The 52519-nt window shown below is 65.5% G+C and carries 51 protein-coding genes and 3 tRNA genes (1 of these 54 only partly in view); 24 read left to right on the top strand and 30 right to left on the bottom strand.

Features of this window, described 5'->3' with window-relative positions; translation table 11 throughout:
• Nucleotides 1-478: 478 nt before the first annotated feature.
• The 13 genes from ispH to LB310_RS11960 all read right to left on the bottom strand — a co-directional run bounded on the left by ispH (nucleotide 479) and on the right by LB310_RS11960 (nucleotide 15108).
• The gene (ispH, locus tag LB310_RS12020; RefSeq protein WP_301155103.1) at nucleotides 479-1318 is read right to left on the bottom strand and encodes a 4-hydroxy-3-methylbut-2-enyl diphosphate reductase; all 840 of its coding nucleotides are present in this window, start codon (nucleotides 1316-1318) and stop codon (nucleotides 479-481) included.
• The gene (locus tag LB310_RS12015) at nucleotides 1315-2193 is read right to left on the bottom strand and encodes a 1-acyl-sn-glycerol-3-phosphate acyltransferase (protein WP_301155102.1); all 879 of its coding nucleotides are present in this window, start codon (nucleotides 2191-2193) and stop codon (nucleotides 1315-1317) included. Before LB310_RS12015 ends, ispH begins: the two co-directional genes overlap by 4 nt.
• Nucleotides 2190-2867: a (d)CMP kinase gene (cmk, locus tag LB310_RS12010; protein WP_087190641.1), complete on the bottom strand. Its 678-nt coding sequence runs from the start codon at nucleotides 2865-2867 to the stop codon at nucleotides 2190-2192. Before cmk ends, LB310_RS12015 begins: the two co-directional genes overlap by 4 nt.
• Nucleotides 2864-4234 (bottom strand): 3-phosphoshikimate 1-carboxyvinyltransferase, encoded by a 1371-nt coding sequence (aroA, locus tag LB310_RS12005; protein ID WP_096228384.1) that lies wholly within the window; start codon nucleotides 4232-4234, stop codon nucleotides 2864-2866. Before aroA ends, cmk begins: the two co-directional genes overlap by 4 nt.
• The gene (locus tag LB310_RS12000) at nucleotides 4224-5399 is read right to left on the bottom strand and encodes a prephenate dehydrogenase/arogenate dehydrogenase family protein (protein WP_096228383.1); all 1176 of its coding nucleotides are present in this window, start codon (nucleotides 5397-5399) and stop codon (nucleotides 4224-4226) included. Before LB310_RS12000 ends, aroA begins: the two co-directional genes overlap by 11 nt.
• 107 nt (nucleotides 5400-5506) lie before the next feature.
• Nucleotides 5507-6319, bottom strand: a complete 813-nt coding sequence (locus LB310_RS11995; RefSeq protein ID WP_227115541.1) for a pseudouridine synthase — start codon at nucleotides 6317-6319, stop codon at nucleotides 5507-5509.
• Nucleotides 6320-6520: 201 nt separating this feature from the next.
• Nucleotides 6521-7405 carry an SMC-Scp complex subunit ScpB gene (scpB, locus tag LB310_RS11990; protein WP_301155101.1) on the bottom strand — a complete coding sequence of 295 codons (885 nt, stop codon included), beginning with the start codon at nucleotides 7403-7405 and terminating at the stop codon, nucleotides 6521-6523.
• Between the two features lie 15 nt (nucleotides 7406-7420).
• The gene (locus LB310_RS11985; RefSeq protein WP_087190636.1) at nucleotides 7421-8212 is read right to left on the bottom strand and encodes a ScpA family protein; all 792 of its coding nucleotides are present in this window, start codon (nucleotides 8210-8212) and stop codon (nucleotides 7421-7423) included.
• Between the two features lie 10 nt (nucleotides 8213-8222).
• On the bottom strand, nucleotides 8223-8900 hold the full coding sequence (locus LB310_RS11980) for a site-2 protease family protein (RefSeq protein ID WP_096228380.1): 678 nt from the start codon (nucleotides 8898-8900) through the stop codon (nucleotides 8223-8225).
• Between the two features lie 750 nt (nucleotides 8901-9650).
• Complete coding sequence (locus LB310_RS11975) at nucleotides 9651-11147, bottom strand: SLC13 family permease (protein ID WP_301155100.1); 1497 nt, start codon at nucleotides 11145-11147, stop codon at nucleotides 9651-9653.
• Nucleotides 11148-11281: 134 nt separating this feature from the next.
• Nucleotides 11282-11617 (bottom strand): oxidoreductase, encoded by a 336-nt coding sequence (locus LB310_RS11970; RefSeq protein WP_096228378.1) that lies wholly within the window; start codon nucleotides 11615-11617, stop codon nucleotides 11282-11284.
• Between the two features lie 16 nt (nucleotides 11618-11633).
• Nucleotides 11634-14060 carry a molybdopterin-dependent oxidoreductase gene (locus LB310_RS11965; protein ID WP_301155099.1) on the bottom strand — a complete coding sequence of 809 codons (2427 nt, stop codon included), beginning with the start codon at nucleotides 14058-14060 and terminating at the stop codon, nucleotides 11634-11636.
• 172 nt (nucleotides 14061-14232) lie between these two features.
• Nucleotides 14233-15108 (bottom strand): LysR family transcriptional regulator, encoded by an 876-nt coding sequence (locus LB310_RS11960; protein ID WP_161959476.1) that lies wholly within the window; start codon nucleotides 15106-15108, stop codon nucleotides 14233-14235.
• A gap of 455 nt (nucleotides 15109-15563) precedes the next feature.
• Here LB310_RS11960 and LB310_RS11955 point away from each other — a divergent pair, with 455 nt between their 5' ends.
• The gene (locus LB310_RS11955) at nucleotides 15564-16346 is read left to right on the top strand and encodes a glucose 1-dehydrogenase (protein WP_096228375.1); all 783 of its coding nucleotides are present in this window, start codon (nucleotides 15564-15566) and stop codon (nucleotides 16344-16346) included.
• Nucleotides 16347-16799: 453 nt separating this feature from the next.
• Here the strand turns inward: LB310_RS11955 and LB310_RS11950 are convergent, their stop codons facing one another.
• Nucleotides 16800-17285 (bottom strand): tRNA (cytidine(34)-2'-O)-methyltransferase, encoded by a 486-nt coding sequence (locus LB310_RS11950; RefSeq protein ID WP_096228374.1) that lies wholly within the window; start codon nucleotides 17283-17285, stop codon nucleotides 16800-16802.
• Nucleotides 17282-19396: an ABC-F family ATP-binding cassette domain-containing protein gene (locus tag LB310_RS11945; protein ID WP_301155098.1), complete on the bottom strand. Its 2115-nt coding sequence runs from the start codon at nucleotides 19394-19396 to the stop codon at nucleotides 17282-17284. Before LB310_RS11945 ends, LB310_RS11950 begins: the two co-directional genes overlap by 4 nt.
• Before the next feature lie 196 nt (nucleotides 19397-19592).
• On the opposite strand from LB310_RS11945, the gene LB310_RS11940 reads away from it, so the two are divergent.
• The 3 genes from LB310_RS11940 to LB310_RS11930 all read left to right on the top strand — a co-directional run bounded on the left by LB310_RS11940 (nucleotide 19593) and on the right by LB310_RS11930 (nucleotide 20436).
• Nucleotides 19593-19745 carry a hypothetical protein gene (locus LB310_RS11940; protein WP_154270301.1) on the top strand — a complete coding sequence of 51 codons (153 nt, stop codon included), beginning with the start codon at nucleotides 19593-19595 and terminating at the stop codon, nucleotides 19743-19745.
• A gap of 99 nt (nucleotides 19746-19844) precedes the next feature.
• Nucleotides 19845-20225 carry a MerR family transcriptional regulator gene (locus tag LB310_RS11935; RefSeq protein WP_096228372.1) on the top strand — a complete coding sequence of 127 codons (381 nt, stop codon included), beginning with the start codon at nucleotides 19845-19847 and terminating at the stop codon, nucleotides 20223-20225.
• Nucleotides 20226-20361: 136 nt separating this feature from the next.
• Nucleotides 20362-20436, top strand: a tRNA-Val gene (locus tag LB310_RS11930).
• A gap of 132 nt (nucleotides 20437-20568) precedes the next feature.
• Here the strand turns inward: LB310_RS11930 and LB310_RS11925 are convergent.
• The gene (locus LB310_RS11925) at nucleotides 20569-20787 is read right to left on the bottom strand and encodes a helix-turn-helix transcriptional regulator (RefSeq protein WP_278805806.1); all 219 of its coding nucleotides are present in this window, start codon (nucleotides 20785-20787) and stop codon (nucleotides 20569-20571) included.
• A gap of 108 nt (nucleotides 20788-20895) precedes the next feature.
• Between LB310_RS11925 and LB310_RS11920 the strand changes: the two genes are divergently transcribed.
• The gene (locus LB310_RS11920; RefSeq protein ID WP_278805805.1) at nucleotides 20896-21111 is read left to right on the top strand and encodes a helix-turn-helix domain-containing protein; all 216 of its coding nucleotides are present in this window, start codon (nucleotides 20896-20898) and stop codon (nucleotides 21109-21111) included.
• Nucleotides 21112-21258: 147 nt separating this feature from the next.
• Here the strand turns inward: LB310_RS11920 and LB310_RS11915 are convergent, their stop codons facing one another.
• From LB310_RS11915 to LB310_RS11895, 5 genes are all read right to left on the bottom strand, one after another.
• Complete coding sequence (locus LB310_RS11915) at nucleotides 21259-21558, bottom strand: hypothetical protein (RefSeq protein ID WP_278805804.1); 300 nt, start codon at nucleotides 21556-21558, stop codon at nucleotides 21259-21261.
• Nucleotides 21559-21570: 12 nt separating this feature from the next.
• Entirely contained in the window at nucleotides 21571-22086 is a 516-nt protein-coding gene (locus tag LB310_RS11910) for a DUF6125 family protein (protein WP_301155097.1), read from the bottom strand.
• Nucleotides 22087-22160: 74 nt separating this feature from the next.
• Nucleotides 22161-22469, bottom strand: a complete 309-nt coding sequence (locus LB310_RS11905; protein ID WP_278805803.1) for a hypothetical protein — start codon at nucleotides 22467-22469, stop codon at nucleotides 22161-22163.
• A gap of 110 nt (nucleotides 22470-22579) precedes the next feature.
• Nucleotides 22580-23254: a DUF3887 domain-containing protein gene (locus LB310_RS11900; protein ID WP_191412224.1), complete on the bottom strand. Its 675-nt coding sequence runs from the start codon at nucleotides 23252-23254 to the stop codon at nucleotides 22580-22582.
• Entirely contained in the window at nucleotides 23251-23592 is a 342-nt protein-coding gene (locus LB310_RS11895; RefSeq protein ID WP_301155096.1) for a PadR family transcriptional regulator, read from the bottom strand. The genes LB310_RS11900 and LB310_RS11895 overlap by 4 nt, the downstream gene beginning before the upstream one ends.
• Before the next feature lie 171 nt (nucleotides 23593-23763).
• On the opposite strand from LB310_RS11895, the gene trpS reads away from it, so the two are divergent.
• Nucleotides 23764-24810: a tryptophan--tRNA ligase gene (trpS, locus tag LB310_RS11890; protein ID WP_123674229.1), complete on the top strand. Its 1047-nt coding sequence runs from the start codon at nucleotides 23764-23766 to the stop codon at nucleotides 24808-24810.
• A 64-nt stretch (nucleotides 24811-24874) separates the two neighbouring features.
• Here the strand turns inward: trpS and LB310_RS11885 are convergent.
• The 3 genes from LB310_RS11885 to LB310_RS11875 form a co-directional block, all read right to left on the bottom strand.
• Nucleotides 24875-24949: transfer RNA gene (locus LB310_RS11885), tRNA-Ile, on the bottom strand.
• Between the two features lie 112 nt (nucleotides 24950-25061).
• Nucleotides 25062-26309: a CynX/NimT family MFS transporter gene (locus LB310_RS11880; protein ID WP_278805801.1), complete on the bottom strand. Its 1248-nt coding sequence runs from the start codon at nucleotides 26307-26309 to the stop codon at nucleotides 25062-25064.
• Between the two features lie 156 nt (nucleotides 26310-26465).
• Nucleotides 26466-26540: transfer RNA gene (locus LB310_RS11875), tRNA-Asn, on the bottom strand.
• Nucleotides 26541-27145: 605 nt separating this feature from the next.
• Between LB310_RS11875 and LB310_RS11870 the strand changes: the two genes are divergently transcribed.
• The 7 genes from LB310_RS11870 (at nucleotide 27146) to LB310_RS11840 (ending at nucleotide 34967) form a co-directional block, all read left to right on the top strand.
• Nucleotides 27146-29548: a molybdopterin-dependent oxidoreductase gene (locus tag LB310_RS11870; RefSeq protein WP_161959475.1), complete on the top strand. Its 2403-nt coding sequence runs from the start codon at nucleotides 27146-27148 to the stop codon at nucleotides 29546-29548.
• A gap of 28 nt (nucleotides 29549-29576) precedes the next feature.
• Nucleotides 29577-29921 (top strand): oxidoreductase, encoded by a 345-nt coding sequence (locus tag LB310_RS11865; RefSeq protein ID WP_087190620.1) that lies wholly within the window; start codon nucleotides 29577-29579, stop codon nucleotides 29919-29921.
• A gap of 71 nt (nucleotides 29922-29992) precedes the next feature.
• Nucleotides 29993-30190: a hypothetical protein gene (locus LB310_RS11860; RefSeq protein WP_015539933.1), complete on the top strand. Its 198-nt coding sequence runs from the start codon at nucleotides 29993-29995 to the stop codon at nucleotides 30188-30190.
• An 86-nt stretch (nucleotides 30191-30276) separates the two neighbouring features.
• On the top strand, nucleotides 30277-31335 hold the full coding sequence (locus LB310_RS11855) for an amidohydrolase family protein (protein WP_096228363.1): 1059 nt from the start codon (nucleotides 30277-30279) through the stop codon (nucleotides 31333-31335).
• A gap of 81 nt (nucleotides 31336-31416) precedes the next feature.
• Nucleotides 31417-32895: a nitrate/nitrite transporter gene (locus LB310_RS11850; protein WP_278805800.1), complete on the top strand. Its 1479-nt coding sequence runs from the start codon at nucleotides 31417-31419 to the stop codon at nucleotides 32893-32895.
• A gap of 137 nt (nucleotides 32896-33032) precedes the next feature.
• Complete coding sequence (locus LB310_RS11845; protein WP_278805799.1) at nucleotides 33033-34508, top strand: CynX/NimT family MFS transporter; 1476 nt, start codon at nucleotides 33033-33035, stop codon at nucleotides 34506-34508.
• A 123-nt stretch (nucleotides 34509-34631) separates the two neighbouring features.
• On the top strand, nucleotides 34632-34967 hold the full coding sequence (locus tag LB310_RS11840) for a hypothetical protein (protein WP_278805798.1): 336 nt from the start codon (nucleotides 34632-34634) through the stop codon (nucleotides 34965-34967).
• Between the two features lie 114 nt (nucleotides 34968-35081).
• Here the strand turns inward: LB310_RS11840 and LB310_RS11835 are convergent, their stop codons facing one another.
• Complete coding sequence (locus tag LB310_RS11835; protein ID WP_278805797.1) at nucleotides 35082-36749, bottom strand: CdaR family transcriptional regulator; 1668 nt, start codon at nucleotides 36747-36749, stop codon at nucleotides 35082-35084.
• A 130-nt stretch (nucleotides 36750-36879) separates the two neighbouring features.
• Here LB310_RS11835 and LB310_RS11830 point away from each other — a divergent pair, with 130 nt between their 5' ends.
• The 6 genes from LB310_RS11830 (at nucleotide 36880) to LB310_RS11805 (ending at nucleotide 43848) form a co-directional block, all read left to right on the top strand.
• Nucleotides 36880-38415, top strand: a complete 1536-nt coding sequence (locus LB310_RS11830) for a fucose isomerase (protein WP_157005850.1) — start codon at nucleotides 36880-36882, stop codon at nucleotides 38413-38415.
• Between the two features lie 46 nt (nucleotides 38416-38461).
• Complete coding sequence (locus LB310_RS11825; protein WP_278805796.1) at nucleotides 38462-38899, top strand: hypothetical protein; 438 nt, start codon at nucleotides 38462-38464, stop codon at nucleotides 38897-38899.
• A complete protein-coding gene (locus LB310_RS11820; protein WP_157005854.1) occupies nucleotides 38896-40167 on the top strand; it encodes an aminotransferase class V-fold PLP-dependent enzyme in 1272 nt (423 codons plus the stop codon). The genes LB310_RS11825 and LB310_RS11820 overlap by 4 nt, the downstream gene beginning before the upstream one ends.
• On the top strand, nucleotides 40121-40531 hold the full coding sequence (locus tag LB310_RS11815) for a SufE family protein (protein ID WP_157005856.1): 411 nt from the start codon (nucleotides 40121-40123) through the stop codon (nucleotides 40529-40531). The genes LB310_RS11820 and LB310_RS11815 overlap by 47 nt, the downstream gene beginning before the upstream one ends.
• Nucleotides 40532-40628: 97 nt before the next feature.
• The gene (locus tag LB310_RS11810; protein ID WP_301155095.1) at nucleotides 40629-42155 is read left to right on the top strand and encodes a hypothetical protein; all 1527 of its coding nucleotides are present in this window, start codon (nucleotides 40629-40631) and stop codon (nucleotides 42153-42155) included.
• A 232-nt stretch (nucleotides 42156-42387) separates the two neighbouring features.
• Entirely contained in the window at nucleotides 42388-43848 is a 1461-nt protein-coding gene (locus LB310_RS11805) for a helix-turn-helix transcriptional regulator (protein WP_301155094.1), read from the top strand.
• A gap of 36 nt (nucleotides 43849-43884) precedes the next feature.
• Here the strand turns inward: LB310_RS11805 and LB310_RS11800 are convergent, their stop codons facing one another.
• Both LB310_RS11800 and LB310_RS11795 read right to left on the bottom strand, forming a co-directional pair.
• Nucleotides 43885-44178, bottom strand: a complete 294-nt coding sequence (locus LB310_RS11800; RefSeq protein WP_278805792.1) for a Txe/YoeB family addiction module toxin — start codon at nucleotides 44176-44178, stop codon at nucleotides 43885-43887.
• A 2-nt stretch (nucleotides 44179-44180) separates the two neighbouring features.
• On the bottom strand, nucleotides 44181-44432 hold the full coding sequence (locus tag LB310_RS11795; RefSeq protein ID WP_157005862.1) for a type II toxin-antitoxin system Phd/YefM family antitoxin: 252 nt from the start codon (nucleotides 44430-44432) through the stop codon (nucleotides 44181-44183).
• Between the two features lie 268 nt (nucleotides 44433-44700).
• Between LB310_RS11795 and LB310_RS11790 the strand changes: the two genes are divergently transcribed.
• The 5 genes from LB310_RS11790 to LB310_RS11770 all read left to right on the top strand — a co-directional run bounded on the left by LB310_RS11790 (nucleotide 44701) and on the right by LB310_RS11770 (nucleotide 49866).
• Nucleotides 44701-47079 carry a molybdopterin-dependent oxidoreductase gene (locus tag LB310_RS11790; RefSeq protein WP_161959474.1) on the top strand — a complete coding sequence of 793 codons (2379 nt, stop codon included), beginning with the start codon at nucleotides 44701-44703 and terminating at the stop codon, nucleotides 47077-47079.
• Entirely contained in the window at nucleotides 47079-47438 is a 360-nt protein-coding gene (locus tag LB310_RS11785) for a 4Fe-4S dicluster domain-containing protein (RefSeq protein WP_096228358.1), read from the top strand. Before LB310_RS11790 ends, LB310_RS11785 begins: the two co-directional genes overlap by 1 nt.
• A 200-nt stretch (nucleotides 47439-47638) precedes the next feature.
• Nucleotides 47639-48934, top strand: coding sequence for a nitrate/nitrite transporter (locus LB310_RS11780; RefSeq protein ID WP_087190609.1), 1296 nt, complete (start codon nucleotides 47639-47641; stop codon nucleotides 48932-48934).
• Nucleotides 48935-49054: 120 nt separating this feature from the next.
• Nucleotides 49055-49597 carry a hypothetical protein gene (locus tag LB310_RS11775; protein WP_157005866.1) on the top strand — a complete coding sequence of 181 codons (543 nt, stop codon included), beginning with the start codon at nucleotides 49055-49057 and terminating at the stop codon, nucleotides 49595-49597.
• A 44-nt stretch (nucleotides 49598-49641) separates the two neighbouring features.
• A complete protein-coding gene (locus tag LB310_RS11770; RefSeq protein WP_157005868.1) occupies nucleotides 49642-49866 on the top strand; it encodes a hypothetical protein in 225 nt (74 codons plus the stop codon).
• Between the two features lie 24 nt (nucleotides 49867-49890).
• Here the strand turns inward: LB310_RS11770 and LB310_RS11765 are convergent, their stop codons facing one another.
• From LB310_RS11765 to LB310_RS11755, 3 genes are all read right to left on the bottom strand, one after another.
• Nucleotides 49891-50559 (bottom strand): TetR/AcrR family transcriptional regulator, encoded by a 669-nt coding sequence (locus tag LB310_RS11765; RefSeq protein WP_278805791.1) that lies wholly within the window; start codon nucleotides 50557-50559, stop codon nucleotides 49891-49893.
• Between the two features lie 111 nt (nucleotides 50560-50670).
• Nucleotides 50671-52467 carry a CocE/NonD family hydrolase gene (locus LB310_RS11760; RefSeq protein ID WP_278805790.1) on the bottom strand — a complete coding sequence of 599 codons (1797 nt, stop codon included), beginning with the start codon at nucleotides 52465-52467 and terminating at the stop codon, nucleotides 50671-50673.
• 49 nt (nucleotides 52468-52516) lie between these two features.
• Nucleotides 52517-52519, bottom strand: partial view of a hypothetical protein gene (locus tag LB310_RS11755; RefSeq protein ID WP_278805789.1) — the end only. Its footprint extends 414 nt past the window's final position; 3 of the gene's 417 nt are visible here — the last part of the coding sequence; the start codon falls outside the window, past its right edge; it ends in the stop codon at nucleotides 52517-52519.

Below are 52519 nucleotides of genomic sequence, written 5' to 3'. Positions count from 1 at the left end.
ATTCATCTCGCAATATCCGGTTTTCAAGGTTCCCGCCTCCCCTTCCGGGGGGCCTCGCCGCCTCCCTTCCGGGCGAGCGGCGCAAGGAGATACTTTACCTTCCCGTTGCCATCCTGTCAAGGACTTTTTTCAAGAACTTTCGTTCCGAGTCCGTCCGGGAGGCCCCGGGGCCGCGCCCTCCTCGAAAACGCAGCCCGAATATAATACGCTCCCCGCCGCGGCCTGGCAAGGGGGTATTTCGGAAAATCTTCGGGGCGGGGGCGCAGGGAGGGCGTTTTCGCTGGCGGGGGGCGGGAAAGAAAACCCCGCGGCCTCCCCTCCCCGGGAGGACGCGGGGGCGCGGGCGGGACGGAGGGGGGGGATCTGGGGGCCGCAGGGGGCGCCTGGCGGGCCGATGCGGCGATATCGGGCCTCGCGGCGCGCCGCTGTGGTGGCGGGAGGGGCGGTAGGACGGGGCAGGATCCCGGAAGGGGGCCCGCTACAGCGCCTCCAGCAACGCCGCCACGGCCTCTATCTGCTCTTCGGGGGTCGAGGCGCCGGCGGTGACGCCGACGACGGCGCAGCCGGCGAGCCAGGCGGGGTCGATCTCGTCGGGCGACTCCACATGGTGGGTGCGGGGGCAGGCGGCGGCGCAGATGTCGGCAAGGCGCGTGGTGTTCGACGAGTTGCGGCCGCCGATGACCACCATGGCATCCACCTCGCCGGCGAGGGCGGCGGCGGCTTCCTGGCGCTGGCGCGTGGCAAAGCAGATGGTGTTCTTCACGAGCAGCTGGACTCCGCGCTCCTCGAGCGCAGCCACGACGGCGTCCAGGGCTTCGCGCGTCTGGGTTGTCTGCACGACGACGCCCACGGGGCCTTCGAGCGTCTCCGGCAGATCATCCGGGCCGGCCACCACGCTCACCGGCGCGCCGGCCTCGCGCGCGCACGCCACAAGCCCTTCCACCTCGGGGTGGCCCTCCTCTCCCACCACCACCACGTGGCGGCCCTGCTCGGCAAGGTCGGCCGCCGCACGCTGGGCACGCGCCACGTGCGGGCACGTGGCGTCCACAAGCGGCAGACCGCACGCCGCCACCGACCGCTTCACCTCGGGCGTCACGCCGTGGCTGCGGATGACCACCGTGCCGGCGCCCGCCACGTCCTCCACGCTGTCGACGGCCCGCACGCCGCACTCCGCCAGCTGCGCCACCACCTGCGGGTTGTGGATGAGCGGGCCCAGCGTGTAGGCGCACCCCCCGTCTTCGACAGCCTTGAGCGCCAGGTCGAGCGCCCGCTGCACGCCGTAGCAGGCGCCGGCGTACGCGGCGCGCACCACCTTCACGAGCGCTCCCCGGCCGGCACGGCGGAAACCCCGGCCTTGGCGGCGCGCTTCGCGCGGATGCCCGCCACGACCTCGGCCGTGGTGTGCTCGGGCACGGGATGTTCCTCGAACACGGCCGTGAAGTCGCGCCCTCCGGGGAACAGCGCAGGCATGTCCACCTGCTCGCGCGGCACGCGCAGCGACAGCGCGAAGCACTCGCGCATGGCGTACCACGTGCAGCCCTCCAGGCGGTCCTCCTTCGGCAGGAAGTCGAAGTCCTCCACGAGCAGGGGGTTGCCGTACTCGATGGTGATCTTGGGGAAGCGCAGGCGCTCGCCTTTCCTCTTCACGTTCTCGGCGTTGCGCACGGTCATGGGCAGGATGGGGGCCTTCCCCATCTTCGCGACGAACGCGGCGCCGGAATGGATCTCGGGCGTCTTCGTGCCCTTGCCGCGGCGCGTGCCCTCGGGCAGAATGCCCACGATCTCGTCGTTCTTCAGCATGCGCGTTGCGCGCTTGATGGCAGTGCGGTCGGCGGAGTCGCGCTTGACGGGGAACGCGCCCACACGCGAGAGGATCTGCCCCACCAGGCCGTGGGCATTGTCGAACAGGCTCTCGCGACCCATGAAGCGCAGCCACTGCTGCGGGCGCGTTGCCAGGTACATGAACGCCACATCCAGAAACGAGGTGTGGTTCGCCACCACCACCACGCCGCTCTCCTTGTCGAAACCGCGGATGCTCTCGCGGTTGTCCACACGGTAGCGGAAGCATATCTTGAACACGAACACGAGGAATCCCCAGATAAGGTTGCCTGCCCAGTGGGGAGCCTGCTTCTCGTCGGACGTGCCGCCAAGGGGCATGTCCCATATCTTCTCGTACGGGAGTATCAGGCTCATCGCACGGCCCTCTCGCGCGCAAGCTCCACGATATCGTCGATGACGTCTTCGATGTAACGGCTCGTGGAGTCGAGGCGCACGGCATCTTCGGCGGGCTTGAGGGGCGAGGCAGCGCGCGAGGAGTCGTGCTCGTCGCGGCGCCGCAGGTCGGCGAGGACCTCGTCGAAGTCGATGGAGCCGATGGAGCGGTCGGCGTTCTGGCGCACGCGGCGGTGCGCACGCTCCTCGTCCGATGCGGTGAGGAATACCTTCACCTCCGCCTCGGGGAACACCACCGTGCCGATGTCGCGGCCCTCCACCACGTAATCGCCCGCGCGGCCGATGCGGCGCTGCTGCCCCACGAGCGCCTCGCGCACGGAGGGCGCGGCCGACACGGGGCTCACGGCGCGGTCGATCTCGGCCGTGCGGATGGCGCGCGTGACGTCCTCGCCGCCGATGGACACGCTTTTAGGGGCCGGGTCGCCCGGCTCGTGCCCGAACGCGATGTCGTGCGTACGGGCCAGCCGACCGAGCGCTGCGTCGTCGTCGAACGGCACGCCGTCCTGCAGGGCGCGCCACGCCACGGCGCGGTACATGGCGCCCGTGTCGAGGCAGGAGAAGCCGAGCTTCTTCGCCACGGCCTTCGCGACCGTGGACTTTCCGGCCCCGCTGGGGCCGTCTATGGCGATGATCATCGAGCCAACCTTTCGATATCGTCCAGGAACCGGGGATAGCTGATCTTAACGGAGTCGAAGTTCTCCACTTCTACGGGGACGCCGCCCGTGAGGCCCACGAGCGCCCACGTCATGGCGAGACGGTGGTCGCCGTGCGAGTCGAACACGAGGCCCGCAGGGGCGCGCAGGCCGGGCTGGCCCTCCACATAGAGGTCGTTGCCGTCGATGTAGGCCTCCACGCCCAGCTGGCCGAGGCCCTCCACGACGGCCGCGAGGCGGTCGGTCTCCTTCACGCGCAGCTCGCCCACCTCGCGGAACACCGTCACGCCGCGGGCGTGCGCCGCCACGAGCGCGAGCACCGGAACCTCGTCGACGATGGCGGCGATCTTCTCGGCCGGCACCTCGCAGCCATGGAGGCTCGGGGTGTGGCACGCCGCTATCATGCCGTAGGGCTCCTTGCCCGCCGCCCCCGCGTGGCGCACCGACACGTCGGCGCCCATGCGCTCGAGCGTGCGGGTGAAGCCGATGCGCGCCGTGTTCAGGCTCACGTTCTCCACCTGGAGGGAGCTGCCGGGCTTGAGCACCGCGGCGCACACGAGGAACGCGGCCGAGGACGGGTCGCCTGGAACGCGCACCTCGGCCGCCTGGAGCACGCGGGGGCCGGTCACGCTGGCCGTGCGGTCGGCTGCCGTGGTGGGCACGCCGAACTCGGGCAGCATCAGCTCGGTGTGGTTGCGCGACGGGGCGGGCTCGTTCAAGGTGGTCGTGCCGCGCGCGTAGACGCCCGCCAGCAACACTGCGGTTTTGAGCTGGGCCGACGCCATGGGTGCATCATAGGTGACCGCGCGCAGGTCACGCGTGCCCACCTCGGTTATAGGCAGCGTCTCGCGGCCGCCGGGCTCGAAGCGCGCGCCCATCTTCATGAGCGGCGCGGTGATGCGGCGCATGGGGCGACGCTGGAGCGAATCGTCGCCCGTGATCTCCACGGGCACGTCCCACGGCGCGAGCACGCCCATGAGCAGGCGCGCCGTGGTCCCGGAGTTGCCGCAGTCGATGGGAGCGTCCGGCTTGCGCGGGCCGGAGGCACCCCAGCCCGTGATGCCGCCGGCCAGGCTGCCGTCAGGCTGACGTTCTAGCGAGACCCGGGCACCGAGCTGGCTCACCGCCTTGATGGACGAGCGCACGTCCTCGGAGTCCAGCACGCCGGACACGCGCGAGGTGCCCTCGGCCATGGCCGCGAACAGCACGGCGCGGTGCGAGATGGACTTGTCGCCCGGCACGGTGGCGGCGCCGCGCAACGGCGCGGGCAAAGGCTCGATGACCGTGCGGCCGACCTCGGGCTGCAGAGACGGTGCGGATGCGGCTGATGCGACGGGCTCATGCGACATGGGTATGCTCCTTGGCCGAAAGCGGACTGAACGACACCGAGAAACCGGCGTTGATGAGCTGGGCTGACAGCTGGCCGACATCGCCCTCGTCGGTGAGCACGAGGCTCAAGACGGCGCTGTCGGCCGTTATATGGTCGATCTCGATGGACTGGATGTTGCAGCCCACGGAGCTGGCGATGGTGGTAACCTCGGCCACGACGCCGGTGCGGTCCTCCATGGGGATACGCACCTCGAGCAGCTTCTCGGTCGAGGGCACCCATGCCGCGGGAAGCGCCCGCCGTGCCTCGGCGGCCTCGGCGAGCAGTGCGGTCATGCGGGCGCGGTCTCCGGAGGCAAGCGCCTCGGCGAACGAGCCGATGATGCCCTGCACCTCCGCGAGGCCCTCCCCGAGCGCCGCGGCGTTGTCGAAGGCGATGCCGCACCACAGCTCCGGCGAGCCGGCGGCGATGCGGGTGGTATCCTTGAAGCCGCCGGCCGCCAGGCGCATGAGCGCCTGCTGGTCGTCGGCATGGCGGCAGGCCAGCTGCACAAGCGACGAGGCCATGATATGCGGCACGTGGCTCACCACGGCCACCGCCTCGTCATGGTCCTCGCGCGGCAGGGCGATCACGCGGGCGCCGAGCGACGTTACCAGCTCGTGCAGGCGCGGGAAGTGCTCGGCCGGCGTAGCCGCGTCGGGACAGAGTATCCAGTGCGCGCCCTGGAACAGGTCGGCACGGGCGCCATCAATGCCGTTCTTCTCCGAACCGGCCATGGGATGACCCGGCACGTAGTTCTCGGGATGCGGCAGCATGCGCGCGGCAACCGCCGCGATGCGGGATTTCGTTGAGGCGGTGTCCGTGACGATGCCGTCGAAATCCCAAGCAGCCAGACGCTCGAGGTACTGCTCCACCACGTCCACGGGGGCAGCGAGCACCACGAGGTCGCACTCCCCGCGCACGGAGCGCTCGAACGCCGGGTCGTCCGGCTCCCAGGCGGCGTCGACCCAACCGCGCTCGAGCGCGACGGCGCGCGTGCGGTCGTCCACATCCACGCCGGAGAGCCGGATGTCCGGCTGCGCGGCGCGCACGGCAGCGGCGAACGAGGCGCCCACCAGGCCGAGGCCCACGATGACGATGTGCCTGAACGCGGCTTGGCCGGATTGTTCGGTATGAGGTTCGATCATGGGACGATGCCGCCCTTCCTGCCTGTCGTGAGGCCGGGGCACGGCACGGCGCCGCTCCCCCGGCCTGACCATTCTAACATTATTATAGACCGACCAACGGCCGCCCGTCACCGGCCCGCGGCGCGCTCGAGCGCCTGCACCTCGGCAGGCTCCAGCACGCGCCGCTCGCCGCGCGGCAGGCCGCCCAGCTCCACGGGGCCGAACGCATCGCGGTGCAGCGCGAGCACCGGGTGCCCGATGGCGGCCAGCATGCGCCTCACCTGGCGCTTGCGCCCCTCGTGCAGGCCTATGCGCACGATCGAGCGGTCGCGTGCCCTCGCCGAGCACGCGCGGGCGTACTGGCGCGACGCCCCCTCCGGCGCGGCAGGCGGCACATCGAGGACCGCCAGCGCCGCTGCGGCCGCCTCGCCCTCCACGAGCGCTACCCGCGCCGGCAGCGTGGGGCCATCGTCCAACTCGATGCCCTCGCGCAGGTGCTCGAGCTGGGCCGCACTCGGCCGACCTTCCACGAGCGCCGTGTACACCTTCTCCACATGGCCGCGCGGGCGCAAGAGCGCATGCCCCAGCTCGCCGTCGGTGGAGAACAGCAGCAAACCCGTGGTGTCGCGATCGAGCCGCCCGATGGGGAACAGGCCCGGATGCTCGGCTGCGGGCACGAGCTCCGCCACGGTGGGGCGACCCTGCGGGTCGGACATGGTGGTAACGTAACCGGCCGGCTTGTGCAGCATGAGCGTGACCGGGCCGTCCGCCAGGCGCACGACGCGACCGTCCACCGCCACCTCGTCGACGAGCGGATCCACCTTGCTGCCCAGCTCCGTGACCACCTCGCCGTTAACCGTGACGCGCCCGGCCGTCATGAGGTTCTCCGAGCCCCGGCGGCTGGCCGCCCCGGCGCGCGCAAGGAACTTCTGCAGACGCATGGGAACGATGCGGGGGTTGTCGTTTTCTTCGCTCACAGGTCCTCCAAAGTCAGCGAGGGCTTTCGTGGTGCCCGAGATCGGCGCGTTTCGCGGCCGAGCGTGCTTCCGCACGCGAGGGCAAGCGAAAAAGCGTCGAGACCGGGTGCCGCGGAAGCCCGCAGCGTCGGCCCGTTCCGCCGTTCGGCAGAACGGCGGAACCGATTATTCATCTTCCGTCTCGAACGTCAGGCTGTCGAAGTCGATCTTCTCCACAAGCCCGAGGCTCGAGGCCATGGCCTCGGCGAGCAGGCTTTGGGCCGCCTCGCCCGCGGCGTCCTCGGCAGCCTCGTCCATGCGGGCGAAGAGCGTTTGGCCTGCACCGGCGCCGGCCGAGCCGCCCAGCTGCTCGCCCAGCGTCACCGCCGCCTCCCCCTCCCCGTCGAAGTCGAACTCCACACCGTCGAAGCCGTCGTCGGAAGCGTTCGCCTCCGCGCCGCCAATGCGGACGTCTTCCGCCACGCGCACGGGCTCGCGCGTGGCGCTCAGGCGCTCGCGGATGAACGCGCGCGTGTCATCGTCGGGCGCGAACTGGTCCAGGTCGGGCAGGTCGGCCACGCTGCGCAAACCGAACTTCTCCAGGAAGGCGCGCGTCGTGGCGTAGAGGGTGGGGCTGCCCGGCGCGTCGGCCGTGCCCGCCTCGCGCACGAGGCCCTTCTCCACCAGCGAGTTGATGGAGCTGTCCGAGTTCACGCCGCGCACGCTGGCCACGCCGGCGCGCGTGACGGGCTGCGAGTACGCCACGATGGCAAGCGTCTCCATGGCGGCCTGCGAGAGCTTCCGCGTGTCCCACGACAGCACGTACTTCTCCACCAGCTCGTGGTACACCGGATGCGTGTACAGGCGCCATCCGCCGGCCACCTCGCGCAGCTGCACGCCACGCTCCTCGCCCTCGAAGCGCGTGCGCAAGCCCACGAGCGCGCGCTCCACGTCGGCCGGCTCAACCTCCAGCATGTCGGCGAGCGCGATGGTGCCAACCGGCTCGTCGGTCACGAACAAGAGCGCCTCGAGGGCGCCCGCTATCTGGCTTTCCTGCAATCCCTGGAACACGGGCCCAACCTTTCCCTACTCTTCCCCTACCGAGGTCAGCGCGTCGTCGCCGGTGAGCACGAGCTCGCCCGAGCCCTCGATGTAGCGGATGTCGATGTCGCCGAACTGCTCCTGCTGCTCGATCTTCACCATGGCGCGCTTGTACAGCTCCAACACCGCCAAAAACGTCACCACCACCACGGGCAGCGGCGTGCCCTCGTCCACGAGCTCCGAGAACCGCAGGCGCTTCTTGTTCACGATGCGCTGGTGGATGGCCCGCACGTGCACCTCCACCGGGATGGGCTTCGCGGCGATGTGCTCGGACTCCAGCAGGAACACCTCGCGGCGCGCGTAGGCCTGGGCAGCCAGGAGCGCCAGGCCGTCCAACGTCACGTCCTTCAGGTAGTCGGGCATGAGGTTCAGGAAGCACGCGTCCGGCCCGAACGGGCGCGCGTGCATGCGGCCCTCGGCCAAGAAGCGTGCGAGCAGCGTGGAGGCCGCGTTCTTGAACTGCTTGTACGCGAGCAGCCGGTCCACCAGCATATCGCGCGCCTCGCTGGGCGCGAGCTCGGCGATGTCGTCGTCCACGGCGTCGCGGTCGCGCGGGATGAGGCTCTCGGCCTTGATCTCCAGCAGCGTGGACGCCACCAGCAGAAAGTCGCTCGCCACGTCGAGGTCGAGGTTGTCCATGCGGCCCACCTCGGCCAGGTACTGGTCGGCGATCTGCGTGATGGAGATGGCCCCTATGTCCACCTTCTGGCGGCTGACCAGGTAGAGCAAGAGGTCGAACGGCCCCTCGAAGCTGTCTATGCGAACCTTGTACGACACGCCCGCCCCGCTATCCGGCGAACGAGAACAGCAGGTCGAACACGTTGCCCGCCGTGACGTCCAGGTAGATGCCGATGGGGTTGAAGTGCAGCACGTACGGCACGAGGAGTACCACGACGAGGAACACCGGCATCGCATAGCGCTGCACCTTGTAATACTGGGGCAGGTACTTCTTCGGCAGGAAGAACGCGAAAATGGACGAGCCGTCGAGCGGCGGGATGGGCAGCAGGTTGAAGAACATGAGGTACAGGTTGATGAGCGAGAACATGGGGAGGAACATGGTGTAGAAGTAGTAGAACAGGTCGTTTTGCGCCAGCACGTTCACCGGCAGCAGCAGCGACACCGCCGTGAAGACGAGCGCGCCCAAGATGGCCAGCGCGAGGTTGGCCGCCGGGCCCGCCAGCCCCACGATAAGGTCGCCCTTGCGCGCGTCCTTGAAGTAGGCCGGGTTGTAGGGCACGGGCTTCGCGTAGCCGAAAACGGGCATGTTCATGGCCATGAGCAGAAGCGGCATGATGACCGTGCCGAAGGGATCGATGTGCTTGAGCGGGTTCAGCGACAGGCGCCCGGCACGCTGGGCCGTGGAATCGCCCAGCTTGTAGGCGGCGAAGCCGTGGCAAGCCTCGTGGCACACGATGGCCGGCACGAAGCTTAGTATGGAGCAGATAAGGTAAGGTATCGAAATCATGATGCGACCAGTCTAGCGCAAAGGGCCGCACCCGCCGTCCCAGCCGGGGAAACTTCACAAACTCCCGCAGGGGGACCCGGCAGGAGGGAGAGAAGGCAGGGAGGCGCCAGTCGGAGCGAATGCAGCCTGCTCGTAGCCGGCGCAGAACCAGAGCCGCCCGCCTGCCTTCCTTAGCCGCCATTCTCGGAGCCGCTGCGCCCGGGGCGGTTTCGCATGCTCGCTTTGACAAGGCCCTTCGCCTTGTCCGGCACCCCAGGGGCGGGCACATCCTGCGGCTTTGCAATCTTCAGCTCCTTTTCAAATTTCCTACCACACCTTCCGCAGAACGAGCAGAACGCTCCGCATAGGCTTGCCACAGGACCTCCTTCCAGCTCGCCTTCCCTTCCGCCCGCACTCCCTCACGCAGCATCATGCCCGAGGTTTTGGGGACGCGGGTGCTCCTGGGATCCCCGGAGCAGCAGGAGACACCCCGGGGGCTCTCGGCGCCATCGGCGCCCCAAGAGTGCCGGGAGCTCCCATGACGTCCGGGACGCCAGGCCCATCGGGGCTTGGCAACTCCGCCCCGCATTTGACACAGACGACATCGAGAAACGCATTGGCGGTTCCGCATTCGGAACACGTCTTGCCAGCAGAAGCGCTCGCAGGTCTGAAGCACATGGCCTTTCCTTTCTGGTGGTTTCGATTCCGGCGCCGGGCAACCGCTCTCCCGGCCGTCCATAGTCAAGGCCGGGACAACAGGAACCCTCGGCCCTAAGCAGGAAATGCAACGCCGCTGATGATGGGAAGCCAGACGACGCTCGCAACCAAGAGGATCATCGTCGGGGCCCAGGACTTCCTCACGTACTCGGTCATGGAGATCCAGCCCTTGTCGTAACCGATCAGGATGATGGAATCCAGCGGGAAGAACGTGCTCACCACACCCAGGCCGCCGCCGATGCACGCCACGATGCCAGGGCTGACGACCATGCTGCCAGCAGCCATGTTGACCGCAGACACCACGGCAACCAACAGAGGAATCGCAACGGAGATGACGGGAGGGCCGATGGGAATGAACAGGTGGAGAACCAAGGTCACCAAGCACATGACGAGCACGACGAGCAAGGCCGGCCACGCTTCCACCCCGACGAGCAAGGTATTGACGAACCACGTGGCCACCCCGGTTCCCACGAGGCCGGTGGCCAGCACCTGGATGCCTATGACCATCATGATGACCTCCCAGGGAATGCTCTCGTAGAACTCCTTTTTGGTCAGCAGGTTCAGCCCAGGCACGAAGGCGAGGACGCAGAAGATCAACGCGACCATGATGGAATTGATCTGCGGAAGCCATGTGCTCGCTATCATCAAGCCGAAGGCGATGACATACCAGACGATGAGTTTGACCTCTTTGGCGGTGATCCCTTGAATGCCTTCAAGCTTCGACTCCACCACCAGGTAGGCGTCCTTCTTGATATCCTCGAGTTTGAAAACCCTCGCTATCCACAGGCTGGAGAGGAACGTTACCGCAAGCGCGAGGGGTATGTTGGCGATGCACCAGCCCAAAAACGTCACACGAAAACCGATTGCCGTCTCCAACATGCTTATGACCAGCATGTTGGAGGAGTTGCCAAGAGGGGTGCCGATGCCGCCTATGAGAGCGGCGGCCGGGATGCCGAGTGTGAGGGCCTTGCCAAGGCCGGAAAGCTTCTTGACGCCGTTGTTCGCCTCGACGATGGAGAGGCTGATGCCCACGAAGATGGCAGATGCCGCAAGGTCGGCGATGAACATGGAGAAAATGCCCGTAACCATCATGAGACCGACAACGATCTTCCTCGAATCCCCCTTGGACCACTTCAAAATGGCATTTGCAACGCGGAACGGGATCGGCGTGGCCATGACCGCTGCGGTGACGGCAAAGATGAACAGGCAGTAGATCGGAACCATCAAGCTCGATTGGTTGAACACGGACTGTACGACCGCCCCGTTTTCCAGTGTGGTGGTGGCAAACGGCAAAACGCCGGTCATAGGCAGCAGGACGTAGATCAGCACAACCGTGACTATGAACGGAAGCGCTTCCGTCACCCACAGGATAATGCAGCAGAGCAGGATGCCCACAGCAGACATGGCCTCGCGGGAGAGGCTTTCCGGCACAGGGCAGGCGAACTGGAAGAACGAGAACACTGCGGCTGCTGCGATTATTGCGATCAGCCGCTTCATGGACTCCTTGCCGAACTTCCCCCGAATCGAGGAATCGATAGCAATCTCGGTCATAATTCCCCCTGTCGTTGTGAAGACGAATCGCGAAAAACTCGCCTCTGAGACTTCCATTCCACGCCCCGAGGCGAAAAGGGCGGACGCGGCGCCAGTAGGCGCCCCCCCTCCGTCCGCCCGAACGCGCACCACCGCTAAGGAACGAACACGGCGGCCTTCCTTGGCTTGTCCAGGAGCTTCCGGCCGCACTCCTCGATCGTGCCGTATTCCAGGACCTTCGCCTGGCAGCACTGCACGCAGGAAGGCAGCTTGCCCTTGGCGATGCGATCCTCGCAGAGGTCGCACAGCTCCGTCGGATAGGCTATGAAGTCCCAGTGCCAGGAACCGTCGGGATGCTGGTAGGGACGATCCTCGAGAACCTTGATCCCGTTCTCGGTCTTGGAAAGCCCCAGATGCGTGCGGCAGGCGATCTCACAGCTGTGGCAGCCCGAGCAATACTCGAAGTCGATGTACAGAGCACCTTGCGTCATGGTTTGCTCCTCCTCTCTATTTCTGCAGGTAGACTGCAGTGGACTCGTCAGCAGGGCGCCATGTTTGCTGGACCGTGAACTCCTCTTGGCGACTTGGCTCGAGAACGATGCCGTTGGCATCCGGATCGTTCGGGCCGCCACGGCCGTCGACCCTCTTGATGCTCACCATCATCTGCTTGAACGTGTTGCCGAAGCCGAGCTTGCCGTTCACGCTATTGGGCATCAGCATGTTGACGTTGGACTTCCAGTTTCCGTAGAGGTTGGGCACTTCCCCGTTCTCCTCGGGGTACCAGAAGCCGTGCATGCAGTGGACAACGCCCTTCTTCATGGTGGGAACCACGCGCGCGAGCTGTCGGATGCTCCCATAGGGGGAGGATATCTCCACCCAGTCGCCCTCCTCTATGCCGTAGGTCTCGGCATCGTATACGTTGATGTCGACCATAGGCCAAGGAGTGAGCTGGCGCAGGCTCGGAACCTGCTTATGCTCTGAGTGGAAGAACTCCTGCTGGCGAGCGCCGGTGATCATCATCAGCGGGTATTCCCGGCCGAGCTCCGGCAAGGCGCCGGGGCTGTAGACCGGAGGCTCGTAATACGGCAGCGGATCCTCGCCCCAGTTCTGGTACATGAGCGAGTAGAGCTCGACACGGCCGGTGGTGGTGGGAAACCCGGGCTGCCCGTCAGGACGCAGCTTGCCGATCTTGTACTTGTAATAGGGTTCCTCGGACATGACGACCACCTTGTCGCGCAGCTCCCGGAAGGGCAGCCAGCTGCGCATGACATGGAAGTTGTCGTAGTCTTCCTGGGTCTCGAAGCGGTTCCAGAACTCGGGATGGAGCTTCTTTCCCACCATCATCATGATCTCGATGTCGCTCTTGCACTCGCCCACCTGCACGCACTTGTTCTGGGCACCGTAGAACGAGGCGTTGGAGGCATAGTGCGTGACCACCATGCCGTCGTGCTCGATGGTGGAGGCGACCGGGAACACCACGTCGCAGCAGCTCATGATAGTCGGGTTCATGAAGCAGTCGCAGGCGTAATTGAAGTCGAGCTGCTTGAGCGCCTTGTACCAGCGCTGCGGCTCGGCGGAGATGGCCGTGCCGACCGGGTTGGAGGAGACGAAGCCGGCCATATGCACCTTGTAGGGCTGTTCGGTCTCGAGCGCCTTCAGAAACTCGTCGGGGTGCGCCGTCCACATGATGGATCCGACCGCAGGGTACTTGTCCACGCCGATACGCTTAGTGTCCCACATCTCCTGGGTCATGATGCCGTTCTTCAGCGCCAGCATAAGCGTGGAGTCGTTCTCGTCCTCGATGCGCTGGCTTGCGTCGATACCACCTCCGTCGTGCACGCGGTTGCCGCCGTCGTCGCCCACGCCGAGCGTCGTGCCACCAGGGGCGTCGATGAAGCCGGTGATGGTCATGAGCGCGATGAGGCACTGGCCGAGCTGGGTGCCGTTCGGGTTCTCGTCGACTGCAAGGCCCCAGGCGAGCGCCGAAGGGCGCGCGGAGCCGTACATCCGGGCGGCCTTCCAGATGAGGTCTTCGGGGACACCGCATATTTCGGCGGCCTTGGAAGGCGGCATGGTCTGGCAACGCTCTACGAGCTCGTCATAGCCGTAGGTCCAGGCATCTATCCACTCGCGGTCGACCAGGCCTTCCTTGTCCATGACGTAGATCCAGGCCATGGCCATGGCCGTGTCGGTGCCGGGATTCACCTGGAGCACGATCTCGGAGCGGGAGCCCAGCCAGTGGATGCGCGGGTCGACGCAGATGACCTTCGTGCCAAACTGGCGCATCATCTCGATGAGGGCATGGCCGTACATGCCGTCGGGGTTGGAGCGCAGCGGCTCCTTGCCCCAGCACACCACGACCTCGGGCGCCACCCAACCCTCGTGCTCGTAACGGTCGGCGAACTTCTGGGCGTAGTCGATCTCGGGATAGCCGCCGCCCAGCATGAACGCGGTGTTGGAGATACGCGGCCCGTAGCAGGACCAGCCGGCCTGGGCATAAACGGCATTTGGGGTGCCGAACACCAGGTTCGCCCACTGCGTGTACCAATAGTTCGCCTCACGGCCGGTACCACCGAACACGCAGATGGTCTCGGCGCCGTACTGCTCGATGATCTCCCGCGCAGCATCCGCCACCAGGTCGGTGGCCTCTTCCCAGCTGCAGCTCTCCCACTTGTCGAGCCCGCGGTCCTCCCGGGCGCGCTTCATGGGATGGACGATTCGATCCTCATGGTAGACGTACTCGGTCAGGGCCAGGCAGCGAGGGCACAGCGCGCCCTTGGTGATGGGATGCTCGGGGTCGCCCTCCACCTCCACCACGACGCCGTCCTTCACATGGACCTGCAGTCCGCACCCTACGGGGTGGCACCCCGGAGGCGACCATGCGCAGGTACGGAAGATCGTCTCCTCCCCCTCTTCCCTTTTCCACTCAGTCACCGTTTCCTCCTCACCTCGTGCAATAGTTGGCAATTCGGGTCTGCGTACGCTTTTTCGACCTGAGTCCATTGTGCGGTGGGAGTATCCGTTGGAAAAGATGCCTGAAATCTGTCGCTAACGTGGTTTCGAAGAGGGTCGACAAACCATGTTTGTCGACCAAGCAAATTTGAGCCTATGCGTCGAGGTAGCTCTTCCTAAGCCCTTGAACGAACCGCATGATGGTTGCCAAGCGGTTCGACCGCTTCGGATACAAGGCGTAGATGCACCAGTCGTACCGGGTATCGTCGAACGGGACGGCGCGCATGCCCTCGGGAAGGCTCTCGACAAAGTAGCTCGTCGCGATGCCCACTGCCTCGTTGCGCTTTATCCCATAGAGCCCCGAGGCGGTCGCTGCGATGGACAGGTTGGAGAAATCGTAGCCCAGGGAACCCAGCTGGGAGAAAAGCGGCTCGTATTGAAAGGACGACTCCGACATAAGCGCTATACGCTGATCCTTCAAGTCGAAGACGGAGAGCTGAGACCTTCGAGCCAGAGGGGACATTTCGTTTACGAGGACGTACGCCTTCAGGCGGTTGACCTCCTCGAAGCCACATTCGGGAAAATCGCGCTGCATGCACAGGGCCAGGCCCACGTCAGCCTCGTCGGTGCAGATAGCATGGTAGCAGTCCTCGCAGCCAACCTCGAGCAGTTTGATGCCCCGATCGAACTGGTAGAGGTACGACTCGACCTTTTCCGGAACCCGAGCCAGAAGGTTGTACGTCACCGCCGCGCGCAGCCCTGCCTCTGCAGGCACTTGGCCGACCGACAGCGCCTGCAGCGCGTCAATGCGACTCAGTATCTCGTCGACACGACCTGCGACCTCTTGGCCTGCAGGCGTGACGACCACGCTGTTGCCCCGCCGCTCGAAGAGGGGGAGGTTCAGCTCGCGCTCCAAAGCATTAACCGAATGGGCGATGTTCTGACGCGACGTGAAGCACTGCCCTGCCGCCCGCGCGAAGCTCGAGTGGTTCGCCGCCGCCAGGAAATAACGCAACTGTTGAATCTCCATAATGGCCCAACCCCAAAGCGCACTATCGGATCTGCTCGCCGTTGCCGAGGCGTCGCATCCAGAGGCTTCTGCGCGCCATCGCATTATCCCATGATACTATTCAGAGCGCCGTTCCGAGGCGGAAACAATCGATTATATCCAACCAGGCGGAGTTTGCGGGCATTCAAGGAGCCGGAGGAGTTGACACACGGCGGAAGCGTCAGGTTCCAACGGCAGAATGCGGGTCAGCCGCATCATGGTTCACTCCGCCTGCCGCTGGAGGCCTGCCTCCCACCGCTCGCGTTGGTGGCTATCCGCAGCAGACGCCCTAAACACCGCCTGCCATCGAAGACCCGATATGAAGCAGCGGTCATGGTACCCTGCGGATGCGGTTTCGCAACCGCATAACAGATGCAAGGCCGCTTCGCATCCCGCCTCTCTTACGGCGCCCGCCCTACCGAAAAGGAGCACCCAGCATGCCAGACATCCTTCCCAGCCCTATCCTCGCAGGCCAGACCGCCGTCATCACCGGAGGCGCGTCCGGCATCGGCAAGAGCATCGTCCAGCGTTTCCTGGAGGCGGGCGCGAACTGCCTGGCCGCCGACCTCAACGAGGAGGCCCTCGCCGCGCTCAAGCAGGAGTTCGCCGCGTACGGCGACAAGCTGGACGTCGTCAAGGTCGACGTGTCGGACCGCGACGCCGTTGAGGGCATGGTCGACCGCGCCGTGCAGACGTTCGGCCAGATGGACGTCATCGTGAACAACGCCGGCATCATGGACAACCTGCTGCCCATCGCCGAGATGGACGACGACGTGTGGGAGCGCCTGATGAGGGTGAACCTCAACAGCGTCATGTACGGCACCCGCAAGGCCGTGCGCTATTTCCTCGACCGCGGCGAAGGCGGCGTCATCATCAACACCGCGTCGCTGTCGGGCCTGTGCGCCGGGCGCGGCGGCTGCGCCTATACGGCCTCGAAGTTCGCCGTCGTGGGCCTGACGAAGAACGTCGCGTTCATGTACGCCGACACCGGCATCCGCTGCAACGCCATCTGCCCCGGCAACACGCAGACGAACATCGGCGTGGGCATGCGCCAGCCCAGCGAGCGCGGCATGGCGAAGGCCACGACGGGCTACGCCGGCGCCACCCGCTCCGGCACTCCCGAGGAGATATCCGCCGCCGCCTTGTTCCTGGCCTCCGACCAGGCCGGGTTCATCAACGGCGAGACGCTCACCATCGACGGCGGCTGGAGCGCGTACTAGGTTCCCTCGCGCGGGCGCGCGGTACGGCACCAGGGCGAACCTGCTCGGCGTGCGCCGACGGCGAAGATGCTCGCAGCACCGCATCGGCAGGCCCCTTGCTCGCACAGGCGCATGTCGCGGCGCAAGGAAGGCGATGATCAAGCGCGGCCCTTCCGCGTTGGCACGCCATGGTGCGCGCGACGTTTGCAGCCAAAGGTAAGGCGCACTTTGAGAACCATTGACGCAAAATAAGGACCCCGGTGCCAAAAACGGGCCGGTTTGGCAATCCATACAGGAAAGATAGGTTTAAGAGAAAGAAAACCGACCTGGGCAAACGCTCTCCTTGCGGGCCGCTGGGCCTCGAAAAGACCCAAACATCCCCGACAAGGTTGCCAAACCGGCTCGTTTTTGGCAAAGAAGGGCCTTTTCTGCGTCAGCAGCAGGCAGGGGAACCCGCCACCGCGGGCGGGCGCCTCATGCGCCGGCGCACCCTCCGAGACCGCAGTAACCCTGCTGGCGAAGGGCCTCGTAGACCGCCACGGCCGCGGCGTTGGAGAGGTTGAGGCTGCGCAGGCCCTCTCGCATGGGGATGCGCACGCAGCGGTCCGCATGCGCCTCGATGATCCCCAAGCCCAGGCCGCGGCTCTCGCGGCCGAACACGAGGAAAGCGCCCGGCCCGTAGGAGACCTCGGCGAAGGAGCGGTGCGCCTGGCCGGTGAACAGATACAGCTCGGAGCCGCCGTGCGCCTCGAAGAACGCTTCGGCGCACGGCCAGCGTACAAGTTCAACCTCGTCCCAGTAGTCACAGCCGGCACGCGCGAGCTGCTTGCTCGTGAGGCGGAAGCCCATCGGCTCCACAAGGTGCAGCCGCGTGCCCGTGCAGGCGCACGTCCGCGCGATGTTGCCCGTGTTCTGCGGAATCTCCGGCTCTACGAGGACGATGTTCAACGGCTCGCTCACAGCCCCTCCGCCTGCCTGGCCATCTCTTCCTCCAACTCCTCGGTGAGCGAGAACCACTCCTCCTCGGCGGCGGCCAAGCGCTGCTTGATCTTGGCGTGCTCGGCCACGGCGTCGGACGAGGCATCCTCGTTGATGTAGAAGTCCGGGTCGGCCATGAGCTCCAGGAGCTCCGCCATGCGCGCGTTGTCGCGCTCCATCTGGCGATCCAGCTCGGCGATGCGCTTGCGGTGGTTCTTCAGCGCGGCGTAGGCGCGGTTGCGCGCCTCGGCCTCGCGGCGCTTCTGGTCCTTGGTCTTGGGCGCGCTCTCACGCAGGGCCGTGAGCTCGACGGGCTGGCCGGCGGGTTTCGCGGCGGCGACCGCTGCCGAGGCCGGGCGATCGCGGCGGTTCACGTTCACCACCGTCTTGGAGCCGGATCCGCCTGGCCCCTTCGCGGCCTTGCCGCCTTCGCCCTTGCCAGGGCCGCCCTCCCCCATGACCTCGTCCACGAGCGAGCGCTCCTCGGGCGCGGGGCCGTCCAGCTGGCCGCTCTTGAACAGGTAGTAGTCGTAGTCGCCGTCGTAGTTGGTCACGCGGCCCGGCTCCACCTCCACGATGCGGTTCGCCACGCCCTTGATAAGGTGGCGGTCGTGCGTGATGAAGAGTATGGTGCCCTCGAACGCCTTGAGCGCCTGCTCCAGGATGTCGGCGCTCGCAATGTCCAGGTGGTTCGTGGGCTCGTCCAGGCACAGCAGCGGCCGGGGCGCCACGAGCATCTTCGCCAGCGCCAAGCGGCTCTTCTCGCCGCCGGAAAGCACGCTCACGCGCTTGTCCACCGCGTCGCCCGTGAACAGGAACGCGCCCAGGAGCGTGCGCACCTGGGAGATGGTCCAGCCGGGCGCCACGCGGTCCAGCTCCTCGAACACGGTGTTGCCGGGGTGCAGCTCCTCCAGCTGGTGCTGCGCGTAGTACGTCTTCGTCACATGCACGCCGTACTCGATGGTGCCCGCGTCGGGCGCAAGCGCGCCGGCCACCATCTTCAGCAGCGTGGACTTTCCCGCGCCGTTGGGGCCCACGAGCGCTATCTTGTCGCCGCGGTACATGGTGAAGTCGAAGCCGTCGTACACCGTCTTCTCGCCGAAACGCTTCACCAGGCCGCGGGCGCGCACCACCTCGTCGCCGGTGCGCGGGGGCTGCTTGAAGTTGAAGTGCACGGTCTTCTTCTCCTCGGGAAGCTCGATGCGCTTGATCTTCTCCAGCTTCTTCACGCGATCCTGCACCTGCTTGGACTTCGTGGCCTTATAGCGGAACTTCTCGACGAACGCCTCCATATGGGCGATCTCCTCGGCCTGCTTGGCGGCCTCGGCGCGCAGGCGCTCCAGGCGCTCCTCGCGGATGCGCAGGTAGTCCGAGTAGTTGCCCTTGTAAAGGTTCACCTGGCCGTTGTCCACCTCGGCCACGCGGTCCACCATGTTGTCCATGAACGCGCGGTCGTGGCTCACCACCACCACGGTGCCGGCGTAGCCGCGCAGGAAGCCCTCGAGCCACTTCACGCTCTCCAGGTCCAGGTGGTTCGTGGGCTCGTCGAGCAGCAGCACCTCGGGGTTGCGGATGAGCAGCTTCGCCAGCGCGATGCGCATCTGCCAGCCACCCGAGAACTCCGTGGTGGAGCGGCGCAGGTCGGCCTCCTTGAACCCGAGGCCGAACATGACGCTGCGCACCTTCGCCTCGATGGTGTAGCCCCCCAGCACCTCGTAGGCGTCGCGGGCGCGCCCGGCGGCGGCCAGCTGCTGCGGCGTCGGGTCCTCACCCAGCTCGTGCTCCAGCTTGTAGAGGCGCCGCTCGGCTTCCAGCACCTCTACCTGGGAGGACATGACCTCCTCGAAGATGGGCTGGTCGGCCATCTCGATGGCCTCCTGCTCCAGGTAGCCCACGCGCGCGCCCTTGGCGAACAGCACGCGGCCCTCGTCGGCGTCCTCCTGGCCGGATATGATGTTGAGCATGGTGGTCTTGCCGGCGCCGTTGGGGCCCACGAGCGCCAGGCGCTCGTACTCCTCAAGGCGGAACGTCACGTCGTGGAAGAGCTGGCGCCCTCCGAACGACTTCGCTATATGTTCGAGCTGCATGATCATGGTGCGTGCGTGCTTTCTGTCGCAGGTTTCATCGCGGCGCCGGAGGAGCCGGCAGCGCCTTTGCCCGCCCGCCCGGCGATGCGCGGTCGGCCAGGGGGCGCAACTTGTCTATGATAGCGGAAGAGGCCGCGTGCGGCTAACGGCTTCGCCGATCCCAGAAAGCAACCACGAACGAGCACGATGGGAGGCACTTCGCATGACCAGGAATCCGAACACCAACATCGCCGACCTCCATCCGGCAGACGCAGCCCGCACCGCCTCGAAGGCGGATCATCGCACACTCGGCTCGCTTCTGGCCGCGGGGTTCATCATCATGGTGTCGTTCATCGTCCGGCACTTCTACCAGTAGCGCCGCCGCAGCCTCGTCGGGGCGTTTTCGCGCAACCCCTTGACTTGGAGTGTGCTCCATGTGCTTCAATGCGGGGCGGAGCGGGAAAGGAGCCACAAGATGAAGATCGCGGAAGTGAGCAAGCAGTACGGGTTGAGCGCCGACACCCTGCGCTATTACGAGCGCATCGGCCTCTTGCCAGGAGTCACGCGCAATGCGAGCGGCATACGCGACTACAGCGAGCAGGATTGCGCACGCGTGCAGTTCGTCAAGTGCATGCGCGGTGCCGGCGTGTCCATCGAGGCGCTCATCGAGTACATGCAGCTGTTCGAGCAGGGCGAGCAAACGGCAACTGCGCGCAAGACGCTGCTGGAGGAACAGCGCGAGCTGGTGGAGAAGCGCATCGCCGACATGCAGGCCGGCCTCGATCGCCTGAACGCCAAGATAGAGAACTACGAGGAGATGCTGGCCGCCGAGCGCGTGATCCGCGGCGACGCATGAGAGCCCTCGCCCACGGCGGAGCACCCAGTTGTCGGCAAGTTTTGAAGATTCCCGGCAAGAGCTCGAAATCAGCCCTTGCACAATGACGGAACTACCGTTAGAATATCCAAGCACGTTGCGACAACGCAGCGAAAACGGTCGCTTGGCTCAGCGGGAGAGCATCGCCTTCACACGGCGGGGGTCACAGGTTCAAATCCTGTAGCGACCACCATGAAATAGCAGGCCAGAAGCATATCTTGCTTCTGGCCTTTTTCATTTCCCAACAGACGACGGCCCGTCCGCAAATGGGACTTACAAGCTCGCTGGACATGGCGGTTTTCTATCGCTCCCGAGTCCAGGCTTATCATGCAAAAATGTCCTCGCTTTTTCTTTCAAAAAGCAATCCGGGTTCGCAGCCTACAAAATCGCAGATGCGGTTAGCGGTAGAAAGCCGAATTCCTTTCTTCCTGCCAGCACGCAACCCTTCAACCTCGTCTTCAGTCAAAATCTGATTGTCCACCAGGTCTGCAGCCTTAACATCACATTCTCGCTCAATCCTATCAAGAGTCAGTATATAAGCCATTCATCTACCCCGTTTTCGGCCAATCCAATTTCCCTCAATACAATAACGAACAAAAGTCGGCTATGTGCACTGAACCGGACAAGTCATTTTAGCGCATACGCTTATGAAATGGACATAACTGATCAGAAAATAAAGTTAGGCCGTAAGGTCAGGGATCTGCGACTTGCCAGAGAGCTCTCGCAAGTCGAGCTAGGTCTGATGATCGGTTCAGGGAAAAGCCAGATTTGGGCTATAGAGAATGCAAGGACGAACGTCAAGCTCGAAACGCTATGCAAGCTCGCCGAAGCCCTTGCGGTGGATGTTCGCGATCTCGTAGAGTTCTGACCTACGGTATCGGCCTAACCGCTTCGAGGCGCTTTGATTCAACACGAGACTCGAGTCTTCGCGCTGCAGAAGCCATGGGGCGGGGCCGAACCCTGCACTACAGCTTAAGGATTGCGAAGTACGCACCTCTCCAGGCTCGCCCCCGCCTCATGCACCGCCTGTATAGCAGAACGCCCAAAAGGCGAGGCCGAAGAGGGATATCACCGTGACGGCTGCGAGTATATAGCCCGACCAGCCCTCCCGCGGCCCCTTCTCTATCGCGTTGTCCAAGAGGCGCCCCAGCATTTCGCTCCTTCTGACCAAACGCTCAAGCGGGCCGACAAGCTCCGAGACCAGGAAGGCCGCGAAGATCATGAGAGGAAACGAGAACACGAGGAAAAAGCCTATCGGGTTTGCGAGGATCGCCAGCCCGCTCGGATCCAACTCGATTCCCAGCCATTCGAGCATCCCCGCTCCTCTCTAGGGCACTCGCAGGGTGAAACGACAAGCGCAGCTGCAGGTGTCATCGGTTACGTCAGGATAACAGCTCAGGCAGGTACAGGCCAGACGCTCGTCGATGCCGCGGGCGAACGCCGGATGCTCCACCACTCCCACTTGCTTGCAGGGATGGTAGCCCAACCCTTTTCCATGGCGCGCCTGCTGCACGCGGCACGTCTCGATGCGGTACACTACGGCGCCCTCCTCACGGCGCACGGTGCACGCGTTCGCCACCGACTGGAAGCGCAGCGGCAACGCTGCGGCCAGGCCGTCCAGGCCGGGATGCTCCCCCAGCCCCAGCAGCGCCTTGAGCCGCCGCGCCTCGGTGAGCCCGAAGCGCTCCCACGCCTCGCAGTCGTAGCGCATGGCCGCCTCCATGCCAACGTCGCGCTCCGTCGCCTGGAACCACACCCCGTCGAGCGCGATGGCATTTTTTGCGTATGCCTCGGCTAGCTGCTCCAACTGTTCCCGCGACAGATGCGCCAACGCTTCGTTCATGGAAGGCCCCCTTCGTCTCACCATCCGTTTAGCATAGATCCCCGAATCGCCGCTACGCGCGGCAAAGGCGGCTCCTACCGCCGTTTACTCAGCAGGCGGCGGTAACGGAGCAGTTGCATGATTGCAATGGCGACTATCGCGACAGCCGAGGACACCCCAACAACGAGGATAGCCTCCCGAATCGGCGTCAAGGCAACAGCAAGGACGTCGATCCGAGGCGCGATGTCGTAGGCGATGGCGCACAGGATGCAAACCGCAACGAGGTAGATGGCGAGACCCGATTCCCGCGACGTCTTTCGGTACGCCTCCTCATCGGGATCGAGCGCAAGGAAATCGCGCCCGCCCGCCAGCAGGCGGAAACCGCGTGCGTTGCCCTTGAGCACGAAAGATCCCCACACAATGAGAGCAGCTGACACGGCCACGCCGCATGCCGCCTCTGCTACGATCGACCACTCCACAGCCAGCACTCGCTTTCCCGAATTTGGTTCCCAGCTTATTTCATGAACAGATTCGTCAGCCGCATATTCTCGTCAAAGGTTATGGTGTAGGTGATGACGGCGTTTTCGTAGACGACCACCGTCTCCGTATATTCTTGAGTCACGCCCTTCTGGGAGAGCTCGACCCCGTAAGCATTGCCGAACGAAACGAACGAGCCCCAATCGCCACCGCCGACCGTAGCACGCGCCCCATCAACGGCATCCGCGAACTGCTGGACGGTCATCGTTTGCCGCAGGCTTTCGGGAGCCATGGCCACGAGCGCACCGTAATCGCGTTCATCAGCAAGGGCGATTACCTCCTGTGCCCGGGCGAGAACCTCCTGCTCCGCAAGGCCTGCGCTCTGCCCGGCAGGTGCTGACTTGGGCATCGTCCACCAAGCGGCGGCGACGAGAACGGCCGCCACAACCACCACGGCGACAGCGGCGACACCGATGACCTTGTTCCGCTTGCGCTTCCTGCCGGCGGCGAGCTCGCCCTCGGACAAGCCCTCGTTGAACTCGCGGGCGACCTCGCGCGGGTCGCCCATACGGGCCTCCACCTGCTCCCACGCCTCGCCCGCGGCGAGCGCAGAGGAGATGTCGGACTCCAGGTCGTGCACGAACTCGTCGCGGCGCGCCTTCGAGCACGCCAGGCGCTTCGCCACCGCTTTCGCATAGGCCTTCTCGTTCATCGCTCCTCCTCCATGATCGACCGCACGCATCCGTTGAACTCGTTCCATACCGCGTACATCTCGTCCAGCGCATCTCGGCCCTGCTCCGTGATGGCGTAGTACTTGCGCGCGGGCTCTTTCGCCGTTTTGGCCGCTAGGCGGCTCGCCACCAGGCCGTTGTCCTCCATCCGGTACAGAATGGGGTACAGCGTGCCCTCCTTCAGCGACACGGTGCCGTCCGAGCGCTCGCACAGCTCGCCGATAAGCTGGTAGCCGTACTTCTCCTCGTGCTCGAGCAGTTTCAGCACGAGCATGTCCAGCGCGCCCTTCTTCATCTGCTGGGCGAACCTCTGCTGCATCGACGCTCCTCGTTTCTGTTACTTAGCATTACTAAATATAGATGATCGCCCCACGCTGTGCAACGGGTGAAACCGCAAGCGGCAAGAGGAACCGCGAGCGGCCGCGCGGAAGAACCGCTATACTGGACGGCAACGTTTTGCCCGCATGATACATGAAAGAGAATTGAACCCATGAGCATCGACAGCTACGAAGCCAGCCGCAAGCGCTCCGACGAGATCCGCGCGGACCTGCCCGAGCACCCCGAGAAGTACACCATGTTGACCGGCGACCGCCCCACCGGGCGTCTGCACCTTGGCCACTACTTCGGCACTATCCGCGAGCGCGTGGCGCTGCAGGACCTGGGCATCGCCACGCGCATCATCATCGCCGACTACCAGGTGATCACCGACCGCGACACCACGGCGAACATCGCCGACAACGTGCGCAACATGGTGGTTGACTACCTGGCTTGCGGCATCGATCCCGAAAAGACGATCATCTTCACGCATTCGGCGGTGCCGGCCCTGAACCAGCTCATGCTGCCGTTCCTGTCGCTCGTCACCGAGTCCGAGCTTCTGCGCAACCCCACGGTGAAGGCCGAGCAGGACGCCTCGGGCCACGCGCTCACGGGCCTTCTGCTCACCTACCCCGTGCACCAGGCGTGCGACATCCTGTTCTGCAAGGGCAACATCGTGCCCGTAGGCAAGGACCAGATGCCCCACATCGAGCAAACGCGCCAGATAGCCCGCCGCTTCAACGAGCGCTACGGCCACGTGTTCCCCGAGCCCGACGGCCTGCTGAACGACGCGCCGGCCATCCCCGGCCTGGACGGCCGCAAGATGTCGAAGAGCTACGGCAACGCCATCAGCCTGTCGGCGACCGACGCCGAGACGGCGAAGCTCATCAAGAAGTCGCAGACCGACGCCGACCGGAACATCACCTACGACCCCGAAGGCCGCCCCGGCGTGTCGGCGCTGCTCACCACGGCAGCGCTCTGCACGGGCCGCACGGAGGCCGACATCGCCGCCGAGATAGGCGACGGCGGGTCGGGCACGCTCAAGAAGTACGTCACCGAGAGCGTGAACGCCTACCTGGCCCCCATCCGCGCGCGCCGCGAGGAGCTGCTGGGCGACCTGGACTATATCGAGGACGTGCTGCACGAGGGCAACCGCCGCGCCAACGAGATCGCGGACGCCACGCTCGACGAGGTGCGCGAGACCATGGGCATGGTGTACTAGGCGGCACCTAAGAACAGCATATTGAAAAAGGCCGGGTGCAGGAAGCATCCGGCCTTGTCTTCTCTGGTGGGCCCAGCAGGACTCGAACCTGCAACCAAGGGATTATGAGTCCCCTGCTCCGCCATTGAGCTATAGGCCCTCGAACAGCGCCTCGCCATTCTATATCAAAATCGACCCCCTTGCCAAGAGAACGTCGCGCCCGAGCGAAAAACCCCGCAAGGCAACGACAACCGCGCGTCGAGCGAAGGAGCTTAAGCACCCTGGGCCGGGGCAGATCCTCCCATGAGCCTTAGCAGCAGCAAGGACAGCGCCGCGCCGGTCAGGCTCACCGCCACGAGGGTAGCCGAGAGGACCGCAGGCGCGCTTTCCATGAGGCCGCCGATGAGCGGCGTGCCGAAGCCAGCCAGGTTGCCCATGAGCATGAACAGCCCGATGGCCGCGCCGGCGAAGGCGGGCGATGCGGGCGTCTCGGGCACGATGGTGAACCCCACCGCCGGCATGATGGAGAGGGCCAGCCCGCCCAGCAGCATGAAGGGGACGATCTGGTCGACCGTGTACACGTAGGCCCCGCCCAGCACCGCAGCTGCCAGCGCCATGCTCGCCGCCAGCAGCATGATGCGTCCGCGCAACGTGCGCACTCGCACGAGCACGAGCCCTGTGGCTAACGCCCCCGAGATCATACCGATGGTGAGCAGGCTCGTATATGAGTTAGCCTCGGCGGCACCCAGGCCGAGCTGCGTCTGGCAGTAGAGCGGCGCCAGCGTCAGAAGCGACAGCACGCCGACGTTGTACAGGAGGAACACGGACGACACCACCCAAGTGGCGGGCGACTTCAGGGCACCGGCGAGCGAGGTCAGCAGGACGCTTCCTCCCGCGCCCGCTCCCGCCTCCGGCCGCGGCCCCTCACGCACCGCAAGTGCATAGACCGCCGCCAGAGCCGCGGTCAGCGCCGCGCACAGCCACCAGAGGCCCTTCCAGCTGGACGCCACGGCCGGGTCGATGACGAGGTTCGCCACGTTGAGCACGGCAAGCATGCCCAAATCCATCCAGCACGACCAGACGGCCATAGGGATGCCGCGCCTCTCGGGCGGGAAGGCCTCCGCGATGATGGCCGGCGAGACGACGCCGGTGAGCCCGTAGCCCACGCCCTCGAGCGCACGCGACGCCAGAAGGGGGCCGATATCGGTGCAGAGGGCGCCCACCGCGCTGCCGAGCGCCGCGCACGCCAGGCCGAACAGTCCCACCCGCTTCGGCCCGAACCGGTCGGCCAGACCGCCCGCCGGCAGCACCAGGACCACGGCTACCACGGTGCACACCGTGACGAGCCAGCTCCCCGCGCTCGCACCGATCCCCAGGTCTGCCGTAAGCAAGCTCAACGAAGCCGACACCTTGAAGAGGTTCATGACGATGACAATGCCCGCCGCAATGGCCAGCACGCCCATCAGCATCGAGCTACGGCGTGCGCTCCTGCGCGCCGCTCCCCTGTCCGAAACGCCCATGAGTCCCCCGACCCCCTGTTTGTCCCACTCGCCGGCTCTTGTCGGCTCCTGGCCCCTGCGCCGCACGTCGCCAAGCCAGTTTCGGGATCGCATTCCGCCTTCGCAGCTCCGAAAAGAAAAAGGCCAGAAGCGCGTTGCTTCTGGCCTGTGGTTTCATGGCTCCCCGGGTAGGATTCGAACCTACAACCCTCCGGTTAACAGCCGGATGCTCTGCCGTTGAGCTACCGAGGAATGAGCCTTGGCGCTTCCCGTCTCGGTCGCGCGCAAGTGAAGATTATACCGGAACGCAGCCTTTGCGCAAGACCGAATTTGCGTAAATTCACTTACCCTCAAATTCGGCGGCAGATTCAGCACCTGCAATGCTCGACGCAACGGAACCGCGTTGGGCTGTTCGTTCCAATATCGGATGAGACATGCAGCTTCGGCATCATTACGCAGCCCTGGTGGGATCTCCCGCATCATCAAACACGCGAAGCGGGTACGCCGGCTCGATCGCAACTGCCCCGTGGCGGCCTAGCAGCCGCCTCCTCTCCATCCCTACCCTTTTAGCACGCCCTTCGCACCGGCGCCCCTTCCTGGGCTTGCTTCTTAATTCATAGCGTCTTCCCAGTTGGGAGTCTCATACCAAGAGGATTACCGCCGAAAACGCTCGGGTTGGAATAATGAAAAGGGCTTCCTCATCATCTGCGGGGGACGCCGCTCCACGAATCCTCCTTATTCTGGCCCCGTTCGGAATCGTGCCCGCCCACCGCGCGCGCAAGCCGTGACGGAACCGGGCCGGAGACGACCCCGATGCGAGACGAGAACCGATGAGAAGCAACGAGAAGGAGGAACGTATGGCCGATTCAGCCCAGGCCCCCGTGCAGGAGCACTGGAGCGAGACCAACGGGAAGAAGTACCGCCGCGGCTCGCGCCTGCCGAAGAAGACCGACACGCGCCCACCCGTGCCTGCTGCCGAGACGCCGAAAGTGCCTTGGACGTGGGAGGAGGACGGCATGACCGTCATCCGCGGCACCGCGCGCAGCGCGCCTGGATGCCACAACGTGTGCGGCATCCTGTCCTACGTGAAGGACGGCAAGCTGGTGAAAGTGGAGGGCGACCCGGAGGACCCCTACAACCAGGGACGCCTGTGCAGCCGCTGCCTCTGCATCCCCGACTACGTCTACCATGAGGACCGCCTGACCAAACCGATGAAGCGCGACCGCGCCGACCGCGGCAAGGACAAGTTCGTGGAGATCAGCTGGGACGAGGCCTACGACATCATCGTGCGCGAGTTCAAGCGCGTCGTCGACACGTACGGCGCCGACAAGATCGCCATGTGCCAGGGCACGGGCCGCGATATCCACCAGGTAACGCGCCTGAACGCCTGTGTGGGCTCCCCGAACGAGGGCGTGCCCTACTTCGCCGGCAACTCGTGCTACCTGCCCCGCATCGCGTCGATGGCCTGCATGCTGGGCGGCGCCTGCGTCATGGACTGCTCGCAGTTCCTCCCCCAGCGCTACGACGATCCGCGCTACACGGTGCCAGAGTACTGCATCGTGTGGGGCCACCAACCCTTCTACAGCAACGCAGACGGCTTCTACGGCCATTGGATCACCGACCTCATGAAGCGCGGCATGAAGGTGGCCGTGGTGGACCCGCAGCTCACGTGGCTCGCGGCCCGCGCCGGCGAGGACTGGCTGCGCGTGCGTCCCGGCGGCGACGGCGCGCTGGCCATGGCCATGCTGAAGGTCGTCTGCGACGAGAAGCTCTACGACCAGGACTTCTGCGACAAGTGGGTGTACGGCCTGGAAGCCGTGTGCGAGCGCGTGGCGGAGATGGACCTGGACGACCTGTGCGAGAGGGCCTGGGTGGCCAAGGAGGACGTGCAGCGCGTGGCGCGCACCTACGCCGCATCGAAGCCCGCCGCCATCCAATGGGGCGTGGCGCTCGACCAACAGACGGGCGGCCAGCAGGCAGCGCACGCCATCACGGCCCTGTGGTGCATCACCGGCAACCTCGACGTGCCCGGCGGCAACGTGATGGGCGACGCCTGCTGGGGCATCGAGCAGCCGAACTGGACCGGCACCTGGGGCTGGGACGAGCTCATGACCGAGGAGGAGCAGTCCAAGCGCATCGGCGTGGAGCGCTACCCCATGTTCGCCGTGGGCTTCAAGAACCTGTCCTCCAACGCCACCATCGAGGCGTGGCAGCGCGGCGAGATACCCATCCGCGCGGCCTACATCGTGACGAACAACTTCCTGGCCACCATGGGCGCCCAGGCCGCCCAGCAGCTGGAATGGTACAAGCAGATCGACTTCATCGTGGTATCCGACCTGTTCATGACCCCCACCATGATGGCGCTGGCCGACGTGGTGCTGCCCGCCGCCACCTACGAGGAGCGCGACGGCTTCGGCGGGCTCAACGCCTACCGCATCAGCTGCATCAACAAGGCCATCGAGCCCGTGGGCGACTCCAAGCCCGACAACACCATCTTCCTGGAGCTGGGCAAGCGCCTGACGGCGGCCATCAAGCCCGAGAACCAGGACATCGCCTGGCCTTGGGACGACGTGCAGGAGATGTGGGACTACGCCCTTGAGGACGGCGGCTTCACCTGGGACGAGCTGCGCGAGTCCACGTGGAAGTACCCCGAGTTCAAGTACCGCAAGTACGAGACGGGCGACCTGCGCCCCGACGGCCAGCCGGGCTTCCGCACCGAGACGGGCCGCGCGGAGATCTACTCGATGGTGTTCCACCACACGTCGTGGTCGGGCCTCGACCCGTTGCCGAGCTACGTCGAGCCGGTGGAGAGCCCCTACAGCGCCCCCGAGGACGTGGAGGAGTACCCCTACATCGTCACGTCCGGCGCTCGCGTGCCGCACTTCTTCCACTCCGAGCAGCGCCAGGTAAAGAAGCTGCGCGCCCTGCACCCCGACCCGCTCGTGTACCTGCACCCCGACACCGCAGCCGCCAACGGAATCGAGGAGGGCGACTGGGTGTGGCTGGAGAACAAGCACGGCAAGTGCAAGTACAAGGCCGCCTTCAACGACACCTACGACCCGCGCGTCATGCAGGCCGAGCACGGCTGGTGGTTCCCCGAGCGCAAGGACGCGGCAGAGGAGAACGTGGAGAACGAGCAGGAGGGCCTGTTCGGCGTGCTGGAGTCCAACATCAACAACCTCGTGCCCTTCGACGCCGGCGTGTCGGGCTTCGGCTCGAACTACAAGGCCATGATGTGCAAGATCCGCAAGGCCGACTAGCAGCCGCGCGACGGAAAGGATGAGAGACATGGCTTACCAGGGAATTTTGGTCGACGTCGACTACTGCACCGGCTGCGAGGCGTGCGTGCTGGCCTGCCAGCAGGAACACGGCTACACCGAGGCGCAGTTCGGCCTAAAGATCACGAAGCTGGGCCCGCTGCACATCGACGAGGCCAAGAAGGACTACCAGTACGACTTCATCCCCCAGTTCACCAAGTGGTGCGACCTGTGCGCCGAGCGCGTGGGCAAGGGCAAGCAGCCCACGTGCGTGCAGCACTGCCAGGCCCAGTGCCTGGACTGGGGAGACGTGGAGGACCTCGCGAAGAAGGTCGACCGCGAGAAGCAGATGATCGTCGCCATCAACGAGGCGTAGATCTGTCGGGCCGCGGGCGCCGTGCCAAGGCGGGGCGCCCGCGGAAAAGGGAACCAGGAAGGAGGACGGACATGGCCCAGAGATTCGAGGACGATTTCGGCGGGAGGATCGCCGAGAAGCTGATGAACGTCGACGTTCACCTGACGCGCGACTTCAGCCGCTCGGTCACCGAGCTCGAGCGCGAGCAGGGCCGCATCGACTGGAAGGACCGCTGCGGCGCCAACATGAAGAAGATCGCGGAGCGCGAAGTTACGCCGATCTACCGGTAACCCGGGCGGGCTGCCCGCCCCGCGCCTCGCAGCCCCGCGGCCAAGCGGCGCGGGGCGGGCGCCCGTCGAGAGAAAAAGGAGAGAACATGGCAGACAACAAGGTCATCGACATCAACATGCACTTCCTGCCCACCGACCTGTTCACGAACGAGGAGGTGCTCAACGGCTTTCTGTACTCCGCCCCCATCACCATGGGGCTCAAGGCCTACCGCGGCAAGACGCCCGACGGCGCCAAGGACCAGATCGTCCTTGCCACCGAGGACGGCAAGGACATCCTGAACTACGTGGAGGGCGACTACACGCTGGAGACGAAGCTCCGCGCCATGGACGAGGTGGGCGTTGACATCGCGCTTCTGCGCATGCCGGTGTGGCAGGAATGGCTGCCGCTCGACATGTGCAAGATCGTGAACGACCAGGCCGCCGAGATGTGCCGTCAGTCGGAAGGGCGCCTGTACGCCAACGCCGTGCTGCCGCCGTGGGGCCGCAAGGAGGATATCTACGAGCTGGAGCGCTGCCTGGGCGACCTCGGCATGGTGGGCGTGCAGTTCGCCTGCTGCTACGGCGACAAGTTCCTCGACGACGAGCTGTTCAAGCCCTACCTGAAGGTGCTCAACGACAAGAAGGTGCCCTGCGCCATCCACCATACGCCCGGACAGAACTCGTTCGGCAACTTCGCCGACTACACGCCCCTGCGACGCGAGCTCGGCCGTATCCACGTGCAGGCCACCGCAGTGGGTCGCGAGGTGTACTCGGGCATGTTCGACGAGTTCCCCGACCTTAAGTTCATCCACACGATGTTCGGCGGCAACTGGTTCGCGCTCAAGGACCTGCTCGCCCCGCACGTGTCGGTGAAGAAGAAGGAGGCCATGAACCGCCTGGCCACCAACGTCGACCGCGAGGCGTACGACCGCTACCTCGCCAACAACATCTACTTCGACATGACGCACCCCATGAGCTGGAGCAAGGACCAGCTCGAGCTCGCCGTGAAGACGTGCGGCGCCGACCACCTGCTGCTGGGCTCTTCGTTCCCCGTGTTCTACGAGTGGATGGCCCGCTCGGTGGGCTCTGTGAAGGCCCTCGACGTCACGCAGGAGGAGAAGGACCTCATGCTGGGCGGCAACGCGGCGAAGCTGTTCAACCTGTAAGGTAAAGCGGGAAGGGCGTGTGCCCTTCCCGGCGATCCGTCGACGCCTTGCAAGGAGGCGTCCGGTGAAAGAGGGGAAACTATGAGCAATCCTGCTGTTGCCACAGCCAACGGCGCGCCTGCGGCCAAGCCCGTGGAGAAGACGCCGTCCTATGCGTGGCCATGCCTCATCGTGTCGCTTCTGGCGGCCGTGGGCATCGTGTTCGCTTGGATGTGGCTTCCGGGCATCACGTTCCCGGTGTTCAAGAACTGGCTGGCCGAGAACAACGCGTTCTTCGCGAACCCGGCCAACTTCGGCCTGCTGTCCAACGTCATGGGCCTCGTGCCCATCGGCGCCCTCATCATGGCGCTGCCCACCACCGTGCTCGTGCGCAAGTTCGGCGCCAAGGCCACCACGCTCATCGGCGTGGGTTGCGCGGTCGTCGGCGGCGCTCTCAGCGCGGCGTTCGTAGGCGGCAACTTCTACGTGTTCCTGGCAGGCCGCTTCATCCTGGGCCTGGGCCTGTCCACCACCGTCGTAGCCGGCCCCACCTGCGTCTCCATGTGGTTCCCGGACGCCACGCGCGGGCGCGCCATGGCCATCTGGTCCTGCTGGGCGCCCGTGGGCATCTTCCTGTCCAACTTCGTGAACGACGGCGTGTACCACCTGGTGGGTTCCAATATGGCCAACCTCCAGTGGGTATGGGTCGCCGTGGCGGCCGTGTTCGGCGTCCTGTTCGCCATCGTGTTCCGCGACCCGCGCGAAAACGAGCGCTCCCAGGTGTCGCCCGAGCGCAAGCCGCTCAAGGCCGTGCTCAAGTTCTTCAAGAGCCGCCAGCTGTGGTGCCTCATCATCATGTTCGCCATCTTCAACTACATGAACTACGCGTTCAGCCAGTACCTCAAGACGTGGCTGCAGACGCCCGAGGCTTTGGGCGGCTTCGGCTGGGACGCCACGACCGCGGGCCTCTGGGGCGGCCTGATCGTCGCCTGCGGCGCGCTGGCCCCGATCGGCGGCCTCATCCTCGACAAGACGCCCAAGGACAAGAAGTACCTGTGCGTAGTCGTAGGAATCCTGGGCCTGACCATCTGCTCCGCGCTGGCCTTCCATGCCGAGTTCTTCATCCCGTACGTCATCTTCTTCTGCATCGGCAACATGATGCTGAACGCTTGCTGCCGCCCGCTCGTGCCGACGTTCGTGTTCAAGGGCGGAGCCACCGCCGTGGCGTTCGGCTTGTCGTTCCTGACGCTCGGCCAGTACGCCGGCCAGATCGTCACGAGCTACGCGCTGGCGCCGTTCAACGAGGGCCTCACCGCCGCCTCGAACGTCGCCATCAACGCCAAGCAGGCCGTGCTCGCCTCCGGCGGCACCCCGGCCGACTTCGGCCCGGCCATCGGCCAGGCCGTGCAAGAGGCCTTGGCGCAGGGCATCCACGTGGATCCGATGCTCGCCTTCTGGGCCCTCGTGCCCGTCGGCGTCGTAGGATGCCTCCTCGCCTTCGGCGTGAAACCGTCCAAGAAGCAGGCTGTCGGCGCTCCCGCCGGCAAGCCCGCCGAGGGCGAGGCGGCCGCACAGCACTAAGGCTGCCCGCATCCCCCGCAGCGCGTCCTGGCCGAAACCGGGGCGCGCCCGGGCCGCCTTGAGGCGCCAAGGCGCAGCAAGGCGGCCCTTTCCGTCAAAGCCTGTATCCCCGCCCTGCGGGGAGAAGGGATCGACCCATGAGCGAAACCATCAAGCAAACCCGCGACGCGGCGGGAAGCGCCGCCACGTTCTCGCGGACCTCCTTTGAGCGGTCCGCCCCCGCCCCCTCCGCCGACCCGTCGCCCGGCGCCGACGCGGCCCGCAACCGCCAGCGCAAGGGCTGGATCGTGCTCTTCGCCATGCTGTTCTGCGGCATCATCGTCATCATGAACCAGTTCAAGGTGCCCACGTTCATGGGCGCCCTTATGCACGACTTCGGGACCGATCCGGGCACCACCGGCTGGCTCATGTCGGTCATCGCCGTGGCCGGCATTATCACCGCGTTCCCCTCGGCGTTCCTGCTCAACCGCTTCGGGCCGAAGCGCGTGGGCCTCGCAGGCCTGGCCTTCATGGTGGCCGGATGCGCCGTGGGCGCTCTGTCGTACTCGTTCGCGCAACTCATCGTAGGACGCGTGCTCGAGGGCATCGGCGTGGCCATGATGGGCGTGGTGGCCACCACCGTCATCTCGATGTACTTCCCCCGCGAGAAGGCGGGGCTACCCATGGGCATCTGGAACCTGTGGTACGTCGTGGGTTCCACGCTCGCCTACAACATCGGCGTGCCGGTGGCGCTCGCGCTCACGGGAGACCCGACCAACTGGCATGCCTGGTGGTGGTTCTCCGACGTGCTCGCCCTCGTGTCCTTCGTGGTGTTCGCGCTGTTCGTGAGCGTGCCGCATGCCGGGCGCGGCGTGGCCGCCAAGCGCGAGCGGGAGACGGGCGAGAAGCAGCACCGTCCCGCCGCCATCCTGCTCGAGGGATTCAAGGTGAAGCGCATGTGGCTGTTCGGCCTGGGGTTCTGCTTCCTCATGTTCACCTCGCTCTCGGTGCTCACCTGGGTGCCCACCTACGTGCAGGGCGTGGAGCTGGAACGCATGCTGGCAGAAGGCATGGACCTTGCCGCCGCGCAGGCGCAGGCCGGCGTGTCCGGCGGGTCCATGGCCTCGCTCGGCTTCGCGGCCTCCATCCCCATGGCGCTGGTCACGGCTTTCCTGCTGGGGAGGTTCCAGACGCTCAAGGCGCGCAACGTCATGGTGATCATCGCGGGGTTCTGCGCGTTTTTCTACGTGGGCGCGTTCCTGGTTCCCTACGAGTACCTGCCCGCCTATCTGGTGCTCTTGGGCCTCGAGAGCGGCTGGACGAGCGGCGTGGTGTGGTCGATGGTGCCCGTGACCATGCCCAAGCGCGTGACCATGCCGGTGGGCATGGCCATCATCATCTTCTTCCAGGGCATCTCGAACCTTCTGTGCACGCCGGTGGTGGGCTATATCATAGGCGAGGCCCAGGTATGGACCAACGTGGCGCCGCTCTGCGCGGCCACGGCGGCCGTGGGCACGCTGCTGTGGATCGTCTACGTGGCCATGAAGCCGCCGGTGTTCGAGGAGGACGAGAGCGAAGACGGCCAGGCGGACGAGATCACCGCAGCCACGGAAGACCGTCTTCCCTCCGCATAGGCAAAAGCGCGCCGCAAAGCCCAGTGCTGCGGCGCGCAACCCGCCGGGCGCCGAACGCGGGGCACGAGCCGAAAGCGCCTACCCGCGCATACGATTGCACGAAGCTAAACGAAGCGAGAAAACATGCGAGAACGGCAAACGAACGAACATCCGACCGACGAGCGCTTCGACGCCGTCACCGGGGCAACCTGCCCGGCCGAGGGCATCGCCGACGGCGGCGAAACAGATGCCGTCACCTCCGCGACGAGCTTGGCCGACGCGGCGGCGGCGCTCGATCCCGCCGGGGAAAAGGCGCCCCTGCCCGCGTGCGCTCCTCCGGGCGTGAGCGCGGCGTCCGCCGGGGTGGACGCCGCGACGGGTGCGACGCCGGGCGTGGCGAGCGCCTGCCGCGAGCTGGGCATGGCGTCGGTCGACGACGTCGTGCGCGAGCGCGGCATCAAGCCGCCCGGCGTGGCGTGAGCCCGGCCGCAAGAAGCCGTTGCCGAACATTCGCGGAATCGCGCGCTTTAGGCAACGGCGCAGGCAACAAGGGTCCTGAAGGGAGTACCAGATCATGCGGTTCGGAGACTTCGATCACCCGCCGAACCGCATGATCTGGTACTCGGCGAGCAGGCGTTCGCGTGTGCGCCAATCGTCGAGGTCGATGCCGTATTCCTGCTCCATGCGGCGCACGCGGTACAACAACGTGTTGCGATGCAGGTGCAGCCGTTGCGCGACGGTTGACGGGCGCCGCTCGAGCGCCAAGTACGAAAGCAACAACGCGCAGTCCTGCGTGCCCGCCGCGCGGTCGGCCTCGCGCAGGCGCGCGGGCACGCTGTGCGACACGGTGAACGACACGAGCTCGTCGTCTTGGTGCTCGCTCGTCAGCAGATAGGCCACGAAGTAGTCGCGGAAACGGCAGGCGCCGCCGTCCCGAGCGCCGTCATCCGACCTCCCGTCGTCGCCGAAGGCGACGTCTCCCTCGGCGCTGTGCTCCTCGGCCGCCGACATCTGCAGCGCGATGTCCGCTTGACGATACGCGTAGCGCAGGTCTTCAACGAGGTCGAGCAGATCGGACAGCCCGGCCCTGCCGCCGAACTCCAGCGCGTGGCGTCCGATCGCCGCACGGAAAGAGTCATCGCAGTCCGCGAGCGAGCGCAGCACGAGCGCACGGTTGTCCTGCAGTCCGACCACCGCATCGGGGAAGAGGTCGAGCAAGCGCAGGCATGCGTTCACCGCCAACTGCCGTTCGTCGTCACGGTACCCGTAATCCACTACCGCCAGCTCGAACCGTCCGTCGCGCGATAGGCCTGTCGCACGGAACCACGCTTCCAAGCTGCGGCGCGAAACGGGCATGCCGGCCGCCAGGTCGGCGAGCACGCGAGCGGGGCCTTGATCGAACAGCCTGCTGGCCGGCAGCTCCTTCTTCAAGTTCAGCTCGATGCACGTGCAAAGCAAGGCTAGCTTGTCCAGCAAGCCCTCGGTGAGGGGCCGACGGTCGCAGTGCATGACAAGATGGGCGGCGTAGACACCCTCCACGCGAAAGATGCACTCCACGATGGGGCAGCCTCCATAGCCCTCTAGCACGTGCACGCCCGTTTGCGTGCTCCATCGCTGCGGGCGGCCGTGCCGCCTGAACGAGTCGAGCGCCTCCCTGCTGAGCCTGCCCTGCTCGATAGAATCGCGCATCAGAGGATCGGGCGGAAGAAGCCGGCGCGTGTGCGCGATGATGCGGAACCCCGCGTCCGACAGCGCAAGGGAGTTGCCGAGCGCTGGTTCGGCGGCGTCTGCAAGCTCCTGGTAGCCCCCGCCCGCGAGCAACGCCTCCTGCATGCGGGCAATCCACGCCTGCGTGTCGGCGAGCTCGGCAGCCGCGCAGGCGGCTGCATGCGCGGGCGTGCAGGAAGCACGCAGGACGAACAGGCGCTCCGCCACGGCGTCTGCCACGGATGCGGCCGCGGCGTCGACCGGCTTCGTGGCGGCCGCACCCCCAACATCCGCCGTCGACGCCGAAGGTTCCACGGCCGATCCGCCCGCACTCAGCGCCCAGCCACCCGGGTGGCGGGTCAGGTACGCGATGCACGAGGCCTCGTCGCCCACGAACAGCGTCGAGCCCACCGTGGCGCGCAACGCGCCGAGCGCGCAAAGCTCCCCTTCCCCGTCCGCTATGACGTGGGAGAATCGAGGAGACGCGCCTTCGGGGGCAACGAGCACGGCACCGCCGCCCACCCTATCCGCCACCATGTTGCACGTAATTGTCATAATGCTGCATTATAGCGTGTATTCATGTGCATTTTGACATATCTTTGAGTGGGTGCGCATTCTAAGATAATGCTAGGTTTCCAAGGCCCTCCACGGTTCCGGGCCTACGCGCATCGAAAGGGGTACGTCCATGAAGCGAAGCGTCACCGACATCAAGCTCACCGTGAAGCCCGTGTTCATCGGCTTCGAGCACCAGTACTACTACGAGGGGCCCTGCCGCATGGCGGGCGGGGACGCCATCAAGCCCGGGTTCGACGCCGTCGTGCAGGGCAAGATGCTCAAGGGCTTTTTAGCCAACGTGGACAAGTACGTGGCGTCGACGGGCGCGAACGTGCTCGAACCCGCCATCGTGCGCGGCACCGACGACTGGGACATCAAGGACTCCTACTTCGAGGAGATGCTGGCCGACGACCAGAAAACCGACCTCTACGTGGTCATGTCGAACTTCGGCGCGAACCAGATCCTCGTGGAGTTCTGCTGCCGCACGAGCAAGCCCGTGGTCATGAACCCCACGAAGTCGTTCGGCGCCATGTCCACCGCGCCGGCCCAACGGCGCGGCGCCGACATCCTCCCGGCCTTCGACTGGCCGGAGGTCTCGCGCTACTGCTCCATCCTGCGTGCCGAAAAGGCCGTGCGCACGGCCAACATCCTGCTCGCGCCCCGCTTCGACTCCACCACGCCCAAAGCGGGCGGCAACGACTCGTTCACCTGCCTGTCGGATGTCACGCGGCAGCTGGGATGCCATTTCCGCCACGTGAACGTGCACGAGCTCATGGACATGATGAACCCGCTGCCCGAGGAGGGCAACGCCACCACGCCCGGACGCGCCACGCCCAACATCACGCCCGAGGAGGTGGCGCGCTGCGAGGAGATGGCCGACGAGATGGTGGCCTCCGCCGACCCCTGCATCGTCGACAAGGGGTTCTTGGTCAAATCGCTCGTCGCTTGGACGGTCGTGCAAAAGCTCATGGACCTCTACGATTGCTCCGGGTTCACCGCGCCGTGCCCGGACGCCTGCTCGACGCGCCGCCTGAACGAGCAGCAGTTCACGTTCTGCCTGGCGCACTCGCTCAACCTTGAGCAGGGCTTCGGAAGCGCCTGCGAGTACGACATCACGTCCGTCGTGTGCATGATCGCCGAGATGGCGCTCTCGAACAGCGCCGCCTACATGGGCAACACGCTGCCCGTCGTGGTGACGGAGGGCCGCATCGAATGGCCGGTGAACGTGCACGAGGAGGACGTGGCCGGCATCTCACTCGAGGACGCAGCGAACATGTACTCGGTCATCCACTCCACACCCTGCCGGAAGCTCCACGGCCTCGAGGCGGCTGCCGACGCGTACGCACTGCGGCACTTCGCCTACGACCAGGGCTTCGGCGCCATCCAGCGCCACGACTTCACCGCCGATGCCGGGCAGAAGATCACGCTTTGCCGCATCTCCCCCAACCTCGACGAGATGCTCATCGTGTCAGGAGAGATCGTGACCGGCACCGGCTTCGACACCGACAACTGCAACGGCGGCTTCGTGTTCAAGGTGGCCGACACGCGCGATCTGTTCAAGAAGCAGATGCGCTTCGGCCTGCACCTGCCGCTCGTGTACGGCGACATCGCCGACGACCTGGAGGAGCTGGCGAAGCGCCTGGGCATGGAACCCGTGCGCGCGTAGCACGCCCCGCGAGGCCGCCGCAACGCGCCGAAGAAGAGGAGATGCGATGCGTCGCGACATCAAAGAGAGGCTGCTGGCGGACAAGCGCGCAGCGGCGAACCAGGTCGACGCCGTCTGCGAGAAGCGCGCCGAGGGGACGTTGACCGCCGAGCTCTTGCGCGAGCACCTGTTTCGGTACGTGCTGGCGAAATTCGGCCTCGAAGCCGCCGATGCGCCGAGCCGTTCGCTGGAGGACCTGGCGGAGGAGAGCCTCGCGAAAGCGCTCAGAACCGATCCCGACCAGGTGGTCGAAGCCGAGCGCCCGGCAACCTGCGACGGCGCGCGGTCGGTCGACATGAAGCAGGCGCTGCTGATCATGGCGCTGCAGCGCGAGTTCGGCGTGGCGCTCGACGGCCTGCGCGCCGGGCTCGCCGACACGACCGACGAGCTGGCGGATCTGATGTTCGCAGCTTTCCCGGCTTCGGACGACGGAGCCGGGAAATGAGCCGCGACGCGTTCGCGCGCGGCGACTTCCCCCTCCTCGCCCGCACGGTGAACGGCCGGCCGCTCGTCTACCTGGACAACGCGGCCACCCTGCCCATGCCCCGGCTCGTGCTCGACGAGCTGTGCGCCTTCCGCTCGAACAGCTACGCGAACATCCATCGCGGCGTGCACACGTTGTCCGAGGAGTCGTCGCGGCGCTACGACGAAGCGCGTCGCACCGCCGCAGAGTTCATCGGCGGAAACGAACCGGAGCTCGTGTTCACCTCCGGCACCACCGATTCCCTCAACAAGGCGGCCGCCATGCTGGCCCCGCGGCTCGACGAGCGGTCGAACGTCGTCATCACCGCGATGGAGCACCACTCCAACATCCTCGTCTGGCGAAGCCTGGCGCGCAGGACCGGCTGCGATCTGCGCGTCGCGCCCGTGGACGGCGCGGGCGCGCTCGACACGGGCGCCTTCCGCGCGCTCGTGGACGAGAGCACGAAGATCGTCGCGTTCACGCAGCTCTCGAACGTCACCGGCATCGCCAACGACTGCGCACTCCTCAGCGGCATCGCGCACGAGCGCAGCGACGCCGTGGTGGTCGTGGACGGGGCACAGGGGGTCGTCCACCTTCCCACCGACGTTTCCGCCCTCGGCTGCGACATGTACGCCTTCTCCGGCCACAAGCTGGGCGCGCCCACCGGCATCGGCGGCCTCTGGGTGCGCGGGCCGCTGTTGGAGACGCTCGAGCCCGCCTCGTTCGGAGGCGGCACGGTGTGGGAGGTCACGAGCGACCGCGCCGTCCTCTCCGACGACGTCGAGCGGTTCGAGGCGGGAACCCCGCCCATCGACGGGGCCGTCGGGCTGGCGAGCGCCATGCGCTACTGGCGCGCGCACGACCTGGACGCCTGCCGGTTGCGCGAGCGGCGGCTGATCGACCGGCTTGAAGCGGGACTCGCGAACATCGAGGGCGCGCAGGTGCTGGGGCGAGCGCCCGAGAGGACCGGATGTCTCTCCTTCTCCGTCGACGTCGCCTCCCCCTTCGACTGGGCGAAGCTGCTCGATGGCCTCGGCGTCGCCGTGCGCTCGGGGCACCATTGCGCCCAGCCCTACCTCGAGGCGCTCGGATGCGCCGGAGCCGTGCGCGCGTCGGTCGCCCCCTTCACTTCAAAGGACGATATAGACCGCCTGCTCGAAGCGCTCGCAAAGGCCTCGCTCGTACTGAAAGGAGGCGGCGTCCGTGGACGTGCGCGAAACCGAAGAGGACATCCTGGCCGACCTGCATGAGCTGGACGACCCCGTTCTGCAGTACGCCTACCTCGTCGCCTGCGCCGGCGATGCCGAGCCCTACCCCGACAGCTTGCGCGACGACGAGCACCTCGTCAGGGAATGCCAGGTCAAAACCTGGATCGACGCACGGCACCATGCCGACGGCGCCGTGCGCCTCGTCGGCGACTCGGAGTCCATCGCCATCCGCGGGGCCCTCGCCCTTTTGGAGGAGCTGTTCGACGGCAGGCGCCCCGAAGAGCTCGCAGGCTACCCGTGCGGCCTGCTGGACGACGAGGCGTTCGCACGCCATTTCACGAAAACCCAGCTGCGCGGATTGGAGGCGATCGTCAGGAAGATCATCGGCAGGCAAACCGCAACCTAGGGAGGGGCCCGCCAACGCGCTCAAGCGCTTCGGCGGCCGACAGGATGCGCTACGAGCAACTACCAAAGCCGTTCGAACGGCAAAATGAGGAGGAACCATGTCCAAATCGTGTCTCGATGTGAAATTGAACATAAAACCGGTGTTCTGCCTGTTCTCGCATAAGTACTATTACGAGGGCCCTTGCCGAATGACCGGAGGGGACGCGCTCCAACCGGGATTCGACGACGTGCTGAACGCGAAGATCGTCAAAGGCGTCATGGCGGACCTGCGCGCCAGCTGCCCCGACGATGCCTGCACGCTGCTCGAGTCCGCCGCAGTCACCGCGACCGACGATTGGGACATCGACGACGGCTTCCTCGAGAAGCTCATGGAGGATGACGTGACGGCGGATGCGTACTTCGTTCTCACGCTGTTCGGCGCCGACCGCGTCTGGCGCGAGTTCGGGCGCAAGTGCAAAAAACCCCTCATCATATGCCCGAACCAGTGGAACCCTATGAAATCGGCCTATCTGTTCAACATCGGGGCCGAGGTCTACGTGCCTTACGATTGGCCCGAGGTGTCCGATTACCTGAAAGCGCTCAGAGCTCGCAAGGCGCTTGCGGAGGCGAACGTGCTGCTGGTCACCCGATTCGGCGACACCATGGCGCTCGCCGGAGCGGACGACTCGTTTATCTCGCTCGAACAGGCGTCGGCCACGTTCGGCACGAGCTTCAGGCCCGTCAACTTCCACGAGCTCGTCGAGCAGATGAAGCCGTTGACCGCCGAGGGTAACACGACCACCCCCGGACGCACCACGCCCAACCTAACCAACGACGACCTGGCCGAGCTGGATGCCTACGCCGACGAGCTGATAAGCGGTGCCGAAGAGTGCGACATCTCGAAGGAGTACCTGCTCAACTCGTTGAAAGCATGGAAGATCGTCAACAAGCACCTCGACGCGCACGACTGCAGCGGCTGCGCCATCCCCTGCCCCGACCTCTGCTCCACGCGTCGGCTCAACGACGAGAAGTTCACCTTCTGCCTGAACCACCAGCTGAACAACGAACGCGGCATCGCCTCCGCCTGCAAGTACGACATCGCCGCCACGTTGACCATGATGGCCGAGCTGTGCCTTTCCGGGCACGTGCCCTACATGGCCAACACCCTGCCCCTCGTAGAATCGCAAGGCAGCGTTCAATGGCTCGACCAGATCCCCGAGCAAGACCGCTCCGCCATCGAGGACACCTCGAACCTGTACTGCGTGAACATGTCGCCCATGATGCGCAAGGTCGAGGGCGTCGAGGGGCCGGTCGGCCCTTACGCGATCCGCCACTTCGCCTACGACCAGCAATTCGGCGCCGTATTCCACCGGGATTTCAACGCCGACATCGGAAAAACCGTGACGCTCGCGCGCTTCTCGGGCGACTGCAGGAAGCTGCTCGTGGTCAAGGGCGAAATCGTCAAAGGATACGGCTACGACCTGCACAACTGCAACGGCGGTTTCGTGTTCCGTGTGAGCGACGGATACCGCTTGTACAAGGAGCAGGCGAAGGTCGGCCTCATGCTTCCGCTCGTGTTCGGCGACATCACGCGGGAACTGACGCTTCTCGCTGAAACGCTCAAGTTGGAAGTCGTCTCCGTGTAGAACGGGCCTCGTCGCGCCAAGCGTATCGGCACGACGCCCCTTCGATCCCGTTTGCGTCCGTCCCGCCCCCGAAGGTCGAACCGGGGCGGACGCAAACATGAACAGCTGATTTGCGGTATACTGGGTTTTCGGAGATGTTGGGGTCGCGTCCTGCGGAGGTGCTTGGCCAGGGCGCAGCGATCGTGTTCAGTTTCTCCTATGATGTTATGGCCGGGCACCGCAGGGGGGTTCGATGGACGAGGGTAAGGCTTCTTCGAAGCGCCGCATCGGCGCCATGGAGCTGCTGGGGATCGGCGGGTTCTCCTGCTTTTTCGGGTGGATGCTCGTATCGTACTATTGGCTTTTCGCCGAGTTCATCCAGGACACCCCCGTGGCCGAGCGCGATGCCATCCAATTATTCGTTTTCGCAGGTCTGGCACTGGGATATTTGACCCTGCACCTTCTTGCCAAAAACGCCCGGTTCGATCCGTTCAGGCTGTCCGCGCTTGCGACCGATGCTGCGCTGGCGCTGCTCTTGCCCATCGCCGCCCTGTTTCTGGGCCTCGGCGTGGACGTGCCCTCCCCAGTGCTGTGCGTTGTGAACCTTTGCGCGGGCCTGGGCGGCGCATCGCTGACGGTGAGCTGGCTCGATGCGAGCAGCCGCATCAGGGTGAAGAGCTTTCCGCGCTTCACGAGCCTGTCGCTCGTGGGCGGCGGGGCGCTGTTCGTCCTCGCCGCCATCGTTCCCGAGGCCGTACAACCCGTGTTCTGCATTGTCTATGCGCTGCTGAGCGTCGGCCTCCTCCGTTTCGCCGGCGAGCGCGCCGAAGGCAACGCCGATGCGCCCCCCGCCGGCTCGTGCAAGAACACCTGGGAGTTCACCTGGGAGATAGAACCCTCGCTCGTGGCGTTCGGCATCGTGTTCGGCCTGACGTTCGTGTACCTGTTCAACTCAGGCCAGCAAGACGTGCTCGTGGGTCTTCTGTTCGTGATACCCGGCGCCGGTTTGATCGCCGTGCTCGCGCTTTCGGGCAAGGCCGTGGGCATCACCGTCATCCAGCGCGTGTTGCTGTGCATCACCGTGCTGGCATGCCTCTCCATGCCCTTCGCCACCGAGGCCATCCAGCTGGCATGCTCGTGCCTGGTCGTGGCGTCGTGGGCGGCGTTCGTATCGGTGAACTACGCGTTCATCGTGAAGAAGAGCGTCGAACGCTGGGACACGCCGGTGTTTCGCCAGGCGCCTGCGCGCCTCGTGTTCAGCGCGCTGGGCTTCCTCGTGGGCTGGGGCGTGGCCACGGGCATGACCATGGCCTACGGTGCCCATTCCGACGCGTTCATGATCGTGCGCCTATGCATGGCGTTCGTGCTCGTTGCGGTGGTCATGCTGTTCTTCCCCTCGAAAGAGCACCATGCGCCAGACGGCGGGACGATCGGCGCCCGCGAACCCGCCGCTCCCGTGCCGTCCAACCTTAGCGAGAAGGAGCTCTTCGAGCACCGCTGCGTCGCCGTGGCCGAGCTCTACCAGCTCTCCCCGCGCGAGACCGATATCTTGAAGTTCCTGGCGAAGGGGCGCAACGCCGCCTACATCCAGGGCAAGCTCACCATATCGCCCCACACGGTGAAGAGCCACATCTACAGCATCTACCGCAAGCTCGACATCCACTCCCAGCAGAAGCTCATGGACTTCGTGGAGGAGTTCCCGGTGGAGGACTAGCGGAACGGCGCGGGAAAGCGGCAATGCGCCGGAAGGCTAGAGTCCCTCGTAATGGGTCCACATGCGCACGACTTTGACCGTGCCATCGAATTCCTCGCCGCCCTCGGCAAAGGGCTCTGCATATACCTGACAAACGAGCCGATGCTGCAGGTTGATGCGCCGCGAATAGAGGCCCGAGAGGTTCCCCACAAGCGTTTCGTAGGCAGGAGCCTCTTGAAAGGGATCATTCTTAAGCACCTCGACAAGTGCTTTCGCCTTCTTATCGAGACCAGCGGCTTTAAGCTTCTTTGCATCCTTTGCAGCCTGCTTCGTGAACTTCACTGCATACATAACTACCACTCAAGTCGGTCTTCGGAAAGGCAGTCCTCGGGTTTTTCCGCCATGCCGGCCCGCAGCGATTCGCTCATGCCGGGAATGCTATCGAGGAAAAGCGTTTCCTCGATAGCCGCCCAATCGGATTCGCCGATAAGCACCGCCCCCTTCCCCTTGCTGTTCGTGATGGCGATGGGCGTGCAGTTCTCGTTCACCTGGGCGATGGTCTGGTAGATATTCTGCCGCAAAGCCGTTGCAGTGATCGAAGTCATGGCCTGTCTCCTTACCTCGTTTCTTTTGCTCTATAGTAGCGTACGCAATTACGTACGTCAAGAAACCTCGTCTTCATACCAAGGAGCCTCGCCTACCCCTTTTCCATCGTCCCTGTTCAGCGCATCATACCAACGTACTGATTCCCAATCTGCATACTCATCACGCGATAGGCTCATACCTATCGCGTGCTTTACTCGCTGGCAACCCCAGAGGGGAGGGCCGATTGGGGCGGACACCCGACAGGCCCGGAGACCGAGAGGAGTTGCGATGGTAGAGAACGCTGTCGCGGAGAAGGACCGCGACGAGATCGGCACGTCCAAGGAGGAGAACCAGTTCAACTTCGGCGCCGGTAAGAGGCAGGAAGTGGACCCTCGCTGGAAGCATCCGAAGCCCTTCCAGTACGAGGAAGACGGCATGGTGGTCACCCGCACCTCGGTGTGGAGCGCGCCGGGCTGCCACGAGGGCTGCGGCGTGCTGGTGTACTCCGACAAGGAGACCGGCAAGTTCATCAAGTGCGAGGGCGACCCGGACGACCCGTACAACCGCGGCGCGCTGTGCCCGAGGTGCCTAGCCTTCAAGCAGGTGGAGTTCCACCCCGACCGCATCCTGCACCCCATGAAGCGTGCCGGCGAGCGCGGGAGCGGCCAGTGGGAGCGCATCACGTGGGACGAGGCGCTGGAAACCTGCTACAAGGAATTCCGTCGCATCTCCATGACCTACGGCGGCGACTCCATCCACTGCCTGCGCGGCACCGCACGCGACAACCAGTGGCAGGTCGGCCGCATGGCGAACACGTTCGGCAGCCCCAACGAGTACGGCTTCCTGTCCGGCACCGCCTGCTACCTGCCCCGCCTGTCGCTCATGATCATGACCTACGGCGGCATGCTCATCGCCGACTTCTCGCAGTTCTCGGCGCTGCGCTACGACGACCCCGAGTGGGTGTGCCCCGAGTGCACCATCGTGTGGGGCTGCAACCCCACCATCTCCAACCCCGACTTCTTCATGGGGCACTGGGTCACCGACGCCATGAAGCTCGGCTGCAAGCTCATCTCCGTCGAGCCGCGCGTCACCTGGCTCGCCGCACACGCCGACATCCACCTGCAGCTGCGCCCCGGCACCGACACGGGACTTGCCCTCGGCATGATCAAGGTCATCATCGATGAAGATCTCTACGACCATGACTTCGTGGAGCGCTGGACCTACGGCTTCGACGAGCTGGCCGAGCGCGCCCGCGAGCTGTCGCTGGACCAGGTGGAGGCCATGACGTGGGTCCCCAAGGAGAAGATCATCGCCGCTGCGCGCCTGTTCGCCACGTCCAAGCCGGCCAACGTCGTGTGGGGCCTCGCCGTGGACATGCAGAGCCAGGGCACGCCCTGCGCCGCCGCCATCGCCGCGCTGTGGACCATCACCGGCAACCTCGACGTGCCGGGCGGCATGTGCTACACCGCCTCCCCCATGGGCGTCGACCAGCCGTCCGCCGGCGCATGGGGCATCTACGACCTCATCAACGAGGAGATGCAGAAGAAGCGCGTGGGCTGGAAAGAATTCCCCATGTACCGCTACGGCCTCACCCAGGCCATGCCCGACATGTGCCTGGAGTATATGGAGGAGGGCAAGGTCAAGGGCGTGTGGATCCAGACGTCCAACGGCATTGCCTGCATGAGCTGCGAGACCGAGCGCTGGTACCAGGCCATGAAGAAGCCGGAGTTCATCGCCGCCGTGGACATCTTCATGACGCCTACCATCCAGTCGTGCGCCGACATCGTCATGCCGGTGCAGACGTGGGCCGAGAAGCACTCCGTACGCGCCCACTACTACTTCCTTTCCGCCATCACGGGCGGCTGCGCGGCCGAGGGCGAGGCGAAGTCGGACTGCGAGATTAACCGCGAGCTTGCCCAGTACTTCGACAACGACGACGAGTTCAACCAGGCCATCGGCCGCCCCGAGGGCAAGCAGCACACCTGGCCGTGGGCGACCGAGGACGAGGTGTACGACGAGATCGTGAGCCCCTCCGGCTTCACGTTCCACGAGCTCATGGAGCACGGCCCGGTCTACCAGAAGTACGTGTACAAGAAGTACGAGAAGGGCCTCATGCGCCCCGACGGCCAGCCCGGCTTCAACACCCCCACGGGCCGCATCGAGTTCTACTCCACGCTGTTCGAGAAGTTCGGCTATGACCCGCTGCCCTACATCGAGGAGCCGGGCATCGGGCCCGTCACCACGCCCGACCTGTACGAGGAGTACCCGCTCATCATGATCACGGGCGCCCGCACCACGTCGTTCTTCCACTCGGAGCACCGCCAGATCCCCTACCTGCGCCAGCTCACACCCGATCCGTGGGTGCAGATCCACCCGCGCACGGCCAAGGACCTGAACATCTCCGAGGGCGACTGGGTCTGGATCGAGAACCACCGCGGCCGCTGCCGCCAGCGTGCCCGCCTCACGTTCGAGGTGCACGAGAAGGAGATCGCCGCGCAGCACGGCTGGTGGTTCCCCGAGCAGGACGGCGCCGAGCCCAACCTGTACGGCTTCCGCCAGTCCAACATCAACCAGCTTCTGGCCAACAAGCCCGGCACGACCGGCTTCGGTGCCGACCTGAAGTGCACGCTCTGCAAGGTGTACCGCTGCAAGGAGGAGGAACTGTAATGGCTCTCAACGGAATTCTCGTCGACTACCAGTACTGCACGGGGTGCTACTCGTGCGAGGTGGCCTGCCAGGCCGAGCACGAGCTGCCGCTCGAGCAGTGGGGCGTGAAGGTCATGCAGAACGGCCCGTGGCCGGTGAAGGACGCCGAAGGCAACGAGACGGACAACTACGTCTACGACTTCATCCCGGCGTTCACGAAGATCTGCGATTTGTGCGCCGACCGCCAGGAGAAGGGCAAGCTCCCCTCCTGCGTGTTCCACTGCCAGGCCAAGTGCATGGAGTTCGGCCCGGTGGACGAGCTCGCGAAGCGCTTGGACGCCAAGCCGCAGCAGTACCTGTGGGTGCCGCCCTGCGCATAGAGGCATGAGGGAGGCTGGATCGGCGCGAAGCCTATCCAGCCTCCGGTTTTCGGCTACTGGCCCTTTGCCGTCGCCTGGTTTTCGAAGGGCGGCCCGGCCAGCTGCCTTCTTTCGGCGTTTCCCCGTCGACTGCGGGACGGCGAGGAAATGCCGAAAGGGAATGGATTTCGGGGAGATGCGTTTCCAAGGGGTGATTTCGCATGGTTGAGTTGACTGCAGACCAGATAGCCAAGCAGGGCAAGGTTTCCGGCAAGGCCTGGGGCATCCTGGCCGTCACGTACCTGGCGAGCTTCTGCGCGCCGCTGTGCCAGTTCAAGATACCGCCGCTGGCGTCGTGGCTGTTCCCGGCGTTCCACGGCGCGCTCGATTCCGTAACGTTCGGCACGCTCATGAGCGCCATCGCCGTCATCGGCGTGGTGCTGGCCTTCCCCGCCGCGTTCATCGCACGGCGCATGGGGCTGAAGAACGTCATCCTGCTGTCGGTGGCCTGCCTGGGCGCGGGCTCGGCCGTGGGTGGCCTCACGAGCGACCTCAACGTGCTCATGGCCAGCCGCCTTTTAGAGGGCGTGGGCATCGGCCTCATCGGCGTGGCCGCGCCTTCGTGCGTGACCATATGGTTTCCGGAGCGCAAGCGGGGGCTCGCGCTCGGCATCTGGGCCACCTGGGTGCCCGTGGGCTCCGTCGTGGCCTTCAACAGCGCGCCCGCCATCGCCGGCGCGCTGGGCTACCAGGCGGTGTTCTTCGTCATCGCAGCCGTTTGCGCCGTGGCATTCCTGCTGTTCGCCCTCGTGTACAAGATGCCTCCGGGCGCCACGGGCGACATGGGCGTGGAGGGCACGTTCAAAGAGTCGCTCAAGTACTGCAAGAACCGCCGCATCTGGATCTTGGGCGCCGTGTTCTTCCTGTTCGCCTTCACCACCATCGGCATCATGAACACGTACTACAACACGTTCCTGGAGACGCAGCTGGGCTTCGGCGCGCAGACCGCCTCGTCGCTGTCGTCCATCATCATGCTCCTGTCGCTTATCGTGGCGCCGCTCACGGGCTTCGTGTCCGACCGCCTGCCGCTCGGCCGCAAGTACCTCGTGGGCCTCGTGATGATGGGCATGCTGTTCCTGACCGGTTGGTGCATGTTCTACACCGGTCCGGGAGCGGTCGCGGTCATGTGGTTCGTCATCGTGCTGCAGGGCGTGGGCGGCGGCATGTGCGGTGGCAGCCTGCGCCCCATGGCGCCGATGCTCATGCGCAACACCGCCATGGGCGCCACCATGGCCATGGCCATCATGCAGTTCTGCCAGAACCTGGGCTCCACGCTGGGCTCGCCCGTGTTCGGAGCGCTGCAGGAGGCCATCGGCTGGGACATGGCCGGCATCGTGCTGCAGATCCCCGCCTACGTGATCGCCTTCGTGCTGTGCCTGTTCATCCTGCCGCGCGGCAAAAACGTGAAGACGCTCGACGATGTGCCGGCCGAGGAGGCCTGGCCGCGCGGATTCTAGCCCGACGCCGTCCCGCGCATCGGGCGCTCCCGCCGACGCCGCACATCGGCGGGAGCGCCCGTACCGCCCGCCGACGACCCCCGGCCGAGATTCCGGGATGACAAGGAAAGAGGAGACACCATGGACTACCGGGAACTGGAAGAGAGCATTTCGAAGGCGCCGCTCGCCTCGCGCGCCGCGCTGGAACGCCTGCTGCTGTACGTGTCGGCGGGCCCGGACGTGTCGCCTGACTATGCGCCGTACCTGGAAGGCTCGGCATCCTACCAGGACTTCTTCAACGCCATCTACGCCGACGACGCCCAGAAGGGCACGTCGGTATGGGCGGAGTGGGCGGCGCTCAAACGCAAGAGCTGGATCGGCCGCTTCGAACCCGTCCTGGCCGTGGAGAACCTGCGCCTCAAGGGCGACGGGCTGCCGGTGCAGTTCGGCACGGGCCTGTTCCTGGCCCCTACCGGCAGCCGCGACAGCATCGCGAACCTCTACGTGTTCGAGCGCGGCGCGTTCAACGTGGAGGCGGCCGAGTTCGTCACGTCGATCGGCGGCACGTTCTCCTGCGCCGGCTACGACTTCGCCGGCATCTACGGCGTGTACAAGTACCGCGGCAGCGTGATACTCGAGCAATGGGAGGCCGAGCGGGACCCCGTGCCGGCGAAGAAGGGCTAACGGCGTAGATCCGCCGCGCCGTGGCCGAGAAAGGAGATTCAGCCATGGGCCGCAAGAAGAAAATGACCCCCGCCCAGAAAGCCGCCGCCCGCCGGACGAGCACCGCCACGGCAAAGGCGATCGAAGCAGCCGAAGCGCCAGCCGAGCCCGCACCTGAGCGGCCCGAGCAGACCCCGCCGTCCCCCTCGGCAAGAAACGTGCTCGTAGGCGCTGCCGGCATCGCACTCGTAGCTGTCGCCGGCTACTTCTCCACAGCCGGTCTGGGCTAGCGCCGCGTCCGGAAACGGCTCCGCCTATCGGGCCGTTTCCGGACGATCGTCGCCTCCGTCCTCCCCTGCCGGCGCTTTAGCTCCGAACAGGCGCTCTTCAGAGAGCCGCGGAGCCTTGTCGCTCAGCTTGTAGTAGGCGGCGCGCGTCGAGTTCGCGATGCTCGCCAGCTCGTGCGCCTCCAGGTACTCGCTCTTGTTCTTCTCCTTGACGATGTAGCTCATGAGCCCGATGTAGGACGCGGTGAGCAGCTCGACGTAGTAGGGTCGCAGCCTGTCGCGCGGGGCGCGGTCGTCGTCCATCATCTGGTTGAGTTCCTGCCTAATCTGGTTCTGCAGGCGTACGGTGAAGTACGGGTCGCCATGGGGGCCGATCAGCGCCCTCAAGACCCGCTCGTGCTCGATGCAGACCTCGAACCAGTTCTCCATGCACTCGAACGGCATGCCCGCTATGTCGCCCTTGTAGGCGTCCCCGTCGGACCGGTAGAGGCTCAACAGGCCGAGGAGCGTGCCCTCTATGCCCTCCAGCACGTCGATGGTGTCCCGGAAATGCACGTAGAAGGTCGATCTGGCAACGTTTGACCGCTCGACCAGCTCCTTCACCCGGATGGAGTCGTAGGGCTTCTCCTCCATGAGGTCGATGTACGTCTCGACGACAGCCCGCCTCGCCGTCGAGGCCCTCGAGCCCGAATCCATATCCGCACCGCCTTCCCTGCCCCGCGATCGTTCCCCGATTCTAGATCAGGCGGCGCCTCCCTGCAAAGGCAGGCGCCGCCGCCTCGCCTTATAGCTTGCCGCGGGCCCTGGCTAGAAGATAGGATGGCCCGGGTGCCTCCCCTCGTCCACGACGAACGGCTTAGAACGGTCGTAGCGCGGCCCTATGACGGGCACCTGCAAGTAGGACTCGTATTCGCCGCCCGTATGGATGATATGGCTCCCCCGGTTGTCCGTCTCCCACATGAGGGGCTCGATCCAATGCTCGTCGCGGAGGTAGCGCCCCGCAACCTGCACGCGGAGGATCTCGCCTTTGCGCCACAGGCGGCTCGTGGGGTTGATCTCCACGTCTATGGGGACGATCTCGCCGACGGAGAGCTTCAGCTCCCTGCGGTGCGCCTGCACGGGCTGGAAGTCGCTCGAGAGCACCTCGTCCAACTCGCGGTGCGAGACCCGCATCTTTCCCCAGGTGCCCGGATGGGGCGCCGTGCCGTCGAACACCGTCACCGGAATCTCGGTCCCGTTCTCGTGGATCTTCTTCACGGTGACGAACAGGTCCATGTCGTCGTGCCCGTCCGCCTCGACGAAGGCGTGGAGCTTCATATACCCCGTGAGCTCGGTATCCTCCTCGAACCGGTAGTCGAACTCCGCGTTGCCCTCGTTGCCGTCGTAGGAGACGGAGGCGGGCGCGGCCGGGTTCTCCTCTTCAAGGCTCATGGCCCCGGCGTTCAGGTAGAGCTTCCGGTACTCGGTCCTCGCCAGGGGAAACTCGCGCTCCGGACGCCTCGTTACATAGTCCTCGTCGTAGGCGTCCATCACGTCGATGCGCATCTTCGGGGTGAGCTCCCACCCGTTGTGGACGTCCTTGCAGTAGCGGTCGAAGAACGCCTTGAGCTCCTCCATATTCTGACGCGTGTAGAAATCGGGCCACTCGAACTCGCGGTGCACCCGGAGCCACTTCTTCTCCGAGGAAATCTTGCGGTACCCGTTGATGGAGCCGCGGAGGTGGAAATGGTTCCACCCGGCCGCCACGTAGGCGGGCACGGTGACCTTGCCGAAATCGGGGATCTTGTTCTCCCAGTAGGCGTTCATCAGGGGGTAGCGCAGGGCCATGGCCGCCTGGTCGTCGATGCCCTTGAGTCCGCAGGCGCCCACGGTGGCGAAGCTGGTGAAGCGGACGCAGGGTATGCCCCCCTCGTAGAGCGACTCCCGGTACATGTCGCTCATGCCCTCCCACGGCGCGATGCAGGCGAGGTGGGGCGGCTGCTGCGCGGCGATGTGCCACTGGGTGATGGCCAGCGCGGAGGAGCCGGCCATGGTCACGCGCCCGTTGCACCAGGGCTGCTGCGCGGCCCACTCGACTACATCGTAGCCATCTCTGGCCTCCTCCTCGCAGAACTGGTCGTGGAGGCCCTCCGAGTAGCCGATGCCGCGGGGGTCGACGTTGACGACCGCGTACCCGTTGGGACACCAGTAGAGCGGGTCGGCCGCCTCGAACTTCGCGCTGGGCGAGACGGCCCCGAACGGCACGCCCGGCGTGTAGCCCACGTCCTCGCCCGTGCGGAAATCGTTCGGGCGCTTCCCGTAATTCGACCAGGCCAAGATCGCCGGCACCTTCGCGTCCGAGTCCTGCGGCCTGAAGACGTCGCAGTAGAGCGTTATTCCGTCGCGCATCTTGACCGCCACATCCTGCTCGCACACGATGCCGGGCGCCGCCTCGTACGTGCGCTGGTTGAACGCGCAGGGCTTGGCCAGCTGCTTTTCCTCGTCGGACAGGACCTCCCACTCCTCGAACGGGACGGGCCTCAGCTCCTTCTGGTAAATCCTCTCGATCCTCTCGCCCTTGATGGTGGTTTCGAGGGTGAACCGCTCTCTTTCTATCGGCATCATAGCATCTCCCATCTAGTCGCACGTAACAGTGTTCTCGGCCTCGCCAACCTCA

Origin of the sequence: Gordonibacter sp. RACS_AR49, assembly GCF_030418435.1 — a bacterium.
GTDB classification, from domain to species: Bacteria; Actinomycetota; Coriobacteriia; order Coriobacteriales; family Eggerthellaceae; genus Gordonibacter; species Gordonibacter urolithinfaciens.
This window is presented reverse-complemented; position numbering and strand designations above follow the sequence as displayed.

Coding starts and splice junctions, on each gene's coding strand:
- LB310_RS11975 (WP_301155100.1), bottom strand. CDS start 11,147: ATGACCGAGATTGCTATCGATTCCTCGATTCGGGGGAAGTTCGGCAAG.
- LB310_RS12000 (WP_096228383.1), bottom strand. CDS start 5,399: ATGATCGAACCTCATACCGAACAATCCGGCCAAGCCGCGTTCAGGCAC.
- LB310_RS11960 (WP_161959476.1), bottom strand. CDS start 15,108: ATGGAGATTCAACAGTTGCGTTATTTCCTGGCGGCGGCGAACCACTCG.
- LB310_RS11915 (WP_278805804.1), bottom strand. CDS start 21,558: ATGCTCGAATGGCTGGGAATCGAGTTGGATCCGAGCGGGCTGGCGATC.
- LB310_RS11865 (WP_087190620.1), top strand. CDS start 29,577: ATGGCTTACCAGGGAATTTTGGTCGACGTCGACTACTGCACCGGCTGC.
- LB310_RS11850 (WP_278805800.1), top strand. CDS start 31,417: ATGAGCAATCCTGCTGTTGCCACAGCCAACGGCGCGCCTGCGGCCAAG.
- LB310_RS11840 (WP_278805798.1), top strand. CDS start 34,632: ATGCGAGAACGGCAAACGAACGAACATCCGACCGACGAGCGCTTCGAC.
- LB310_RS11795 (WP_157005862.1), bottom strand. CDS start 44,432: ATGACTTCGATCACTGCAACGGCTTTGCGGCAGAATATCTACCAGACC.
- LB310_RS11775 (WP_157005866.1), top strand. CDS start 49,055: ATGGACTACCGGGAACTGGAAGAGAGCATTTCGAAGGCGCCGCTCGCC.
- LB310_RS11900 (WP_191412224.1), bottom strand. CDS start 23,254: ATGAACGAGAAGGCCTATGCGAAAGCGGTGGCGAAGCGCCTGGCGTGC.
- LB310_RS11790 (WP_161959474.1), top strand. CDS start 44,701: ATGGTAGAGAACGCTGTCGCGGAGAAGGACCGCGACGAGATCGGCACG.
- LB310_RS11825 (WP_278805796.1), top strand. CDS start 38,462: ATGCGTCGCGACATCAAAGAGAGGCTGCTGGCGGACAAGCGCGCAGCG.
- LB310_RS11955 (WP_096228375.1), top strand. CDS start 15,564: ATGCCAGACATCCTTCCCAGCCCTATCCTCGCAGGCCAGACCGCCGTC.
- trpS (WP_123674229.1), top strand. CDS start 23,764: ATGAGCATCGACAGCTACGAAGCCAGCCGCAAGCGCTCCGACGAGATC.
- LB310_RS11940 (WP_154270301.1), top strand. CDS start 19,593: ATGACCAGGAATCCGAACACCAACATCGCCGACCTCCATCCGGCAGAC.
- LB310_RS11780 (WP_087190609.1), top strand. CDS start 47,639: ATGGTTGAGTTGACTGCAGACCAGATAGCCAAGCAGGGCAAGGTTTCC.
- LB310_RS11785 (WP_096228358.1), top strand. CDS start 47,079: ATGGCTCTCAACGGAATTCTCGTCGACTACCAGTACTGCACGGGGTGC.
- LB310_RS11935 (WP_096228372.1), top strand. CDS start 19,845: ATGAAGATCGCGGAAGTGAGCAAGCAGTACGGGTTGAGCGCCGACACC.
- LB310_RS11770 (WP_157005868.1), top strand. CDS start 49,642: ATGGGCCGCAAGAAGAAAATGACCCCCGCCCAGAAAGCCGCCGCCCGC.
- LB310_RS11860 (WP_015539933.1), top strand. CDS start 29,993: ATGGCCCAGAGATTCGAGGACGATTTCGGCGGGAGGATCGCCGAGAAG.
- LB310_RS11970 (WP_096228378.1), bottom strand. CDS start 11,617: ATGACGCAAGGTGCTCTGTACATCGACTTCGAGTATTGCTCGGGCTGC.
- LB310_RS11855 (WP_096228363.1), top strand. CDS start 30,277: ATGGCAGACAACAAGGTCATCGACATCAACATGCACTTCCTGCCCACC.
- LB310_RS11800 (WP_278805792.1), bottom strand. CDS start 44,178: ATGTATGCAGTGAAGTTCACGAAGCAGGCTGCAAAGGATGCAAAGAAG.
- LB310_RS11805 (WP_301155094.1), top strand. CDS start 42,388: ATGGACGAGGGTAAGGCTTCTTCGAAGCGCCGCATCGGCGCCATGGAG.
- LB310_RS12015 (WP_301155102.1), bottom strand. CDS start 2,193: ATGAGCCTGATACTCCCGTACGAGAAGATATGGGACATGCCCCTTGGC.
- cmk (WP_087190641.1), bottom strand. CDS start 2,867: ATGATCATCGCCATAGACGGCCCCAGCGGGGCCGGAAAGTCCACGGTC.
- LB310_RS11870 (WP_161959475.1), top strand. CDS start 27,146: ATGGCCGATTCAGCCCAGGCCCCCGTGCAGGAGCACTGGAGCGAGACC.
- LB310_RS11820 (WP_157005854.1), top strand. CDS start 38,896: ATGAGCCGCGACGCGTTCGCGCGCGGCGACTTCCCCCTCCTCGCCCGC.
- aroA (WP_096228384.1), bottom strand. CDS start 4,234: ATGTCGCATGAGCCCGTCGCATCAGCCGCATCCGCACCGTCTCTGCAG.
- LB310_RS11880 (WP_278805801.1), bottom strand. CDS start 26,309: ATGGGCGTTTCGGACAGGGGAGCGGCGCGCAGGAGCGCACGCCGTAGC.
- LB310_RS11925 (WP_278805806.1), bottom strand. CDS start 20,787: ATGGCTTATATACTGACTCTTGATAGGATTGAGCGAGAATGTGATGTT.
- LB310_RS11980 (WP_096228380.1), bottom strand. CDS start 8,900: ATGATTTCGATACCTTACCTTATCTGCTCCATACTAAGCTTCGTGCCG.
- LB310_RS11810 (WP_301155095.1), top strand. CDS start 40,629: ATGTCCAAATCGTGTCTCGATGTGAAATTGAACATAAAACCGGTGTTC.
- LB310_RS11945 (WP_301155098.1), bottom strand. CDS start 19,396: ATGATCATGCAGCTCGAACATATAGCGAAGTCGTTCGGAGGGCGCCAG.
- LB310_RS11835 (WP_278805797.1), bottom strand. CDS start 36,749: ATGACAATTACGTGCAACATGGTGGCGGATAGGGTGGGCGGCGGTGCC.
- LB310_RS11830 (WP_157005850.1), top strand. CDS start 36,880: ATGAAGCGAAGCGTCACCGACATCAAGCTCACCGTGAAGCCCGTGTTC.
- LB310_RS11995 (WP_227115541.1), bottom strand. CDS start 6,319: ATGCGTCTGCAGAAGTTCCTTGCGCGCGCCGGGGCGGCCAGCCGCCGG.
- LB310_RS11760 (WP_278805790.1), bottom strand. CDS start 52,467: ATGATGCCGATAGAAAGAGAGCGGTTCACCCTCGAAACCACCATCAAG.
- LB310_RS11920 (WP_278805805.1), top strand. CDS start 20,896: ATGGACATAACTGATCAGAAAATAAAGTTAGGCCGTAAGGTCAGGGAT.
- LB310_RS11895 (WP_301155096.1), bottom strand. CDS start 23,592: ATGCAGCAGAGGTTCGCCCAGCAGATGAAGAAGGGCGCGCTGGACATG.
- LB310_RS11910 (WP_301155097.1), bottom strand. CDS start 22,086: ATGAACGAAGCGTTGGCGCATCTGTCGCGGGAACAGTTGGAGCAGCTA.
- LB310_RS11765 (WP_278805791.1), bottom strand. CDS start 50,559: ATGGATTCGGGCTCGAGGGCCTCGACGGCGAGGCGGGCTGTCGTCGAG.
- LB310_RS11845 (WP_278805799.1), top strand. CDS start 33,033: ATGAGCGAAACCATCAAGCAAACCCGCGACGCGGCGGGAAGCGCCGCC.